General features: G+C 41.3%; 38 protein-coding genes and 1 pseudogene. 15 read left to right on the top strand and 24 right to left on the bottom strand.

The genetic code is table 11. The features are described from left to right. Together V7K97_RS01695 and V7K97_RS01690 are read left to right on the top strand one after the other, a co-directional pair. Positions 1-2,766 (top strand): hybrid sensor histidine kinase/response regulator (locus V7K97_RS01695; protein WP_334798975.1); only part of this gene is annotated, 2,766 nt, incomplete at its 5' end. A 556-nt stretch (positions 2,767-3,322) separates the two neighbouring features. Beyond that, a complete protein-coding gene (locus tag V7K97_RS01690; RefSeq protein WP_334798974.1) occupies positions 3,323-5,392 on the top strand; it encodes a prolyl oligopeptidase family serine peptidase in 2,070 nt (689 codons plus the stop codon). Positions 5,393-5,478: 86 nt separating this feature from the next. Here the strand turns inward: V7K97_RS01690 and V7K97_RS01685 are convergent, their stop codons facing one another. Beyond that, positions 5,479-5,757, bottom strand: a complete 279-nt coding sequence (locus V7K97_RS01685) for a hypothetical protein (protein ID WP_334798973.1) — start codon at positions 5,755-5,757, stop codon at positions 5,479-5,481. A 388-nt stretch (positions 5,758-6,145) separates the two neighbouring features. Here V7K97_RS01685 and V7K97_RS01680 point away from each other — a divergent pair, with 388 nt between their 5' ends. Both V7K97_RS01680 and V7K97_RS01675 read left to right on the top strand, forming a co-directional pair. Further along, positions 6,146-6,622 (top strand): Uma2 family endonuclease, encoded by a 477-nt coding sequence (locus V7K97_RS01680; RefSeq protein WP_334798972.1) that lies wholly within the window; start codon positions 6,146-6,148, stop codon positions 6,620-6,622. Then, the gene (locus V7K97_RS01675) at positions 6,623-6,757 is read left to right on the top strand and encodes a hypothetical protein (protein WP_334798971.1); all 135 of its coding nucleotides are present in this window, start codon (positions 6,623-6,625) and stop codon (positions 6,755-6,757) included. It abuts the gene before it with no gap. 50 nt (positions 6,758-6,807) lie between these two features. Here the strand turns inward: V7K97_RS01675 and V7K97_RS01670 are convergent, their stop codons facing one another. Continuing rightward, positions 6,808-7,272: a hypothetical protein gene (locus tag V7K97_RS01670; RefSeq protein WP_334798970.1), complete on the bottom strand. Its 465-nt coding sequence runs from the start codon at positions 7,270-7,272 to the stop codon at positions 6,808-6,810. Between the two features lie 871 nt (positions 7,273-8,143). On the opposite strand from V7K97_RS01670, the gene V7K97_RS01665 reads away from it, so the two are divergent. Continuing rightward, positions 8,144-10,924 (top strand): M16 family metallopeptidase, encoded by a 2,781-nt coding sequence (locus V7K97_RS01665; protein ID WP_334798969.1) that lies wholly within the window; start codon positions 8,144-8,146, stop codon positions 10,922-10,924. 133 nt (positions 10,925-11,057) lie between these two features. Here the strand turns inward: V7K97_RS01665 and V7K97_RS01660 are convergent, their stop codons facing one another. Beyond that, positions 11,058-12,074, bottom strand: coding sequence for a sulfate/molybdate ABC transporter ATP-binding protein (locus V7K97_RS01660; RefSeq protein ID WP_334798968.1), 1,017 nt, complete (start codon positions 12,072-12,074; stop codon positions 11,058-11,060). Between the two features lie 49 nt (positions 12,075-12,123). Between V7K97_RS01660 and V7K97_RS01655 the strand changes: the two genes are divergently transcribed. Beyond that, a complete protein-coding gene (locus tag V7K97_RS01655; protein WP_334798967.1) occupies positions 12,124-12,246 on the top strand; it encodes a hypothetical protein in 123 nt (40 codons plus the stop codon). A gap of 25 nt (positions 12,247-12,271) precedes the next feature. On the opposite strand, the gene V7K97_RS01650 is transcribed toward V7K97_RS01655, so the two are convergent. After that, complete coding sequence (locus V7K97_RS01650; protein ID WP_334798966.1) at positions 12,272-15,439, bottom strand: HEAT repeat domain-containing protein; 3,168 nt, start codon at positions 15,437-15,439, stop codon at positions 12,272-12,274. A 489-nt stretch (positions 15,440-15,928) separates the two neighbouring features. Then, on the bottom strand, positions 15,929-16,324 hold the full coding sequence (locus V7K97_RS01645; RefSeq protein ID WP_334798978.1) for an endonuclease domain-containing protein: 396 nt from the start codon (positions 16,322-16,324) through the stop codon (positions 15,929-15,931). A 366-nt stretch (positions 16,325-16,690) separates the two neighbouring features. On the opposite strand from V7K97_RS01645, the gene chlP reads away from it, so the two are divergent. After that, positions 16,691-17,911 carry a geranylgeranyl reductase gene (gene chlP / locus V7K97_RS01640; RefSeq protein WP_334798965.1) on the top strand — a complete coding sequence of 407 codons (1,221 nt, stop codon included), beginning with the start codon at positions 16,691-16,693 and terminating at the stop codon, positions 17,909-17,911. Positions 17,912-18,319: 408 nt separating this feature from the next. Here chlP and V7K97_RS01635 read toward each other — a convergent pair whose 3' ends face one another. The 5 genes from V7K97_RS01635 to V7K97_RS01615 form a co-directional block, all read right to left on the bottom strand. Further along, positions 18,320-19,174, bottom strand: coding sequence for a phytanoyl-CoA dioxygenase family protein (locus tag V7K97_RS01635; RefSeq protein ID WP_334798964.1), 855 nt, complete (start codon positions 19,172-19,174; stop codon positions 18,320-18,322). 335 nt (positions 19,175-19,509) lie between these two features. Then, positions 19,510-27,519, bottom strand: a complete 8,010-nt coding sequence (locus tag V7K97_RS01630) for an amino acid adenylation domain-containing protein (protein WP_334798963.1) — start codon at positions 27,517-27,519, stop codon at positions 19,510-19,512. A gap of 20 nt (positions 27,520-27,539) precedes the next feature. Next, positions 27,540-33,026, bottom strand: a complete 5,487-nt coding sequence (locus V7K97_RS01625) for an ATP-binding sensor histidine kinase (RefSeq protein WP_334798962.1) — start codon at positions 33,024-33,026, stop codon at positions 27,540-27,542. Between the two features lie 175 nt (positions 33,027-33,201). Then, positions 33,202-33,459 carry a helix-turn-helix domain-containing protein gene (locus V7K97_RS01620; RefSeq protein WP_334798961.1) on the bottom strand — a complete coding sequence of 86 codons (258 nt, stop codon included), beginning with the start codon at positions 33,457-33,459 and terminating at the stop codon, positions 33,202-33,204. A 249-nt stretch (positions 33,460-33,708) separates the two neighbouring features. Further along, positions 33,709-33,834: a hypothetical protein gene (locus V7K97_RS01615; protein WP_334798960.1), complete on the bottom strand. Its 126-nt coding sequence runs from the start codon at positions 33,832-33,834 to the stop codon at positions 33,709-33,711. Positions 33,835-33,911: 77 nt separating this feature from the next. Between V7K97_RS01615 and V7K97_RS01610 the strand changes: the two genes are divergently transcribed. Together V7K97_RS01610 and V7K97_RS01605 are read left to right on the top strand one after the other, a co-directional pair. Next, the gene (locus V7K97_RS01610) at positions 33,912-34,523 is read left to right on the top strand and encodes an IS607 family transposase (protein WP_334798959.1); all 612 of its coding nucleotides are present in this window, start codon (positions 33,912-33,914) and stop codon (positions 34,521-34,523) included. Further along, complete coding sequence (locus tag V7K97_RS01605; protein WP_334798977.1) at positions 34,480-35,775, top strand: RNA-guided endonuclease InsQ/TnpB family protein; 1,296 nt, start codon at positions 34,480-34,482, stop codon at positions 35,773-35,775. The genes V7K97_RS01610 and V7K97_RS01605 overlap by 44 nt, the downstream gene beginning before the upstream one ends. Here V7K97_RS01605 and V7K97_RS01600 read toward each other — a convergent pair. Beyond that, positions 35,705-36,037 carry a hypothetical protein gene (locus tag V7K97_RS01600; RefSeq protein ID WP_334798958.1) on the bottom strand — a complete coding sequence of 111 codons (333 nt, stop codon included), beginning with the start codon at positions 36,035-36,037 and terminating at the stop codon, positions 35,705-35,707. The genes V7K97_RS01605 and V7K97_RS01600 overlap by 71 nt on opposite strands. 93 nt (positions 36,038-36,130) lie before the next feature. Between V7K97_RS01600 and V7K97_RS01595 the strand changes: the two genes are divergently transcribed. Then, positions 36,131-37,510: a pentapeptide repeat-containing protein gene (locus V7K97_RS01595; protein WP_334798957.1), complete on the top strand. Its 1,380-nt coding sequence runs from the start codon at positions 36,131-36,133 to the stop codon at positions 37,508-37,510. Positions 37,511-38,245: 735 nt separating this feature from the next. Here the strand turns inward: V7K97_RS01595 and V7K97_RS01590 are convergent. From V7K97_RS01590 to V7K97_RS01575, 4 genes are all read right to left on the bottom strand, one after another. Beyond that, positions 38,246-38,866, bottom strand: coding sequence for a Uma2 family endonuclease (locus tag V7K97_RS01590; RefSeq protein WP_334798956.1), 621 nt, complete (start codon positions 38,864-38,866; stop codon positions 38,246-38,248). A gap of 491 nt (positions 38,867-39,357) precedes the next feature. After that, on the bottom strand, positions 39,358-39,987 hold the full coding sequence (locus tag V7K97_RS01585; protein WP_334798955.1) for a restriction endonuclease subunit R: 630 nt from the start codon (positions 39,985-39,987) through the stop codon (positions 39,358-39,360). 33 nt (positions 39,988-40,020) lie between these two features. Continuing rightward, on the bottom strand, positions 40,021-40,797 hold the full coding sequence (gene map, locus V7K97_RS01580) for a type I methionyl aminopeptidase (protein ID WP_334798954.1): 777 nt from the start codon (positions 40,795-40,797) through the stop codon (positions 40,021-40,023). 10 nt (positions 40,798-40,807) lie between these two features. Continuing rightward, positions 40,808-41,812: a Gfo/Idh/MocA family protein gene (locus V7K97_RS01575; protein ID WP_334798953.1), complete on the bottom strand. Its 1,005-nt coding sequence runs from the start codon at positions 41,810-41,812 to the stop codon at positions 40,808-40,810. Between the two features lie 631 nt (positions 41,813-42,443). Between V7K97_RS01575 and V7K97_RS01570 the strand changes: the two genes are divergently transcribed. After that, positions 42,444-42,743, top strand: coding sequence for a ferredoxin (locus V7K97_RS01570; protein WP_334798952.1), 300 nt, complete (start codon positions 42,444-42,446; stop codon positions 42,741-42,743). A gap of 267 nt (positions 42,744-43,010) precedes the next feature. Here V7K97_RS01570 and V7K97_RS01565 read toward each other — a convergent pair whose 3' ends face one another. Beyond that, positions 43,011-44,600, bottom strand: coding sequence for a SpoIID/LytB domain-containing protein (locus V7K97_RS01565; protein ID WP_442936900.1), 1,590 nt, complete (start codon positions 44,598-44,600; stop codon positions 43,011-43,013). A gap of 252 nt (positions 44,601-44,852) precedes the next feature. Between V7K97_RS01565 and V7K97_RS01560 the strand changes: the two genes are divergently transcribed. The 4 genes from V7K97_RS01560 to V7K97_RS01545 all read left to right on the top strand — a co-directional run bounded on the left by V7K97_RS01560 (position 44,853) and on the right by V7K97_RS01545 (position 47,738). Further along, complete coding sequence (locus V7K97_RS01560) at positions 44,853-45,116, top strand: sulfiredoxin (RefSeq protein WP_334798950.1); 264 nt, start codon at positions 44,853-44,855, stop codon at positions 45,114-45,116. 90 nt (positions 45,117-45,206) lie between these two features. Beyond that, positions 45,207-45,698, top strand: coding sequence for a Dps family protein (locus V7K97_RS01555; protein WP_334798949.1), 492 nt, complete (start codon positions 45,207-45,209; stop codon positions 45,696-45,698). A gap of 190 nt (positions 45,699-45,888) precedes the next feature. Next, positions 45,889-46,554: a nucleotide exchange factor GrpE gene (gene grpE / locus V7K97_RS01550; protein WP_334798976.1), complete on the top strand. Its 666-nt coding sequence runs from the start codon at positions 45,889-45,891 to the stop codon at positions 46,552-46,554. Positions 46,555-47,411: 857 nt separating this feature from the next. After that, positions 47,412-47,738 carry an STAS domain-containing protein gene (locus tag V7K97_RS01545; RefSeq protein ID WP_334798948.1) on the top strand — a complete coding sequence of 109 codons (327 nt, stop codon included), beginning with the start codon at positions 47,412-47,414 and terminating at the stop codon, positions 47,736-47,738. On the opposite strand, the gene V7K97_RS01540 is transcribed toward V7K97_RS01545, so the two are convergent. The 8 genes and pseudogenes from V7K97_RS01540 to V7K97_RS01505 form a co-directional block, all read right to left on the bottom strand. Beyond that, a complete protein-coding gene (locus tag V7K97_RS01540) occupies positions 47,721-48,875 on the bottom strand; it encodes a PP2C family protein-serine/threonine phosphatase (protein ID WP_334798947.1) in 1,155 nt (384 codons plus the stop codon). The two genes, V7K97_RS01545 and V7K97_RS01540, sit on opposite strands and share 18 nt — an antisense overlap. Before the next feature lie 345 nt (positions 48,876-49,220). After that, on the bottom strand, positions 49,221-49,988 hold the full coding sequence (locus V7K97_RS01535; protein ID WP_334798946.1) for a DUF1350 family protein: 768 nt from the start codon (positions 49,986-49,988) through the stop codon (positions 49,221-49,223). A 244-nt stretch (positions 49,989-50,232) separates the two neighbouring features. Further along, the gene (locus V7K97_RS01530) at positions 50,233-50,952 is read right to left on the bottom strand and encodes a hypothetical protein (protein WP_334798945.1); all 720 of its coding nucleotides are present in this window, start codon (positions 50,950-50,952) and stop codon (positions 50,233-50,235) included. A 308-nt stretch (positions 50,953-51,260) separates the two neighbouring features. Next, positions 51,261-53,183: a M48 family metallopeptidase gene (locus tag V7K97_RS01525; protein ID WP_334798944.1), complete on the bottom strand. Its 1,923-nt coding sequence runs from the start codon at positions 53,181-53,183 to the stop codon at positions 51,261-51,263. Positions 53,184-53,189: 6 nt separating this feature from the next. After that, positions 53,190-53,777, bottom strand: coding sequence for a LemA family protein (locus tag V7K97_RS01520; protein WP_334798943.1), 588 nt, complete (start codon positions 53,775-53,777; stop codon positions 53,190-53,192). A gap of 281 nt (positions 53,778-54,058) precedes the next feature. Continuing rightward, complete coding sequence (locus tag V7K97_RS01515) at positions 54,059-54,310, bottom strand: hypothetical protein (protein WP_334798942.1); 252 nt, start codon at positions 54,308-54,310, stop codon at positions 54,059-54,061. Between the two features lie 23 nt (positions 54,311-54,333). Further along, positions 54,334-55,980 (bottom strand): mechanosensitive ion channel family protein, encoded by a 1,647-nt coding sequence (locus V7K97_RS01510; protein ID WP_334798941.1) that lies wholly within the window; start codon positions 55,978-55,980, stop codon positions 54,334-54,336. A gap of 278 nt (positions 55,981-56,258) precedes the next feature. Beyond that, positions 56,259-56,519 (bottom strand): annotated as a pseudogene (locus V7K97_RS01505) (CRISPR-associated endoribonuclease Cas6); the annotation flags it as partial. Positions 56,520-56,610 lie beyond the last annotated feature (91 nt).

The raw sequence follows: 56,610 nt of genomic DNA, 5'->3' as shown, positions 1-56,610 counted from the left end.
TCCGATTCAGCATTATCCCAAGTAGAGTCAAGTGATTTGTTTGGCTCCTTCGATGAAAATCCCCAACTGCTGTTTGAAGATGTCGCGAGAAATGATTCTACCTATATTCAGATGGACACCACAGAGAATCCTGTGGATGAACTATCAGAAAATATCATTTTTGGGGAAACTTCCGATTCACTCCAGACGAGTCTAGAAGTTTTAGATTCTGATGAGAATAATAATTTAGAAACGACCTTTGAGTTCACAGAAAATATAGATTTTGAAAATGATTTATTGTTTACAGAAACTACTCTAGCAGAAGGAGAAAATCAGGAGAAATTAGAAAAGAATGCAGCAATAATTGACTCACGATCTGTTAATGACTTCACACAAAAGGTTATTCAGGAAGATGTAGAGAACGATTTTTGGAATTTAGGAGAGACATCTGAAGCGGCACCAGTGTCAGAGGGAGAAAATACTATTATTGCCTCGACTGAAGAGTTGGCAACTAGAGAAACCATTGAAGAAGTTACTCTAGAAGATGAATTTGCAGACTTGGCAGCATTATTAGGAGAGGAAGTCGCATCCATCCCCAAAGCTAAGGAGATACCAGAACTAGATTTTGCTGCCCTGGAAGAATTGCTAGGTACAGATAATGACAGCGATCGCAGCCAGCCCCTAGACATTCAACCAGTCTTGGCTAAAATTCCTATTCCATCACCAGCGATAAAAGATGAATTTGGTGATTTGGAGAAGTTGCTGGCAGAAGCCGATCAAACAATATCCCATTCACCCTCAGTCAAATCCAGCACCAACAAAGCTACCCGTCCCTCTACTCGTCGGACTCCGAGATTTGAAGAAACGATGAAGGTTCCAGTTAAGCAACTGGACGATATGAGTAATTTGGTTGGGGAGTTGGTGGTAAATCGCAACACCTTAGAGCAGGATCATGAACGGCTGCGACAGTCATTAGATAACTTGCTGATTCAGGTACAACAACTCTCAGATGTGGGCGCAAGGATGCAAGAGTTGTATGAGCGATCGCTATTAGAAGCCTCTCTGTTAGCTGGACGCAAAAAGAAAGACCCCGGCGTTCAAGCGCCAGATGCCAACGCCGACAGGGGTTTTAGCGAGTTAGAAATGGATCGTTTTACACCCTTCCACACCCTCTCACAGCAGATGATTGAACGCATTGTGCGAGTGCGAGAGTCGGCTAGTGACATTGATTTTGTTACCGAAGAAACCGAGCGAGTCGCAAGGCAGTTCCGCCAAGTAACCACCCAGTTACAAGAGGGATTAACAAGAGCGCGAATGGTGCATTTTGCCCAAACTATCGATCGCTGGCGGCGAGGAGTGCGCGACAACGCCATCAAGTGTGGCAAACAAGTAGAGTTGGTGATCGAGGGTGGTGAGACCTTAATTGACAAGATGATTTTGGATCATCTTACCGATCCATTAACTCACATGCTGAATAATGCGATCGCTCACGGTATTGAAACCCCAGAAGAACGGCAAGCTGCTGGTAAACCACCCGTGGGAATCATCACCATCCGTGCCTTCCACCAAGGTAATCAAACGATCATTTCCGTAGGCGATGATGGTGCAGGTATCGATTCGGCCAAGGTGAAAGCTAAGGCTGTGAAGGTTGGCATGATTACAGAAGCGCAGGCAAAAGCCATGTCTCGTCTGGAAGTCTACGATCTGCTGTTCCAGTCTGGTTTTACCATTAAAGACCAGGCAGATGAAATTTCTGGTCGTGGTGTGGGTATGGACGTAGTGCGCTCCGAGATTAGCGAAATTCGGGGAACAGTTAACACCGATTCTACTCTTGGTAAGGGAACCACCTTCACCATTCGTTTACCACTGACTCTGAGTATTTGTAAAGCTCTTTGCTGCGTCTCCGATCGAGCCAGGGTTGCCTTCCCGATGGATGGTGTAGAAGATACCCTGGATATACCACTCAAAAGTATTCAGCACGATGCCAATGGGCAATCATTTATTTCCTGGCGTGATACAGTGCTGCCATTCCGACCTCTGAAGGAACTTTTAACCTTCAATCGCCAAATCAGTCGCGGTAACGTCTATGGCGGCACCAGAGATGATGATATGGTTTCGGTGGTTGTGGTGCGATCGGCAAATACCATGATTGCTCTACAGATTGACCTAGTGTTGAGCGAACAAGAAATTGTAATTAAGCAATTTGAAGGCCCAGCCCCCAAACCCATTGGTGTAGCTGGTGCTACAGTCCTGGGTGATGGTCGGATTATGCCCATTGCTGACGTGCTGGAAATAATTGACATCTTCCAAGGACGGATTTCTACACAAATGGGTGGCAATTCTTGGCAACAAAAAGCTACTCCTCAAGATACCTCTCCTGCGAAGATTGACCCGACAGTGCTAATTGTCGATGACTCAATTACAGTCCGAGAATTGCTATCCCTGACGTTTAATAAGGCAGGTTATCGCGTAGAACAGGCGCGTGATGGTCAGGAAGCTTGGGATAAACTTCGCTCCGGTCTGCCTTGCGATATCGTATTTTGCGACATCGAAATGCCCCGTTGCGATGGTCTAGAATTACTCTCTCGCATCCAGAAAGACTCTAACCTCAACCACTTACCGATCGCAATGCTCACCTCGCGGGGTGCAGACAAGCACAGACAAATTGCATCTCAACTCGGTGCTAGTGGCTACTTTACCAAGCCTTATCTCGAAGAAGCTCTCCTAGAAGCTGCGACGCGGATGCTCAAAGGGGAGAAACTGATTAGTAGTCCAACTAATGCTTAGGTTCAAAATTTTGAAAATCACCTTGCAGGGTTGCTATCAATGAAGAGGACAAGGGCTAGGTCCTAACTGGTTCCCAGCCTGGAGGCTGGGAAGCAACTCTGGGAGGGCTGCCGCCTCCAGTGGCTTGACGAGAGTCAGCAGCCCATTCAGAATTCGTTCCCAGTCTTACAGCGATTTTCAGGTAAATGAACCACAAATAGACCTCACTTCCATTCCTCTCTCCTCGGAGGCTACGGTGTACACACAAGTCTTAGAGAGTTGCCCACAAGCTTTTGATCCCCCCAACCCCCCGATAAATTGGGGGGCAAAAACTTCTTAAAGTCCCCCAATTTATCGGGGGATTTAGGGGGATCTTCACGATTTTGGTTTTGTACAAAGATGTGTGTACACCGTAGCTCCTCGGAGGAGAGAGGCTTTGATTTTCTCCCCTTCCTGGGGGTTAGGTCTGATAATTGTGGTCTAAATACATGAAAACTGCTGTAATACTGGGAACTAAGTGACACAAGCCTTTGGGCTTTTCTTATAGTATGTAAAGAAGCACTTTTGACCTAAGACCATGCCTTCTTCTGAAAAACCTCTCACCTATCCATCCAGCCACAAGAGCAATCAAGTCGATGACTACCACGGTACTTTAGTCGCAGATTCTTATCGTTGGTTAGAAGATCCTGATTCTGAAGAAACAAGAACTTGGATTGAGGCACAAAATCAAGTTACTTTTGGCTATCTGAGTGAAATTCCTGCTAGGGAAAAAATTAAACAGCGCCTTACCCAACTTTGGGATTATGAAAAATACGGAATCCCTTTTAAAGAAGGTGAACGCTACTTTTATTTTAAAAACGATGGGCTGCAAAATCAAAGTGTCTTCTACACCTTGAAAACCCTCAACGATCAACCCCAAGTTTTAATCGACCCGAATAAACTTTCAGAAGATGGCACTGTTGCTCTTTCAGGATTGTCCATTAGCGAGGATGGTAGACTTTTAGCTTATGGTCTATCATCCTCTGGTTCTGATTGGCAAGAGTGGAAAGTACGCGATGTTGAAACTGGTGAAGACCTCCAAGATCACTTGAAGTGGATTAAATTCTCTGGCGCATCTTGGACACACGATCATCAAGGTTTTTTCTACAGTCGCTACGATGAACCAAATGAAAAAACTCAATTAGAAGATGTTAACTATTATCAAAAACTCTACTATCATCAACTAGGTAAACCCCAATCAGAAGACGTTTTAATTTACCATCGTCCTGACCAAAAGGAATGGGGTTTTAGTGGTGGTGTTACTGAAGATGGACGTTATCTAATAATTTCAATTTGGCTGGGTAGTGACTCAGAAAATTTGGTTTTCTCCAAAGATTTGACTAACCAGAATGCTGAAGTTGTAGAACTAATTAATCAGTTTGAGGCAGATTACAGCTTTATCGACAATGATGATAGCGTGTTTTATTTCCGCACAGATTTAAATGCACCACGGGGAAGAGTTATTGCCATTGACACAAAAAACCCGTCGCTAGAAAATTGGCGAGAAATCATTCCCCAATCTGCGGAAACTTTGGAAAGTGTCGGTATACTTAATAATCAGTTCGTTGCTGATTACCTCAAAGATGCTCGCAGCCAAATCAAAATTTTTGATCTCAAAGGTGCGTTTATTCGAGAGGTAGAACTACCCGGACTCGGTTCAGCCAATGGCTTTGCTGGTAAGCGTTATGATACTGAAACTTTTTATAGCTTTAACAGTTTTACCATACCAGGCACTATTTATCGCTACAACCTGGTGACAGGAAAAAGTGAGATTTTCCGCCAGCCACAGGTAGATTTTAATCCAGATAATTACGAGACAAAACAAGTCTTTTATCACAGCAAAGATGGTACTAAAGTGCCAATGTTTATTACGTACAAAAAAGGCATTAAATTGGATGGAAATAACCAGACTTATCTCTATGCTTATGGCGGTTTTAATGTCTCAATGACACCTGGTTTTTCTGTGAGTCTTTTGGTATGGATGGAGATGGGTGGTGTCTATGCTATGCCTAATATTCGTGGCGGTGGAGAGTACGGTGAAGAATGGCATCAAGCAGGAATGAAGGAGAAAAAGCAGAATGTCTTTGATGATTTTATTGGCGCTGCTGAGTGGTTGATTGCTAATAAGTATACTAAGACTGAGAAGCTAGCGATCGCAGGTGGTAGTAATGGTGGTTTATTAGTGGGTGCTTGCATAACTCAACGTCCCGATTTATTTGGTGCGGCTTTGCCAGCAGTCGGCGTGATGGATATGTTGCGGTTCCACAAATTTACCATCGGTTGGGCTTGGATTTCCGAATATGGTTCAGCAGATAATCCAGAAGAGTTTCCAGCGCTGTATGCTTATTCGCCATTGCAAAATCTCAAAGCAGATACAGCTTACCCAGCAACCTTAATTACCACAGCCGATCATGACGATCGCGTTGTCCCTGCTCATAGTTTCAAATTTGCCGCCGCTTTGCAAGAGGCTCACGCTGGGGATACGCCAACGCTAATTAGAATTGAGACGAAAGCAGGCCATGGTGCAGGTAAACCCACGGCTAAAATTATCGAAGAAGCCGCAGATAAATGGGCTTTTTTGGTGCGTGCTTTGGATGTGAAATTGTAGCAACTTTGTCGGGTGGGGATTGCCCACCCGACGAGGCTAAACTAACTGAATCAATAATCAATTTACACAATTAGTTTTTCCCCACATCAGTAGTTCCAACTTACAAGTGCTGTCATTACCCTTGCAATAGCCGCGCGATCGCTATCCTCAATACCTGAAATAATATGACAGGGAAACTCAACAGATTTTGTCTGTAAAATTTTGAATCGATTTTCTCTTTCCCAGAGAATGGAATTTTTTACTTTATCAAAAGTGTAAGTAGTAATTTCTGTATCCTTAATTATTGTATATAGAACAACTATAGGACTACTATTTGATTTTTGAACAGATACGTAGGGTGCGTTAGCGACAGCGTAACGCACCATTCTTAAGGATTTGGTGCGTTACGCGAAACGCTAACGCACCCTACAAATACTTAATTTTGTTCAAAAATCAAACCGGATTCCTATACAACTATTACGCATCCACTTACTACAGCGATGATTCCAGGATAATCAGCATACTGGAGTACCAACCCCAATAAACAAAGGAAAAAACCAAATGGAATCAAAGTTATGCTAATGAGTAATACACCCCAAAGCGATTTTTGAAAACGCAAAATGAGTCGATGCTGGTTTTGTTCGATAATCTTCATGAATTAATTGAGATAGTACGGCTGAGTTTCGTTCCACTCTCTTATCTGCAATCAGAGGGTGAGTCTCAATATTAATAGATGAGTTAAAATTAAATCATCACTCTAGGCAAATATTAACTATGAGATGGGAAGAAGTTTGTGAACACAAACAATTACAAGATTTACCCTTCAAAATTGAATTAAATAAATGGGGTCAAATCGTTATGAGTCCAGTCAAAATTAAACATTCTTTTTATCAAGGAAGAATCCAACGTTTATTAGAATCTTTATTGAATTCAGGAGAAGTAATGCCAGAATGTGCTATTAACACATCAGACGGTGTGAAAGTTGCTGATGTTGTCTGGTGTTCAGAGGAACGATTTTCTCAAATTGAAGATGAAGTATCAGCATCGATTGCACCAGAAATTTGTGTAGAAGTCAAATCCAGTGGTAACACTTTGGAAGAAATGGAATTTAAAAGAAATTTATATTTAGAAGCTAAAGCTGTTGAAGTTTGGTTATGTAATGAACAAGGTCAAATGAGATTCTATAATGAGCAAGGTGAATTAGAGCAATCTTTGTTAGTTCCCAAGTTTCCTAAGCAAATTAAACGGTAATTGCAGAGAAGAGATTTTATCAATGCGATCGCTTCTACTTCTGGGATGCACCCAATCCCAACGCTGATACCAATTCGATATAAAGAAGCGCCAAACCAAAAGTCACTTTTATCTGTGTTGCAAGCTTTCTTTTGAAACAGAGTTTGGCGCAGCCTCACAAAGAAACAGTATTACCGCTCTTGTGTTTAAAACTCGACAGATTGGGCTGTACCAGTCAAAGGGATTGTTGTATAAGTTTGTCTTTGCCCCTGGTCAAATTTAGGAATCACAGAAAAGAGGTTTGTTGTTGTGATTCCCTTAGTTTCAACTATGGCTGATTTGCTGTTTCCAAGGTTTACACGGGGTAAGATCAAGGTAAACAAGGTGTTGCCAGTATCTACTGTCTGACGGATAGTTACAGTTACTAGTGTGCCAATTTCTGTTTCTACACTACGGATCTGCTCATTACCTGTAAAGTTTAATGTCTGTTGCTGATCTTTATAGGTAAAAAGTGGCTTACCAGTAAAGCTTGTGGTTGAGTAAGTAATGCTGACATTCTTCCCTTGGAACTGGTACAAGTCCGGTACTGCTGAGGCATTAGCTGATAATACAGGTATTGCTGTTAACAGCATACCTAGTGTAAATGAGCCAATTAAGTTTCTTGTTTGCATATCTCAAAAAGTTATTGCTAATTTGACATAGATACCTGCCCTCATGGGATGACAACAGGCTTAAAGGTTGTTTGAAAAGTTCTTTTGTATACATCTAACCCTTGGAGATCCCTCTAAATCCACGCCACGTGCAACAAGAGTGGCTCGCCGCCCAACGCAGTGGCTACCCGATAAATTGGGGGACTTTGATTCTTCCCTCAATTTATCGGGGAGCCAGCGCGGTCTTCTCCCTTGGCGCTAGCCTCTCCCAATGTGAGAAGGGGAGACGCTAAAAGCGATAGCGAGTCCGCGTACCCTTACAGGGAAGCAAGCTACGCTTTTAGCGTCTCGTAGAGAGCGTCTGGGGTCTCCCCAAGTAGAGCGACTGGCGTGGGTTAGGGGGGATCAACAAGTGCCTAAAATCACAGCTAACTACTTTTCAAACAACTTCTTAAAGCTGATTTTAAAACTGGATATTCCGAAAATCGTGTAACATGGAACACATTGCAAAGGTTATTAATATATTTGCATTGGTATTTATTGGGCTGAAGCCACGGAGATTCCTAAGATATCACTGTTTTAATATCCTGATTTCTCAGCTTATTGGACTACACTAAATTTACCCATCTGGGGTATTTTAACATGGGGGCGGCGATTAAAATCGTCTGTTCCTATTGCCCCTATAAATAAAATTTCGGGGCTAACTCACCGCAGAAAAATTGGTGTGGCAATAAGTTTAAGTTTATGTGTCATCTTCCCCTACCAAATTTTTTTTGAGGAGATTTTATTTTGTTTTTGTCTTATTCCCTCTATAACTAACAACTTGAGTTAGATTTAAGTTTTGAAATGCCCTTTGGGGTTTTATTTAAAAATTGGAAATTTTGCATTGCTTATGAAACGGCGCTCATACATGCTTATAGGATTTTTCCTGAGCCTGCTCTTAACTATCGTGCCTTTGTCGGGCAATTTCACCAATGCTGCAACACCAACAGCAGTGACACCTGCACCTGCATCGGCTCTCTCATTCACCCAAGGCGTACAAAAAACGGTATTGGACAATGGCTTAACGGTGCTAACTAAAGAAGTTCATACCGCTCCAGTGGTGAGTGTGCAGGTTTGGTATAAAGTTGGTTCACGCAATGAGGTTAAGGGAGAGAATGGCATTTCTCACCAGCTAGAACATTTGATGTTCAAAGGTACAAATGACCGTCCAGTACAGTTTGGAAGGTTGTTTAGTGCTTTGGGTAGCCAGTTCAATGCTTTTACTAGTTATGACGAAACGGCTTATTTTGGTACAGTGCAGCGAGACAAATTAGAAGCACTGCTGACACTGGAAGCCGATCGCATGGAAAACTCTTTAGTTGGTCCTGAACAACTAAAAAGTGAAAAGCGGGTGGTAATCTCTGAGTTACAGGGGTACGAAAATTCACCTGGCTATCGTCTGAATCGGGCAGTGATGCGGGCTGTTTTCCCCAATCGAGCTTATGGCTTATCGGTGGGAGGCACAAAAGCCGATGTCGAAAAATTCACGGTGGAGCAGGTACGGAATTATTACCAAACCTATTACAGCCCAGAAAATGCCACGTTGGTTATTACCGGGGATTTTGCCACGGAACCTGTACTTAAATTTGTCAAAGAAACTTACGGGAAGTTGGTAAAAAGAGGACACGCAGAGATAGGGAAATTACCCACCGCTGCTTCTTCATCCCCGTCTACTGCTAAAAAAGCACCAATTGTTCTCAAGCAACCTGGAAGTGCAGCCATATTGCAAGCGGTGTATCCTCTACCAGATATCAAACATCCTGATGTGCCGGCAATTGATTTGATGGATGCTATTCTCACAGGTGGACGTAGCTCTAGGCTTTACCAGGCTTTGGTGGAATCTGGACTCGCCAGTTCAGTGAGTGGTGGTGCTGCGGAACTCATTGAACCCGGTTGGTATCAAATTGATGCTACGGCGGCTCCAGGTAAAGAGTTGAGTAAAATTGCCCAGGTACTCCAGGAATCTTTAACAAAATTGCAACAGGAGCCAGTTACCTTAGAAGAGTTGAACCGGGCGAAGACGCAACTGCAAGCCTCGTATATTTTGGGGAACCAAGACATCACTAGTCAGGCTACTCAACTGGGGTATAACCAAACGATCGCAGGGGATTATCGTTTTATTGAAACCTATCTGGCTGCGATCGCTAAAGTCACCCCCGCTCAAGTGCAGCAAGTAGCGAAAACTTACCTCAACCCGGCTCAACAAACCATCGGTTTCTTTGAGCCGACTCAACCAGATGGCAAACCAGGAACTTCTAACGCTGGTTCTAGTCGCACGGTGGAAAATTTCAGCCCTGGTAAACCCGTAGATCCAGCAGAACTGGCGAAATATCTGCCACCTACCACATCAGCGACAGATTCGGGCAAACAATCGCTACCAGAAGAGTTTACCTTAAATAATGGTTTGAAAGTTTTGTTGTTAAGCGATCGCAACCTTCCCACCATTAACCTGAGTGGACAAATTAACGCCGGTACTGAATTTGACGGCAATCAAAAAGCTGGATTAGCGAATCTGACTGCAAACAACTTAATGAATGGGACAAAGACTAAAAATGCTCTGACCCTAGCAACAATTTTAGAAGACCGGGGAGCCGATTTGAGCTTCGGCGCTAGCCGCGAGGGAACTAGCGTTAGCGGTGAGGGACTTTCAGCAAATCTGCCAATATTGATTCAAACTCTAGCAGATGTGTTAAAAAACGCCACTTTCCCCGCCGATCAGTTAGAACTGAGTCGCCAACGGGCATTGACAAGTCTGAAAGTCCAGCTAGATGATCCTAGAGGTTTAGGACGGCAAGTATTCCAGCAAGCAATTTACCCGGAAAATCATCCATTCCATAGCTTTCCCACAGCCGAGAGTTTAAAGAATATTACTCGTGATGATTTACTTGGCTTCTATCAGACACACTACCGACCAGATACGACGACGATCGCAATAGTTGGAGACTTTGAGCCAGCCAAGGTAAAAACTTTGCTGAATCAGGTGTTTGGTAAATGGCAAGCCGCAGGTAAGCCACCTGTTCTCGAAATCCAGACCGTACCATTACCGCAAACTTTGACACGTCTAAACAAAGTAATTCCTGGTAAAACTGAGGCTGTTACTTACATTGGCTACAATGGCATCTCTCGGAAAGATCCACGTTATTATGCGGCACTGGTGCTAAATCAAATTTTCGGTGGTGATACCTTATCGAGCCGCTTGGGTACGGAAGTGCGCGATCGCCAAGGTTTAACCTACGGTATATATAGCGGTTTTGCCGCCGGCATCAACCCCGGCCCGTTCTTGATTCAAATGCAGACTGCTCCTGGAGATGCCCAAAAAGCGATCGCCAGTACTCTCGCTTTACTCAAACAGTTACGCGAGCAAGGAGTGAGTGAGGCGGAATTAAACACTGCAAAACGCTCAATTACCAATAGTTACCCTGTGGATTTAGCTAATCCCAGTGATGTATCCAGCATCATTTTAGATAATTCTGTCTTAGGACTTTCACCGGCGGAAATCCGAGATTTTCCCCAGCAAATTCAAGCAGTTACGATGACTGACATCCAAAAGGCAATTGAAGATTTAATTAAGCCAGAAAATCTGGTGATTGTCACCGCAGGTCCCGGAGAGACTGTGCCCAAGGGCGGCTAATTACCTCAGATACATAGAAGAACCTCTCCCCCAACCCCTCTCCGTTTCGGAGAGGGGAGTCAAACTCCCTCTTCCCTTGTAGGGAAGGGGGCTGGGGGGTTAGGTCTTTAACCTTTAGCAACCTGGCAAAAGTTTAAATTGAATAAGAAACAGGGAATGACTTTGCATCCTTTGGCTTTACATACACTCGCTGTTTCGGTTCTAACTCTAAATCATTAAAGCGATCGCGTGTTAAATGCGCCATCACCACTTGTCCATCATCGAAAGTTAATTCCACCTGAATTTCCCAACCCAAATGTACCAATCGGCTCACTGTCGCAGGTGTAGTGGTACCGTTGGCAACCTTTTCAAAAATCACATCTTGGGGACGCAAAAATACTTGTGGGTGTGGCGCATCAAATCCGCTACTTTTAAAGATATTCGAGGTGCTGGGCAATATGTTCACTGGCCCGATGAAACTCATCACAAAAGCTGTAGCCGGATCATCGTAAATTTCAGATGGTGTCCCCACCTGTTCGATCCGCCCTTTATTCATCACCACAACCTCATCGGAGACTTCCATTGCTTCCTCTTGGTCGTGGGTAACGAAAACCGTGGTAACATGAACCTCATCATGGAGGCGGCGTAACCATGCCCGTAAGTCTTTGCGGACTTTCGCATCAAGTGCGCCAAAGGGTTCATCTAGCAGTAATACATCAGGTTCTACTGCCAGTGCCCTGGCTAAAGCTACCCGTTGTCTTTGACCACCAGAAAGTTGTGACGGATAGCGATCGCCTAGTCCAGTCAATTGCACCAATTCGAGTAACTGTTCTACCCGCCCCTTAATCTTCTTTGGCTCTGCCTTGCGAATTTCTAAGCCAAAGGCAATATTTTGCTTGACAGTCAGATGCTTAAATAGGGCATAGTGCTGAAACACAAAGCCAATATTTCGCTGTTGCACACTTTGATATGTAGCGTCCTTACCGGTCAGCAGAATTTTGCCGCTATCTGGCATTTCTAAACCTGAAATTAACCGTAATAGCGTAGATTTCCCTGATCCCGATGGGCCCAGAAGCGCAACTAGCGAACCACTCTTAATTTCCAGGCTGACCTGATCAACTGCCTTGAAACTCCCGAATTGTTTGGAGACGTTTTCAACTACTATGCCCACTGCTGCTATACCTCTGTAACTCAATCTACAGATCCTTGGTAGGATTACTGTGCCTTACATATACCATACATCGTTATTTACAGATGAACAAGATTTAGCGATCGCACTAGCTACAATAGACATCTCCGAAAAAGAATGTAGAGACGGCGATTTATCGCGTCTCTTGCCTTAACCGAACCGTATTGCCCCATGCCCACTTACCTAGTCCGCAACAACTGCACAAAGGTATTACTCACCGTATTGTCTTTAGTGTCAGCCGCGTATTGAATCAAATCTTCCCGCAGTTCTTTGGCTGCATCTAAAGGCAGTAAGGTTGCTAGCAAGAAGTAAACACCACGAAAACGCGGGTCGCCCATTCTATCAACTAATAGTCCTTCGGCGGCATCACTTTCACCCAGAAAGTTTTGCACTAAGAAGAAATCCATGATTTTATCGTGGCGGAAGTACCATTCTTTCTTCGCTTCGCCTTTTTCATCTTGCCACTGACGGCTGACTACCATTTTGTATTTCTCGTCTTCTAAAGACATGACAACTTGGTGAAATTCATCCCCAGGTAAGGCTTGTTTGTCTTCGAGTCGCATTCGGTAGATGGCGGCGGAAAATCTTTTGAGCGGAAATTCTTGTTTCCATTCTTGCAGGTATTCTGCCGCCATCAGGTTGTATTGCTGTTCTTGCAGGCGAAACAAGTTTGGATGTTTACCTTGTGATAACATCAGCGCTACCACTGTTAGATCCATTGGATTGGAAAGAATTCGGCGGACAGCATCTAACTCTTCTTGGGCTTGCTGGTCTTTGAGGACTTCTGTTAAATATTTGGTGCTGGCTTGGGCGTAATCAGCACCTTGAATTTTTGCATCTTTGGGGAGTCGCGGCTGACGGGAGATCAAAAACTCTTGAATTTGTTGTTGTTCAAGGGGCTGCAAGTAGTATGTTTTTGCTGTTGAGGGTGGTGTCCACTCTAGGGGCTGGGTTGTCATTATAATGTTGCCCTGGAAATAGCTTTCGACAAACTGGCAGATTTTGGCGCGTGTTTCGGCGGTGACTTCGTTGAGTCCGTCGATGCAGATATCTATTGCGCCACTGTAAATTAGGTTTTTCAGGAAGTCGGCATCTTGGGCTTGGCCGTGTAGCTTGTCTTGAATGGCTTCAATTACGCCTTTATGACATTTTTGGGCGGGGAGATAAACGACGATGCGCTGGGAGTTTTTCAAGAGATGACGGAGAAACATCGACTTGCCTAAGCCGGAATCACCTTGTAAGATAATTTGTCCTTGAATACTTGGTAAGGCTGCGGTAATTGGCAGGATGTCTCCTGAGCCTGGAACTTTGACTTGAGACTCTGGGAAGTATGATTGCTCATAAAAATTATCTAAGCCGGCATCGGCTAATAGGGAAGGTTTGAAGGGTTCAAATAATTTGCGGCGGAAGGGGGGAAACCAGGTGAGGAGAAAGCCGACATAGCCCACGCCGAGAATACGGCGTACCCAAGGGTTCCAGAAGAAGATGGCTTGGACTTGGGGAAATTTGGGGTAGGCAAAGATGAGGGCTAGCCAAAAGAGAGCATGAATGAGGATGGTGTTTCTGCTACTGATAAACCACTGCCACCCTTCCAAATGATCTATTGCTGACTGCACCGCATTAGCATTGGTGGAGTTGACTTTTTTGAGGTTGTTGTAATGGCTTTGCAATAAACCAATATCTTGTAATCCCCAAGGAATGTTTTTGTTAGTGGCAACTTCGGAAATTTGTTCTGCTAGTTCTCTTTGCAGGTCTGGTAGAGAATCACAATCTTTCCAGGCTTTCTCGAAAACTTCCATTATTTCCACTCCCTGCTTATATGTTGGTTTCTCTGGTGGGGTTTTAGGTTTACCAACCCATTGCATAAGAGTTTCTACTTGTGGTTCACCACCTCCCAAAAAATAAGCTAAAAACCTGATTTGACCAATCTCAGAAGCATAAGAGTGAACTGAATCTAGAACTTGTACAACAACTGGCAAATCTTGTTGCCCTAGTTTCATGAGTGCTTGTGCTGCTGCACTACGGACACTAGGGTCAGAATCTTTGAGCAGGAGGGCAAGCTGTGGAACTACTTCCTTGGCTTGTATCTGCCCTAGTGCTTGTGCTGCTGCACTACGGACACTAGGGTCAGAATCTTTGAGCAGGAGGGCAATTTGTGGAGCTTGTTCCTTGGCTTGTATCTGCCCTAGTGCTTGTGCTGCTGCACCACGGACACCAGCGTTAGAATCTTTGAGCAGCAGGACAATTTGTGGAGCTTGTTCCTTGGCTTGCATCTGCTGTAGTGCCTGTATTGCTGCATAACGGATATAGAATTCAGAATCTTTGAGTAGTAGGACAAGTTGTGGAACTACTTCCTTGGCTTGCATCTTCCCTAGTGCCTCTATTGCTGCATAACGGGCATCCGGGTCAGAATCTTTGAGCAGGAGGACAATTTGTGGAACTACTTCCTTGGCTTGCATCTGCCCTAGTGCCTCTATTGCTGCACCACGGACACCAGCGTCATAATTTCTGAGCAGCAAGACAAATTGTGGAGCTTGTTCTTTGGCTTGCATCTGCCCTAGTGCCTTTACTGCTGCAACACGGATACCAGAGTCAGAATCTTTGAGCAGGAGGGCAAGCTGTGGAGCTTGTTCCTTGGCTTGCATCTGCCCTAGTGCCTGTGCTGCTGCTTCACGAACATACCAGCTAGAATCTTTGAGCAGCAGGACAATTTGTGGAACTACTTCCTTGGCTTGCATCTGCCCTAGTGCCTGTATTGCTGCACCACGGACATTAAGGTCAGAATCTTTGAGCAGGAGGACAATTTGTGGAACTACTTCCTTGGCTTGCATCTGCCCTAGTGCCTGTATTGCTGCATTACGGACATCAGGGTCAGAATCTTTGAGCAGCAGGACAATTTGTGGAACTACTTCCTTGGCTTGCATCTGCCCTAGTGCCTGTGCTGCTGCATTACGGACATCAGGGTCAGAATCTTTGAGCAGTAGGACAACTTGTGGAGCTTGTTCCTTGGCTTGCATCTGCCCTAGTGCCTGTGCTGCTGTTTGGCGGGAAACTGCTGAATCTTTATCGTGCAACTGTTTGACAAACTGTTTTACAAGCTCATCATAGTTTTTTATCTGGGTTTTAGGGTTATCTAGCTGATATTCACCCAAGTGTTCTGCTGCTTTAGCCCTGACTTCGGGTATTGGGTCTTTTAGGGCTGCTACGAAACCGTTAATCTGCCATGCTTCTAGCTTAGGTTTTTCTTCAGCATTTACCCAAGGTAGACAGAGGAAGAGAGTCAGGAGTAGGGTGAAACAGAAAAGGAAAAAGAGCGGCTTGCGGGTGTGGCGGGGAGTTATGAGCATAAATCAGGGCAAGGCGGCAGATTACACGCGGTTATGAGTATAACAACAACCTTGTAATTCCTAATTCCTGATTGAGAGTCTTTAATACTCGTTAACGAGCATTAAAGACTCATTAACAAAACTCTGAGGTTCATTAATGAAGCTTTGAGGTTCATTAACGAAGCTCTAAGGTTCATCGACGAAGTTCTGAGGTTCATCGACGAAGCTTTGAGGTTCATAGGCGAAGCTCTGAGGTTCATTCACGAAGCTTTGAGGTTCATTCACCAAAAGATACATCTCGTTTTGCAAATCAGGAGACTCTCAATACGATTCGGTTAAGAGGATATTTGAAAAGGCCTCTTCTCCGTAGCAAAACGTTTTAGATCCCCCTAAATCCCCCTTAAGAAGGGGGACTTTAAGAGCTTTTTGCCTCCCTTTTTAAGGGGGGTTGGGGGGATCTAAAGCCTGGGGTGCAACTCTAGAAGACTTGTGTGTGTACACCGTAGCTTTTTAAGCGGTGCTAGGGGGGATCAGACGCTGTATCTGCTCACACACACTATCAAAGTGATTTAAAACTTGACTATTTGTAAACCTAATAATCTTTAAACCATAGGCTTCTAAAATGTTTGTTCTCTCCAGATCATAATCTTGACCTTCATTTGTAAAATGGGTATCCCCATCAATTTCAATCACTGTTTGTAAAGTAGGACAGTAGAAATCAACTATGAAATGATGAATTGGTCGTTGTCTTAAAACCCGATATTGAAAATTTCTCAAATATTCATACCACAGCTTTTTTTCTGCTGGGGTCATATTTTTACGAAGTTCTTTCGATCTTTCTACAAGCTTTTGATTGTAAGGTAAATGGAGATTGCTGCTATTGAGTTTGTTTGTCCTAGTGTTTATACCTCCTACCCAATACTGCGTAGGTTAAGGTGCATAGTCATTCGAGATCCCCCCTAACCCCCCTTAAAAAAGGGGGGAACCGGAGCATCCCAAATGTATAAAAACATATTTTGTCATTGCGAGCGTAATGAAATGGAGCGAAGCAATCGCAACACCTAGACCTTGCGATTGCTTCATTCCGCTTCGCTTCATTCGCAATGACAATCTGTCCTAGTGGTAAATGCGATCCATCCCCCATCTCGCTTTTCGTATCGAAACATTAAGGAATATTGCATTTCAGTAGAAACCTGAAGGGAAAGCGTCAAATCACCCGAAAGACCGTGGTAGTATGCTCTGGGTAAATGTGAAGATTTGGGAGAAAGACCTTTGACACTACGGGTTGCTGTTATTGGGTCAGGCCCTGCTGGTTCCTCTGCCGCAGAAACACTGGCAGCCTCTGGGATTGAAACCTACCTGTTTGAGCGGAAGCTAGACAATGCAAAGCCTTGTGGGGGTGCAATTCCCCTATGTATGGTGAGTGAATTTGACTTACCACCAGAGATTATCGATCGCCGGGTACGGAAGATGAAAATGATTTCGCCTTCCAATCGGGAGGTTGATATCAATCTGGTAAATGAAGAAGAATATATAGGAATGTGCCGCCGGGAAGTGCTGGATGGCTTTTTGCGCGATCGCGCGGCAAAAGTCGGCGCAAATTTAATTAATGCCACTGTTCATAAACTCGATATACCAGGAAACAATACTGACCCGTATACCATCCATTACATTGACCACACAGAGGGGATATCACAGGGTATTGCCAAAACTCTGAAGGTGGATTTAATCATTGGGGCGGATGGGGCAAATTCCCGCGTTGCTAAAGAAATGGACGCTGGGGATTACAATTATGCGATCGCTTTCCAAGAGCGAATTCGCTTACCCGAAGACAAAATGGCCTACTATAACGACCTCGCCGAAATGTATGTCGGTGATGACGTTTCTACGGATTTCTACGCTTGGGTTTTCCCCAAACATGATCACGTAGCTGTCGGTACTGGTACAATGCACGTCAACAAAGCCAGCATCAAACAGTTACAAGCTGGCATCCGCGCTCGTGCTTCCGAGAAGCTAGCAGGCGGTAAAATCATCAAAATAGAAGCCCACCCCATTCCTGAACATCCCCGTCCCCGTCGTGTTGTCGGTCGTATCGCTTTGGTGGGAGATGCTGCTGGTTATGTTACCAAGTCTTCTGGTGAAGGTATTTATTTTGCCGCTAAATCTGGGCGGATGTGTGCTGAAACCATTGTCGAAACATCTAACAGTGGTAGCCGTATTCCTACAGAAAACGACCTCAAGGTTTATCTGAAGCGTTGGGATAAAAGATATGGACTCACTTACAAGGTGTTGGACATTCTGCAAACCGTTTTCTATCGTTCTAACGCCACCCGCGAGGCGTTTGTGGAAATGTGCGATGACCTTGATGTACAACGGCTAACATTCGATAGCTATTTGTATAAGACGGTTGTCCCAGCTAATCCCATCACCCAATTAAAAATTACTGCCAAAACCATTGGTAGCCTAATTCGGGGTAATGCACTTGCACCTTAATTGAGTGCGGAATACTTGAACTTTTGACACTCCCCGCTCTCAAGAGACGGGGATTATTGTTTAATTTTTAATTACCTTGATTGCAGTTTTGGGCAATTATAATTGCAAGTTTGCCAATGGCAATATTCTTTCGGCTACACGCTGTAGGGGCAATTCATGAATTGCCCCTACCTAAAAATAAGGGTTTTAGCTATTGTTTGCGTAATATCATGTCCGCATAATTAGTTATGATTCCCACAGTCATTGCACCCCACACGCCAGATGCTCCACTTGGGGAGACCCCAAGACCGCACTGGCTCCCCTTAATCCCCTCCCCGCTCTTCGGGAGGGGAGACAAAGCGTAGCTTTGGCGGGGTGGGGTTCTTCAGGTTTGATAAGTAATCAAGGGGACATGATATAAGTCCTGATTCATATCAGAACACGAGAAAACTTAGATAACGCATCAGGTGCTAGAGGAGTGACTGGTCGATAATCTTGACTCACAAGAAAATCTGGTCGGGGATTTTGAACTGGTAAAGGAATATTTTCAATACTGTTATAAGTAATAATCACAGTAGATCGCCCAAATGGTGAGATATTATTTGATGAAGCATGTACAATGTTGCTATCAAAAAATAGTACTGAACCCGCCACTGCTTTTATCAAATAAATTCCATACTTCGATACTAAATCAGTAACCAATTCTGGGCTTAGAGAATACTTCAAATTAGCACTAAAACTCGATATCCATGCATCGCCGTCACTAGAAATATTAGAATTTGTGGTTGCCACTTTAGGATGATCACTCGTAACGTCAATCATCTCTTCTCTATGGGAACTAGGAATAACAAATAGCGGGCCATTGAATTCGTTCATATCATCTAACAGACACATGGCATTGACTACTTGTGGTCTTGGCATTCCATCCTCCTTACGCCAATAGATATAGTCTTGATGCCATTTCCAAATATCACCAGTAAACGCTGCCTTAAGATTGACTTTGAATTGATATATATATACTTGGTTGCCAACTATTTGCATAGCAGGCTCAACAATGAATGGATGTCTTGCTAGGGAATTGAAAACATCATTTGTAGTATGTGAGCCGTGAAGTGAACGTACAGTCTTATTATCTTTTTCAAGAATCTTTTTTGGTGACTTTTCTGTAGATATAGCAGATAATTCTGCTTTCATAATTTCGACTTCAGCGCGTGAGAAATATTCTGATAATAAAATAAATCCTTGATTTCTATAGATTAATAATTGTTCTTCTGTTAGGTACATATTAAAACCTTATATCTATGAACAATTAAAATTTAACTCTTTTAAAGTTTAGAGACATTGCCAGGAACACTTAAATGACTTTAATCATTTTTGATAGGGTAAACTACTCAAAAACCTTCAAAGCTTTCATAAGTGTTTTAAGTACCAATGAGTTTTACCTAGCTAAATTACTTAATACCAATTTTTCATGAAGCTGCATAGAATTCGATCCCCCCGAGCAAGCCTTAATAAGGGGGCAACCGGAAAAACATCTATCAAAGTCCCCCAATTTATCGGGGGATTTAGGGGGATCAAGATATGTGCAACTTCACATTAAATTGGTATAACAAATATGTCTACTTTACAAAATCTATATTTAAAAATCCGCTATTTTGGAAATAAGCTAAATATTTACTGATTAGTTCAGTATCCATTGATGGACTGTAGATGGAAGTATCAGCAATTGCCTCAAGTGTATTGCGACAGTCTAAATCAGGAGTGTTTTGATATAGTTGCCATCCAGTCAGCCCTTGATGGACTTTTTCGGTTAACATGGGTATCAGAGGAAATAAAGGATTTTCCTGAGAGTATCGAGCTTGATTGATTAAATCGTTTGTCCATTGTTCATAAGGCACTTTTTTCAGTTGGTATCCACAACTCGATACCAAGTCAAATAATCTAGTTAAATCAATATTTTGGGATGCCAAAGGAACTATATGAAATGCCTTTCCTAAAGATTCTTTTCTTCTAGATATTTGAACAATAGCTTTACTGGCATAATCAACAGTAATTAAATCTTGTTTTTGATTAACTAAATCTGGAAAACTACCTAATTGAATACAACCTTTGATTAATCTAGATATGTAGTCATCTGTATTCGTTACACCAGTCTGGGGATGACCCATTAAAAATCCCGATCTAATAACTGTTACAGGGATACCTCTAGATTTCGCAATCCAAACAAGTTTTTCAGCTACCCATTTACTTTGTATATAACCAACATCTTGATGAAGATAAGTTTCACTAGGATCTATATCATCGTCCTCATAAAGGACATTCAATCCATTAAAACAAGCAATTGTGCTAAAAATGGCAATTGTTGAGATGTAGTGTACTGGCTTGAGTTGAGCGTGACATGCCAATCTCAGAACTTCTTGAGTGCCAAGAACATTTACTGCCTTAATTAAAGAATATGGTTTAGCAAACCCGACTTGAGCGCCACTGTGATAAATAACATCTATCTGCTCTGCTAGCTTCTCAAATTGCTCTAAAGAAAGTCCTAGATGCTCCCGATCTAAATTTCCTGGTATAGCAATAATTCTTGAACTTTGGTTTGCGTCCCAGATTAAATATTTTTCTAGGTTTTTCTGCAACCTTCTCAAACCTTCACTCTCATTATCAGCACGCACAAGGCAATATATTTTTGCCTCTGTTTGCTGCAACAATTCATGTAGTAAGAAAGCACCGAGAAAGCCGGTAGCACCTGTTAAGAAAATATGCTTTGGCTGACTGATGTCTTTAGCAAGCACTCCTTGGGGATAGATGTTTGGATCGAGTACGGCTTCAGCTTTGAAACTAATAACATTATTGACAGCAGTATTTTCTCCGTGATGTAATTTCTCAAGTATCTGGCACAGTCCCTCTATAGTCTGCTGCTCGAAAATAGACCTTACAGGCATCTGTACTTGAAAAGTTTCTCGCACATACATCATTAACTGCGCTGCTAATAGGGAATTACCGCCAAGTTCAAAGAAATTATCTTGAATGCCCACATTCTCAATGCCAAGTATCTTAATCCAGATACCGACCATTTTTTCCTCAGTCGGAGTACGAGGTGTAATTAATGCTACTTCTAGAATGGGTCTGGATTGATCGGGAGCAGGTAATGCTCGACGATCTAACTTGCCACTGGGTGTTAGTGGTAATTTCTCTAAGCAGACAAAAGCTGTAGGTATCATATATTCTGGTAGCTTTTGTTTGAGAGAGTGGCGAAGTTCTAATGTAAATTGGCTGTCACGATCGCATTGTTGATTTGGCACTACATAAGCTACCAAACGCTTTTGTCCAGGTACATCTTCCCGATCTATAACAACACTTGTTTTGACAGAGGGATGTTGTGCTAGTAAAGCTTCAATCTCTCCTAGCTCGATTCGGAAGCCGCGAATTTTCACTTGATGATCGATACGACTGAGATATTCGATATTGCCATCGCTCAAGTAGCGGGCTAAATCGCCTGTTTTATAAAGGCGATCGCATTTTGAATTCTCAAAGGGGTTGGCAATGAACCGAGCATCTGTAAGATCCAAGCGATTGAGATAGCCACGCGCTATACCAATACCACCAATGTAGAGTTCTCCAGGTACACCTACAGGAACAGGTTGTAACTGAGAATCTAATAGATAGATTTGACTATTAGCAATCGGTTGTCCAATGGGTGGCAAAACTGACCAATCTGTAGGTGAATTGGCGAGGGTAAAGGCAGTGACGACATGAGTTTCTGATGGGCCATAGTGGTTGTGGAGAGTGCAGTTAGGCAATTGGCGAAATAAATGTGCGATCGCCTCTGTAATGCGTAACTGTTCCCCAGCCGTAATCACTTCGCGTAAACTACAGGGGACTATGCCTTCTATCCTGGCAATTTCCGCTAATTGTTGCAAAGCTACATAGGGTAGGAACAAGCGCTCAATCTCTGCTTGGTTCAGAAGTTGCAGCAGTTGTGTGGGTTCACGACGCATTGATTCTGAAATCAGTACCAATGTTCCGCCTGTAGTCAAGGTAGCAAAGATTTCTTGGAAGGAAACATCAAAGCTAATGGGTGTATATTGCAGTGTTTTGCTGCCAAACCCAACTGTGGAAGTTTGCGATTGCCAAGCAATTAAGTTGACTAAGGGACGGTGCGGCATCGCTACACCTTTTGGTTTGCCAGTAGAACCGGAGGTGTAGATGACATAAGCTAAATTGTCAGGATGGAGATTAGTATCCAGATTATCTTGGGCTTGGGTAGCAATATCCTCCCAGTCTCTATCCAAACAGACAATACTAGCTTGATGTTCGGGAAGCTGCTCCAACAAATGTTGTTGGGTTAATAGCACTGTTACTTGAGAGTCTGTCAGCATTAAAGATAAACGCTGCTGTGGATAGGCGGTATCTAGGGGTACATAAGCTCCACCAGCTTTGAGAATCGCTAATATAGCTACGAGCATCTCTAGCGATCGCTCTACACAAATCCCTACTAATACATCTGGCCCGATACCTAAAGTTTGTAAATGACGGGCTAATTGATTGGCTCTGGCATTCAAATCATGATAAGTTATTTGCTGTTCTGTAAAAATTGCTGCTACAGAATCAGGCTCACGCTGTACTTGTGCTTCAAATAGTTGGTGAATGCAACTTTGTTCAGGGTAATCTGCTTGAGTTTGATTCCATCCCACTAATAATTGTTGGCGCTCAGTAGCTGTTAAAAGGGGTAAATCTGCAACTTTCTGGTCGGGATTAGCAACGATACCTGCAACTAAAGTCTGAAAATTTTCCCCGATGCGAGAGATGGTAGCAGCGTCAAATAAATCGGTGCTGTACTCAAACCAACCACTAATCCCATCTGGCGTTTCAAATAGTTCTAGGAACAGATCAAACTTGGCTGCGCCATTGTGTTCTAAGCGATGGTTAATAGTCAAACCCGAAAGTTCCAGAGCTTGTATGGGTACATTTTGCAGAGCAAAGCCGATTTGGAAGAGGGGATGGCGGCTCAAATCTCGTTCTGGTTCTAGTTCCTCTACCAGTTTTTCAAAGGGTAAGTCTTGATGGGAGTATGCTTCTAAAGTCACTTCTCGCACTTGCTTAAGCAACTGGCGGCAAGTTGGAGAGTCAGAAAAATCACTGCGTAGTACTAAGGTGTTAACAAAAAATCCAATTAAACTCTCAATTTCTTGATGGTGACGGTTGGCAATTAACGAACCTACTTGGATATCTGCGCTACTTGTATAACGGAATAGCAATGTTTGGAACGCTGCTAAGAGCGTCATAAATAAAGTAACTCCCTCCTGCTGACTGAGTTGGGTTAGTTTCTCGGTGAGAGATTTGGAGAGTGCTAAAGGTTGACGCGTCCCGCGATAAGTTTGGATTGCTGGTCGGGGGCGGTCGGTTGGTAACTGTAAAATGGGTAAATCTGCTAACTGCTGCTTCCAATAGTCTAGTTGCTCTGATAATACTTCTCCTTGCAACCATTGTCGTTGCCAAAGGGCAAAGTCTGCATACTGAATCGGCAGCTCAGTTAGGGGAGAAGGTTGACCGTTGACAAAAGCTTGATATAACAGTCTCAGTTCTCGGAAAAATGTAGCGACAGACCAACCATCAAAAACAATATGGTGAATATTCAAAAGCAATACATATTCTTCTGCGCCTAACTGCAACAGGGTGGTTCGTACTAGCGGCCCGTGATTGAGGTTAAAAGAGCGTTGGCACTCCTCAATCGTTAATCGCTGGATTTCTGTGTCTTTTTGCGAGTCAGACAGGGATCTCAAATCTATTCGATGCAAAGTTACAGTTAGAGTAGGAGCAATAATTTGTACTGGCTGCCCATCTAAGAAAGCAAAAGTGGTGCGTAAAATCTCATGGCGGCGAATAATTTCGTTAATACTCTCTTCTAAGGCACTTAGATTTACTTGACCAAAAAGGTGAAAACTCTGCGGTAAGTTGTATAAGGGATTGTCAGGTAAGAACTGTTCCAGAAACCATAATCGCTGCTGGGCAAAAGAAAGAGGCAAGTTTTGGTTGCGCGTTGCAGGTACAATTCCTTGAGTCTGCAATTCTAGATTTTGCTGGAGTTGTGCCTCAATAATTTCCGCCAAGGTAGCAACAGTAGGCGCATCGAATAAACGCCGCAATGGTAAATCTAATTGATAGGTATCTCGAACACGAGAGATTATCTGAGTCGCTAGCAGTGAGTGTCCCCCAATCTCAAAAAAGTTATCGTGGACGCTGATCTGCTCCAGTCGCAAAACTTCCACCCAAATTTTTGCTAGTACTTCCTCAACGGTAGTACGAGGTGAGACAAAATCTTGCTCCAGATTCCGTCCAGTGCGATCGGGTGCTGGTAAGGAACGACGATCTACTTTCCCGTTAGGTGTTAGTGGCAATGCATTTAACATCACAAAGCTGGAAGGCACCATATAATCTGGCAATTTCTCCTTGAGAAATTTACGGAGATTGCCACTGACTGTACGCTGCAAAATCTTCCATAGATGTTGGGTTTCTAAGATATGGTCTATGCTTTGGTGAAACAAGGTTTTTTCGGTAGGCGTTAGAGTCAACTGAATACCAGCCCGTTGACCCTGACTCCAAGCAACGCTGCCATTTAACCATAGTTCTTGCGATGTCACTGGCAAGTTTAGGCAAAGACGGACGCGCTTACCTTTTACCCAACTAAATGACACCCCTACCAAACAAACGCCAGCATTGGAGATATCCTCTGTTTGTAGTTCTACTATCCGGTTGTCATCAGTTTCCACTCGACAAACACTTGCATAAGGTACTCGCTCTGGAATCAAGCTGGAAACAATATAACCGACTAGGTGCTTGTTCCCAGGCACATCCTCACGCGCCATGACTGCGGCTTCAAGAACATCAGGATGCTGCAATAGCATTGCTTCGATTTCCCCCAACTCAATGCGGAAGCCGCGAATCTTCACCTGCTGGTCTATCCGACCCAGGTATTCAATATTGCCATCTGGTAAGTAGCAAGCTAAGTCACCTGTTTTATACAAGCGATGCGATTTTGCATAAGGATTGGGAATAAAGCGTTGGGCAGTAAGATCGGGTCGATTGAAGTAACCCCTAGCTAAACTATCGCCACCAATGTAAAGCTCTCCCGGAACACCGATGGGAACTGGCTTTAACTCTCCATCAAGTATGTAGATTTGGGTGTTAGCGATGGGACGACCTATAGAGGGATAAGTTGGCCAGGAATCAGGATTCTGATCTAATGTCAAAGCCGTTACTACGTGAGTTTCTGATGGCCCATAGTGATTATGAAATGAGCAGTGTGGTAGTGATTTGAATAATTTGACAATGGCTGGGGTGATTTGTAGTTGCTCACCTGTGGTAGTAACTTCTTTTAAGCTAGTAAATAATTCCAACTCAGATACAGCCATTTCTGCCATTTGCTGTAGTACGACAACAGGCAGGATAACTTTTTCAATCTCTTGACTCTGAATAAAATGAGCTAAAGCTGTAGTGTCCCGACGCAAGTTTTCTGAGATGAGAAACAAAGTTCCTCCTGAAGACCAAGTAGCAAACATCTCATGAAAGCTGGCATCAAAGCTCAAAGAGGCAAATTGCAGGGTACGTACACCTGTTAATAGTGAGTTTAAGTGCCATTGCAGTAAATTCACTAAAGGACGGTGAGCTAAACAGATGCCTTTCGGTGTGCCTGTAGAACCAGAGGTGTAGATGATATAGGCTAAATTATCTGGTGTGACTTCACTAGAGGGATTTTCCTGACTGTATTGGCCTATGTTGTCCCAGTCGCTATCTAAACAGATAATCTGCGCTTTGGTTTCAGGAAGCTGTGCTAATAGTTTTTGTTGAGTGAGTAATATTGGTACTTGAGTATCCTCAAGCATAAAGGCTAGACGTTCTTTAGGATAGGCTGAATCCATTGGTACGTAAGCCCCACCAGCTTTGAGAACTGCCAAAACTGCGATCGCCATTTCTAGCGTTCTTTCTACACAGATTCCTATGGGCATATCTGGTTTCACACCTAGCGAATCGCTACGCGACAGCTTCGCTGAACGCAGATAATGTGCTAACTGATTCGCACGTTGATTGAGCTTCTCGTAAGTGAGTGAAGACTGTTGGTGGTTCTGTCCTTCTTTCAAGATGAGAGCTAAGGTATGTGGCGATCGCTCCACCTGCGCTTCAAATAGTTGATGAATGCCTTTATCTAATGCGTAATCTCTACTAGTATCATTCCAAGTTTCTACTAATTCTTTCTGCTCACTTTCTAGCAATATATTCAGTTGATGAAAATACTCACATCCTTGACTAACTTGATTGGCTATAAAGAGCAATCTCTCCAAAGAATTTATATCTGTGAAATGTTTCTGATTATAGAAAATCTCTATTTCTAAACTATCATTAAAGTCGTTAATTATCAGATGAACTTCATTGTCAGCAAAAGAATTGTGAACAGTTAATCTACAATCGCCTTCAGTAGAAGTAATATTCAGAATGCTGAAATTATAAAAATTATAGAAGAACTTTAATTCTTCATCTTTTAAATAGTTCCTTTGTAAAAGAACTGAAACATTTTGGAGATTATCTAGCTTTTTACGATAGTCTTTTATATATAAAATATAATCAATTAAACTTGATTCATCTTCAATTTCTTTTTGAGGTATAACAATAGGGACTACTTGGTAAATACAACCTAAAACATTAAGCAACTCCTCATCTCTTTTGCCAAAAATATCGTAAAATACAAAATCTGCTGGTGCTTGTAAATATTTACTTAAATAAATCCCATAAACAGCCCTAAAAAATGTAGGGATACTGCATTTTATTAATTTGCAATATTTCCTAATTTGTGCTAGCTCATTCCCCGCAATTTGTACTTTTCTTGATTTCGCCTTGTTTTCTGTTTCGCTTTTGATATAAGGCGTAACAGGAATAACCTTACTTAAGGTTTCTAGCCAATATTGCTGAATCTCTGGAGTATCAAATCGAGCCACATAATCGCCAGTAAAATCATGAAAAGAATTTCCCTCAAATTTTTGAGGATTATTACCTATTTTTAAGTCTTGGTAGACTTTTGCAACCCTTTCAAAAAAAACTTTTCCAGAATATCCATCAAAAAGGATATGAGGCGCACCTAAAATAGCTGTATAGCTACCCTGTTGATCTTTGACTAAGATATTTTTAAATAAATCATCTTTTTGCAACTCTAACTTTATTTTAATTTTTTCTTCGATAACTTGCTGTAAACTATTGAAATAACTATGATTAAAATCGATAAATTCAAAATTAACATCAGTATTGTAATCTACAAACTGAAAAGCTTCGCCTTTATAAAAAACAAACCTAGTTTTAGTAGCATCATCTTTTTGACATACTATTTTTATTGCCTGTTCCCAAATAGATATGTCTAAATTTTCTGACAAATTTACAGAAACTCCTAAAGTAAAAATAGTGCTATCTGGATGAAGCATATTATCCAGATACAAATCTCGCTGTGTAGTTGTTAATCGTGATATTTTTCCAATTTTTGAAGATTCAAAAGGCTCATCTAGTATAGTTCCTGTAACCAGAGCCATCAATACTTCAGAAATTGAAATATTAAAAACATTTATAGCTTGAGGATTATTAATCATGATGATTAAGGTTAAAGTTTTTATTTTAATAATTTTAAATCTTTTTGATGTACTGAAAGTTCAATTATGAACTCAGTTCCTTGTCCTGGTACTGACTGACAACTAATTTGACCTCCATGTTTTTCTACAATAATTGTGTAGCTAATAGATAATCCTAAACCAGTACCTTTCCCAATAGGTTTAGTAGTAAAGAAAGGATTGAAAATCTGAGAAAGTATATCCGGTGTCATCCCAGAACCATTATCAGCAATGCGAATAGCTAGCAGATTTTGCTCTAATAACTCAGTAGTTATTTTGATATAACCTGAATTAAGTTCAGCTTCCTTCAATGAACGTTGAGAGTTACACTCATCCAAAGCGTCAATAGCATTAGCTAACAAATTCATAAATACTTGGTTGAGTTGACCTGGATAACAATCGACTAATGGTAAGGAGGCATAATTTTTGATAATTTCAATCTTAGAATTTACAGACTCAGTTTTGAGTCGATGTTGTAATATTAGTAAAGTACTATCAATACCTTCATGAATATTGACTGGCTTCATTTCTGCTTCATCCAAACGGGAGAAGTTACGTAAGCTCAGAACTATCTGGCGGATGCGATCGGCTCCAACCTTCATGGAAGATAGCAATTTTGGTAAGTCTTCAAGCAAAAATTCAAAATCTATATCCTCTTGTTCCGCTAGAATTTGAGGATTCAAATTTGGTGATGCTTTTTGATAAACTTTAACTAGATGTAATAGATCCTTAATGTATTCATTAGCATGAGAAATATTGCCATATATAAAATTAATTGGGTTATTAATTTCATGAGCTATACCAGCAACTAATTGACCCAATCCAGACATTTTTTCTTTTTGAATCATCTGGATCTGTGTTGTTTTTAGTTGCTTTAATGTCAGTTCTAATTCTAATGCTTGTTCTTCCAAGCACACATTTTTTTTATGTAATTCCTGTGTTCTCTCTTCGACCTTTATTTCCAGATTTTTGCTATAGTTCTCTAATTGCTGGTTAGCTTGTTGCAAGTTCTCATTTAGTTGAGAGAGATTAGTATACAGCTTGGCATTCTCAATAGAAATAGCTGCTTGAGAGGCAAGAATTTTTAAAACTTCTAAACGTTCAGTAGTAAATGCATTCGTTGTTAAGTTATTTTGCAGATATAGAATTCCGATAAGTTTATTTTGATGAATTATGGGTGTACATAAAACTGATTTACATTTATTCTGAATAATATAAGGATCGCTAGTAAATTTTCCTTCAGAGCTAGCATCACCAATAACGACGCTTTCCTTAGTTCTCATCACATAATTTATTATAGATATAGGTACATATAGACTATTATCTAAAGACATGGAGTTTTCCAAAAACATCTCATCTTTGTTAACTCCCACAAATGCTTCTATTACCATTTGACCATTTTTCTCTAAAAGGAAGCAGCTAGTTTGTGCGCCAGCATTTTCCATAACAATTGTCATCAACTTAGATAGCAATTCATCTAGCATGATTTCACTAGAAATAGCTTGTGAAGCTTTAAAAACTGTAGACAAATCAAAAGATGCCAAATTATTGATTTTGCTTGAAGTAGTTCGCAAGGTAGTCTTCAAACTCGATGATTCTTGATTTATTCTGAATGGGCAATAATCGGGGTATTTTGACTCTAAATCACTGACTTTTGCGATCGCTCCCCAACGTATATAAGCATGATAAGATTCTCTCAGGTAGAAGATCGCCTGCTGATCTCTACCACGGGAAAAGTAAAATTCTGCTGCTAACTCGCTGGCTAGTGCTTCTTCTTGAAGATATCCCTGTTCTTTGGCTCCTTGAATAGCTAGCTCATAATACTCCATAGCTACAAAGGTTTGCCCTAAAACTCGCGCTTTTTCTGCCTCCACTAAATCATATTTATGCTGATAGTTAGTAGGAGCATGACCAGCCCATAACCGCATTTTTTCTTGATTGGCATTGATTACAGCCATATATTGTTGTTGAGTGTTAGGTTCAACATTGGGATACAACCTAATTAGGGCTAAAGAATAATAAAAGTTGTGGATGCTAACAGTAATCATCCCCATCATACTACTTGTATATTCTGAAGCTAATTTGGCATTATCAAGTGCTTGAATATAATCTTTAAATAAGTAAAAGAGAATCATTTTGGCGACATACGCAGCAAACAAAGAAGTAATATTCTTAGTAGCTTGTAGATATGGCAGCATTGTTTCTTCATTAAAACTATCGCCAACCAAATGAAATTTATCTTGTGAAACACCCTGCAAGTTTAATGTTAATTGATGCCAAATTTTAATGTAGTTTATCGGAAAATCTAGTTTAAATTTTTGTAACAAATCAATATATGATGCTTGCTGTTGAGCTACTGATTCGAGTTGTTCTCCTCTAAAAAATATATGACCGCAATAGTGGACAGAGCAATAGCCAGCGTATTCTAAATCTCCAATTTCTAATGCGCTCTGAATCCCTTCTTCTAAAGGAGCAATACTTTCCTTAATATGTTCTTTCCAATGAAAAGTAAAACCATAAAATGGGGAGCATACTTTACTTTTGAGTTCCTTGGCTTGAAACTGCTCTAATATCTGCCAAGCTATTTGACCAGAGTGATATCCAGCATCAATATTTTCTGGATAGCTACACAAGACCATACCATAACAAGAATATCCAGCAGCAGCCAAAGCTGAATGGCCGTGTTCAATACAGAGATTGACAACAGTCAAGATGATCTGGGGAAAAGTTGTCCCTGTTGTGTCAGTAATAAAAGCCGCACCACCAACAGTAACAAGGATTTTTAAAGCCGCCAGTATGTAAGGATCTTTTAGAACTGGAAAATTTTCTAAATCTTGAAGCTGAGGTAAATTAGGTATAGTACTTTGCTTATTTGGTATCGCTGAGAGAGAAATACCCAACTTTGCGATCGCTTCTAGTCCAGTATCAATGGCTTTAAGCATCTGATTTTGAGCCATGTAAAACTGGATTTGTAATTGATAAGCCTTGACTTGATCGAGTAGATTGGTAGCTTGATCTAGAATAATTTCACTTAGAATAGCTGCTCGTTTAAAATTAGTATTTAAGTACTCTAACTCTACGCTTTCTAGATGAAGTACTAGCATCAATTCGTAGTTATTTTTCCAACTCGATGGTGTCAGTAATTCTAATCCAACTGTTGAATAGCTAAGAGCCGCTTCGTAAGCTGATGATGCTTTTGCTTTTTGGCTAGCCATCAGATTTAATTTAGCTAACCGAACTCTTTGAGATTGATCGCAAATAAATTCAGTACCAAAATTTAAGTGGTTAACAATATTAAAAATATTTTCTTCAATTTCCTCCCTTTGGCAAGATTCTAGTATTAATTGCCCAATTCTCAGGTGAGTTTGTTTTCTTTCTGATTCTGGAATCAGGGAATAAGCTGCTTGCTGGATGCGATCGTGAAAAAACTTATATGAAACTTTTAATTTTTGATATTCTAAGGATGTAGATATGTCTTCGTCAAAAAACAGTGGAGCTTTATAGTTTTCGCTCAAGGGCAGAATTAGACTTGCTTGAAGTGCTTCCCATAATTCAGAGGCGGTTTCTGATTGAGATTTTTCATTTACAATTGCGAGAATGTTTATCTTAAAACGATTGCCTATACAAGCAGCTAGTTTTAAGACATCTTGCGTCTCTTGAGGCAATTTTTTAATATTTCTCACAATTAATTCTAGAGCATCATAATCTGTAATGCCAATAGTCTCAATTTGATTTATTTCCCACTGCCATGTTCCACTATTAAAGTCAAAACTTAATAGCTTTTCTTGGTGCATAGTTTGGAACAACTGAGTTAAGAAAAAAGGATTTCCCTGAGTTTGATTAAAAAGAAGTTCAGCTAGTTTTTTTGTTTTTTCTGTTGCAGCATGAACTGTATCGACTACTAATTCATACACATCACCAATACTTAAAGGCTTTAGTATAATATTATTGATAATCGTTCCCGCTTTTTGGATTTCATTCAAGATTTGATTCAAATAATGAGTTGATATTATTTCGTTATCTCGATAAGCTCCAATAATCAAAAAATATTGGCTATCATCAAGCATCAACATCTGAATCAATTTTAGAGTGGCCAAATCAGCCCATTGTAAATCATCGAAAAATAGAACAAGTGGGCATTCTTTTTGAGTAAATACTTGAATAAACTTTTGAAACGCTAGATTAAAGCGGTTTTGGGATTCAATTGCTCCTAATTGCGGCACAGGTGGCTGTTGACCTACAATCTTTTCAATCTCAGGAATAACATCAATAATAACTTGGCCAATTCCACCAAATGCTTCTAAAAGTCTCTGTTTCAAAACAATTATCTTTTCAGAGCTTTCTGTTAATAATTGTTGAGTCAATTCTTGAAATGATTCTATTAGAGCCGTATAAGGAATATTGCGCTTAAATTGATCAAATTTACCAGAAATAAAATATCCTTTTTGTTGGAGAATAGGTTTATGAATTTCATTAACTAAGCAGGATTTACCAATTCCTGCATAACCTGAAACTAACATCATCTCACTTCTGCCAACACTTACGCGCTCAAAAGCTGACATGATAGATACTACTTCTTTCTCGCGTCCATAGAGTTTTTGAGGAATTGTAAATTGGCTAAATTTGTCTAACTTCCCAGGAATAAAGTTTTCAATTTTACCATTATTTAATAACTGCTTCAAACAAATCTCTAAATCTGCTTTTAGTCCTAAGCCACTTTGATATCTTTCTTCAGCAGTTTTAAATAATAGTTTCATGACAATATTAGATACAGCCTCTGGGATTTGTGTGTTTAGTTGATGAGGAGGTATCGGCTGTTTGGCAATATGAGAGTGAATTATTTCTAAGGGGTCCGTGCAATTAAATGGCAAATTATCAGTCAGCATCTCATAAAAAGTTACGCCTAAAGAGTAGAAGTCTGTGCGGTAATCAATCGACCTATTCATGCGACCTGTTTGCTCTGGAGACATGTAAGCAAGTGTTCCTTTAAGCAAATTAGGATTACTGATCATTGCATTTTCTTTTGACAGACGCGAGGCAATGCTAAAGTCAGTAATTTTAACCTGCATTGACTTAGGATTAATAATTATATTCTGTGGTTTAATATCTTTATGAATAATATGTTCTTGATGCAAATCTATAATAATATCCGCAAGCTGAATAGCTAGTTTTAAGCAACTTATTAGATTAATTTTATTATGATTAATAAATTGTTTTAGATTTTGTCCTCCAATGTCCTCTAAAACTAAAGCAATACTGTTTTGATAATTTTCTAATCCATAGATTTTGATAACTCCTGGTAAATTTAATGATTTAGAAATTTCATACTCATGTTTAAACTCTGTTATGTATTCAAGATTAGCGTATTCATTTTTGAGTATTTTCAGGATAACCATTCTTTCATTTGTAAGCTCCTGCGCCCGATAAACAACAGTATCTACACTATCGGAAATTTTTTCTATAATTTTATATTTTGGATTAGTAATCATTTTTACTCTACGCTATTTATGAGGAAGGTATTAATTATGAGTGTCTATTAATGGTTAAATTAAAACTTATGTTTTTATTTGAAAATGTAAATATAACTACACTGCTTTTTAATCATTTTTTAGATTAGCAACTTTTCACAATACCCATATATAAATATAGGAGAATCTTTTTACTTTAAAAGTTATTTGGTAAATATTTTGCTAATAACTCTTGCCCCTGTTCACCTATCTCCTCTAACATCTCTTCAATTCTGTACATGGCGAGACGCGATGGCTTGGCGTGTCCATTTTCCCAACGATTAACCGTGGAATACGTAACACCTAAAGATGTTGCAAACTCTTCCTGTGTCAAGCCAGTGATCGTGCGAAGTTTAAGAATCAGCTTACCAACTTCTGGTTGTTGGATTACTACTAAAGGGTTTTTAAAAATCATGTAACTTAAAACACTATTTAATATAGCGAGTTATATATATTTTGTTACATGCTACTGCTGGTTAGGCTGAATTGTAACCCGGTAATATACTAGATATTTTTTGAAAGATTATCAACAAGTCTCTATGTAATTAACGCAATGACTATTGTGGTGTAATTTTTCGACGATTGTGTTGGAAAGATTTTTTCTATTTTCAACAAGCTTTAGTTACTGACAAACAGTGTCTTCTTCAGATATATTCGCCTTTAACTACTGTATTTCAGGTGAAAATAATTCTGGAAAATCCCGTTTAGCTCCTGATTGCACTGTCAGGATTTTAGTTGCTGGGTTGAATTGCATCCGGTTGAAGTGGAGCATATCAAGGGAGCGAATCATAGGACGTAATTTACCTGGACATAATAGACATACCCGGACATCTCCTAGTATGATGGGACAAGTAACAAACTTAGTCCATGACAGTAAACTATGTACCTCCAAGAGTCGCTGCTACCAGATTGGGAGTCAGCACCAAAACACTCGAAAGGTGGCTTCAAGACGGGAAAATCGAAGGCATCTTTACCCAAGGAGGGCAACGAAGATACAACCTCGATTCAGTTATCCCTGTTCGACGCGGCAATCCCGCAGATGAACGAGCCACACTTTTATATGCCAGAGTTTCAAGTCGCGGTCAGAAAAACGACCTTGAGCAACAGATTGAGTTTCTTCAGTCTTTGTACCCACAAGCAGAAATCATCACCGACATCGGAAGTGGACTCAACTTCAAACGAAAAGGTCTTCAAACCTTACTGGACAGAGTTCTCACAAACACTTGTAAACTTGTTGTCATTGCCCACAAAGATCGGCTTTGTCGCTTTGGGTTCGATCTTATCTCATGGCTCTGTGCTAGGCAGCAGACTGAGATATTGGTTCTCAACCAAACGAACCTCAGCCCAGAACGGGAGATGGTCGAAGATATCCTTGCCATTATCCACGTCTTCAGTTGCCGATTGTACGGACTTAGAAAGTACAAAAAACAAGTCACTGAAGACAGCGAGTTACCGAGTATATCCAGTAAAGGAACTTGAATTTATTTGGAAGAAATGGGTAAGTGCTGTTCGCAAGGTTTACAACATTTCCATCGCCTATCTCAACGAAAATCAAGGTTTTAGTAAGGTCGGCAAGAAAGGTGGAAAGATGGGATTTAGAACCATGCTTAAAGGCTCTGGTTTAATACCCCAATGGTGTTTGGATTTAAACGTTTCCAAAATACTAGATAACGCTTCAATGGAAGCATATAAAGCATGGTCGGAAACGGCTAGGAATCCTCAAATGAGCGGTATTGGGAAAGACAAAAAACCACATCCTCAAGCCGGGTTAAAAATTGCTAAGTTCCGCAGTATCCGTGACCAAAAATTAACCATTCAGTTTGACCCGTCAGCCTATAAAAATGGTAGATGGATGGTATCAACTACTAAACATCTACCACAACCTGAATTTAGAGGACAAGACTTTTGTATTCTAACTGACGGGTCTTCAGAACTGACCTATAACGCATGTCGCTGGTTCGCTCACTTCCCCGTAGAATTGGAGCAAACGGTAATTGTGACAAACAAAGTAATCGCACTTGACCCCGGTGTGAGAACTTTTATGACTGGTTTTGATGGTAGCGATTTCTTGGAATTTGGTAACGGAGATTTCAATAAAATAGCTAAACTTTGCTCACATCTTGATCAGCTAAAATCAAGACATGACCTGAGCGTTGGACATAAGTTTAAGCGTCTTAGGTACAAGTTAAGGCAAAGCATGGAAGAGCTACGAACTAGAATTAAGAACCTCCGTTCTGAGTGCCATAAACAAGTCGGGTCATATCTAGCTAAAAACTACGATGTGATTGTACTTCCCACCTTTGAAACTTCCCAGATGGTGAGGCGGCGCGGTCTTGGGGGTTTCCCCCATCAGCGACCGCCGAACCCCTTTGGGGTTGTTAAAAAGAAACGGAAGTTAAAAAATCAGACGGCGAGAGCAATGATGACTTGGGCGTTCTATCAGTTCTCTCAAACCCTTGAACATTTGTGTAACCGCTACGGTTCCAAATTGGTGAGGATAACTGAAGAATATACATCAAAGACCTGTACTAAATGCGGTCACGTTCATAGAAAACTTGGTAGTTCTAAGAACTTTGTTTGCCCTAGTTGTGGTTATGAAATACCACGAGATTTTAATGGAGCCGTGGGGATTTTCCTCAAGGCAATGTGGGATACCACCTTCACTGAGTCAGTCGGTGATGTTGTACTGGATGTTCACGATATCTCAAATGTCGCAGAATGTCTTGGTTAAAAGTATCAGATGCCGTTAACATACACGCTACTTTCTTTCCTTGACTTAAGGCATCTCTAAGTACAGACTGTAGTATCACCTCAGCAACTCCAGGCTGACTCTTAACCTGTTTAATTGTCACTTTTGTCTGGTTCAGGTTACTGGCATCATCAACAGTGCCGGTAGGCAGGGGTTGACGGTCATCGCCATCGCTCCATGCTGTTAAAGTCAGGTGAGTAACAGGTCTGACGATGACTGTCAGGGCAATTGTGGTAGTTGCCATAAGGACAAACAGGATAATCTTCAGCCTGTTTTTTAAGAATTTACTGCGGTAGGAACGCTGCATAACCTGGATTGAGGGGGCAAAATAGAAAACATGACGATTGAATCCGATTCCTCTAATCTACCAACCCCAGAACCAATCCCCGAAAACGACTTGCAGCCAGATGACTTTGACGGTAGTGCAACTGAGAAGAACCTCAGTTCACAAGCACTAGCGACACAACAAGCCCTAGCAGCGATGTCTAACGACAAGCCGCTAAACGTCTACGCATCTCTAAAATCTCCGCAATATACAACTGCTCTCCAACAAGCCCGTTCTGATCTCAACCAACCTACTACCAAGCAATTCACTGTTAAGCCAAGGGCATTGCTAATTACTTTAATAGCGATCGCCATCACCTTCATTGGAATTATCCTCAATAACTGGATCGTCGGCATTATTGGAACGCTGATGACTTTGGTGTTATCCCTAGCGATATTATTACCTTGGTTTCAAGAAGTTTTAGACGAGTGGTTTTCACCCCAAGAACGTACCCTGTTTGTGGCCTTTTTGGGACTACTAGTAGCCATCATCGGCTTGATCAGATTCACAGGTGTAGGCGATCGCTTACTTGTTTTAGGACACCAGATTGACTGGGATATTGCTGGAACCCTAGCAGATTGGTTTGGCGCGTTGGGGCAAATTCTGATCGCCATCATTGCCGTTTATGTAGCGTGGCGACAATATGTAATTTCCAAAGACTTGACAATTCAGCAAAACCTGCTAACAGTTCAGCAAAATATTATCACCCAGCAACAGACCATTGATTCCTATTTCCAGGGTGTTTCCGACTTGGTATTAGATGAGGAAGGATTATTAGAAGATTGGCCCCAAGAAAGAGCGATCGCGGAAGGACGCACGGCGGCAATTTTGAGTAGTGTCGATGGTAGTGGGAAAGCGAAAATTCTCCGCTTTTTGTCACGTTCCAAGTTGCTTTCACCCCTACAACGCGATCGCCTATTAGGTCGTCCCATTCTCGACGGTACTGGCGGATATGCAGAAGACCGCCTGGAAGGTGTGCGTGTCATCGACTTAGGCGTAATGTTAGCCGCAGCAGACCTTTCTAATACCGATTTGCGTTGGACTGATCTGAGTGAAGCTAATCTTGTCCGGGCTAATCTAGCCGGTTGTGACTTAGTAAAAGCCAACCTCTCCCGGACAATTTTATACAATACTAATCTCAGTGGTGCTGACATCAACGGAATTCGTCTATTCTACGGTGTCGTGGACAAAGCATCACCCCGCAGTCGCACCGAACCACCAGATTATGAAACCGGCGAACACACTGGCACGGTGGTGGAAAATGCCGATTTTACGAATGTGCAACGGATGTCTGAGTCTGCGCGTTGCTACTGTTGCACTTGGGGTGGCGAAAAAACTAGAGGTACTATTCCTGGTGGTTGCGAAGGTATTCCCAATAATTTGGGAAGATGATTATACCAATTTTGGATTTGAGATTACCTTTAACTAATCTGACTTTTCACGGTATTTGGAAAACCTCTCTCTAAATCTCTCTCCTCTTAGGAGAGAGACTTTGAATTTTCCCCCTTCCCGCGACGAGTTGGGGGTTAGGGGGTTAGGTGTTTAGTGGCTTTTCCACATAACGTGAAAAGTCAGTGTACTTCTGTTTACTTTTTGTATAAATCAAAAATAAGAACCCCACTCATAAGAATTTGCTTTTATAGCGGTTCTCGAATAGAAGCAATACACTTTGATATCACTTCCATTCCTCTCTCCTAAAAGGCTACAGTAGTCTTGTCACACTTTCATTCAGCAACGCTGAGAAAATAAGATGAATAACGAGTGGCAAGAGATAACACAACCACACACATTGGAGCAGGTCTTTGCTATTAACTCTGAATATTTGAGAAGCACTGGATTTATAGCGGTTCTTGCTTGGATGCAACACAGTTTGACCTCACTTCCATTCCTCTCTCCTTAAAGGAGAGAGGCTTTAAATCTTACCCCCCAACGCTAATAGGGAAGGGGTTGGGGGTTAGGTCTGTATTGCACTAAGCGTGAGAAGCGCTATATCGATAATTGTTGACATCAAAATAGTGCCAAGAGTCATTTTATATCGTTTTTGCACTTTTCCAATATAACCGCCACTAACCAATTATTAAGCAGTTCACATACTTCTCTCCAGAGAGTGCCAGATGTGCCCAATCGCTAACTATAGCGACCCGCGACAAATATCTGTTGCGCGGTCAAATTCACATCTGGAAATGTTTGGGAAATCAGGCGTTCTGTTCCCCTAAACTGTTGTTCTTGATAAGTTCCATCGACTAACTGATAAATTGTAATCACCGGTTGTTTGGATGAGCCAATGTAGCGTTTGCCTCCTAGGCCAAGATAATCTGCGATCCAATATTCTGCAATACCTAAAGCTTCGTAGTCTTCCACCTTTCGGGCATAGTCATTCTGCCAATTCGTACTGACGACCTCTACGACCAATTTCACAGAATTGCCTAGTGTAATCACTGGCTCAGTTTTCCATAATGGCTCATTCGCCAAAGCCGTCTGATCAAGAATCACAACATCGGGTCTAAAAGCTGAATTTTGACCTAATGGTTTAATCAGGCATTTCATGGGAATAAACCAAGGCAAGTTCAGCAGATCAATTGCTACGTTGAGCTTACGATTAATTAACCCAGCTACCTGTTCGTGAAGTCCAGTCGGTTCCAAGTCGATTAGTTCTCCGTCGATTAACTCGTAGCGGACATCATCTAGATAGCCAGCAACGAATGCCTCAGAGCTAAAATTACCTATATTAATAGTGGCTGAAACCATAGATATTTGTCTTTCCAGGTTCAGAACTGCTCTTAATTATTCTAACTACTTATATCTTGCACGAGGCGATTAGAAATAGCAGCTACACGAGACAAAACCCACACTTCGACAAGCTCAGTGACCGCCTCCGTGGGTTAAAAACCTTTGATTTTATCTTAGTCCACGGAGGTGGACTTCGTTTGTATAGCCGCGATTTCTAATCGCCAGGACTAGGTGCAATATTTAAGAAGTAAAAAGTAAAAAGTAAAAAGATAATCCCCATAAATAAATTGAGCGGATTTAATAATGACACCTTATTTCTCTCTACGAGACGCAATCATGCGAACGCGCTGCGCCACGACGCTCGATGACTCGCTAACGCTACGCTATCGAAATAAATGTTTTTATTTCATTCCATACATAAATTTAGTTGCTCTCAAACCATTTTTCTTTTTCTTTATGAGTGCCTTTTTACTTTTTACTTTTGCCTTGTTCGGTGAGACTAGCTTTAATTAGGCAAAAGTCAATTGACTAATACGCTTCAAAATTTGGAGTACATTATATAACTCATTGCCACGGTTACGGACATCAAAAATATCCGAAGTGGCATAGCGAGGAGGATAACCTTTGAGCAGTTTAATGAACATAAAACTTCCACCAGAAGTAATCATGCCAAATACTACATCTTCTGACTGGGGAGCAGCCAGCATATATGCCAGAATTTGGTCAAGTCCTGCTTCTACCGAATAAGCAACCTGTTTAGACTCAATAACTGTTACCCAGAATTTTTGATTTAGAAGTAAGAAGTCAATTCGTCCTTTGATGATAGTTTGCTTGTCTTGTGTTTCAATCTCGATAGATTTCTCTAATTTGAGGTGAAAGGGAGGTAGGTAAAACTTGCCAATGAATAGCAGTGGTGATAAAACAATCGTGTTAACTGTATTTTCTAATAAAGGCGGATAGTTTCGTAAATTTATGTAACCTGCCTTTATTTGATCCAATAGCTGCTTTTCTAAGCTTGTCAGTTCTGGTAGGTCATCTTGCCACTCTCGAAAGAATTCTTCCGAATCAACTAACTCTAATCCATAGAGCAATATTAGTTGCTCAAGTGTGACGTTTTCCGCAGCAAGAGTTTGAACCATTATGTTAATCAAGTAGTAAAAAAATCTACCAGCTTAGTAAATCTCACCTTCAGGTAGGGTGAGAATTTCAACGCCATCCTCAGTTACAGCTAAGGTATGCTCACATTGAGCAGAAAGTTTGCGATCGCGCGTGACAGCAGTCCATTTATCCCCCAGAACCTCGACTTCGTAAGTACCCTCATTAATCATTGGCTCAATAGTAAAAACCATCCCCGGTCTGAGGCGCTTGCCCTTACCGCGAGTGCCATAATGGGGCACATCCGGCGCAGTATGGAAAATGTTACTGATGCCGTGTCCAACGAAATCTCGCACCACAGAAAAGCCTTGTGCTTCAGCATACTCTTGAATGGCTGCCCCAATGTCGCCAATACGTCCCCCAGGTTTAACTTCACCAATACCCAGGCGCAAACACTCCTCTGTCACTTCTACCAGCTTTCTCGTTTTTGGGGAAGGAGTACCGACAAAGAATGTCTTGGATGTATCGCCGTGATAACCCTCAACAATCGGCGTTACATCGATATTAATGATGTCACCTTCCTTGAGTATTTGCTTGGCGTTGGGAATGCCGTGACAAATTACCTCATTTACACTGGTGCAAATCGATTTAGGATAACCCTTATAACCAAGAGGTGCGCTTTTTGCTCCATGCGCTTGTGTCCAACGTTCGGCTTCATCATTTAGTTCAAGAGTGCTAACCCCTGGCTTCACGAAGGGTTCGAGATGCTGGAGAAGTTTAGCAGCTAAACGTCCAGCTTGGCGCATTTTGTCTAATTCTCGTTGGGATAAAATAACAATTAGTTCAGTTTTCATTAACTTTTATCTAAGTATCTTTCATAAACATAGTTAACCCTGTCTCTGCGGCTCTTTGTGCAGCATCAGCAACCTTTAGGCTATATAAGCTCTCCTCTGGGGTAACGTACAAAGGAGTGCCATCAAAAAGATGCTCTAACACCATACTCGTATCTTTGGCAAACAAACCCCGGCGAGGGCCAACCTCTATAGGTGTTGTTTCCCCCGGCTGAATGAAAATTCCGGTGTCACCATCAAAAATTAAACCACCTTTTTCACCGTGAACTTCAAACTTGCGTTCTGATTGCCAAAGAGTTTCACCTTTGCCATAGACTACTTGGGCTAAAAGTCCACTGGTAAAGCACACTTGACTAGTGCAGAAACAGGTTTGGTAATATTCCGGTTCTATTTCCCAATATCGCTGGTGACAGTTAACTGTAAATACTTTACCAAATAAATCTGTGAGACGATGTAGGCGAGACAACGCCCCCATTAAGGGAAAACCGAACAACTCGTGGTTATAAGTCCATTTGCGGGGTGGAGGATTCAGGGAATTGATGGTGCTGTAGCGAACATAAAAAACTTCACCAATTTTGGCTAAGTTTTGCTTCAAGGCTTGATGCAAACCACCCAAAAGTTCCAGGTGTTCAACGTGCAGAAGTTTTTGTTGTGCTTTGGCTAAGGCAATTAGTTCCTCAGCTTCGATTACATCCAATGAAAGAGGATACTCTACAATCACATGTTTGCCGTTGGTAAGTGCTGCACGAGCGATCGCCCCATGATCTCGATTAATAGTGGAGATCACCACTAGGTCTATATCTTCACGCTTTACTAGCTCTTGCCAAGAACTCAACGCTTCAATCTGGTACTCTCTAGCAAAGGTTTCTGTTTTTTCTCTTGTGTGACCAACAACTGCGACTAAATGCGATCGCTCATCATGGAGCAATGCCTCAGCCCGAAACTTTGCTGCATACCCAGTACCTACCAAACCTACACGCACTCTTGCTTTTTCCAAAGCTGCTTCTGAATTATACATGATTCTCACTAATTCTGTTTTTGATCCTCCCACGCTTTTAGTGGTGAGATTCTCTCTTCATTTCACCAGTCTAGACTCTACAACATTCGTCCTACCGCCTCAAGGACGTATGAGACTTTATTTGAAGCTAGGCAAAAGTACTTATGCTCAAAAGCGGAGTTGAGGGGATCTTCCGTGGCGAAATATCACTAACCCAAGGGTATTGCTCTACAAGAGACTGCGCGATCGCTATGCTCATTGTCTAATCAGATTTTTGAATCACCTGATTTTTTCCTAATCAGCGCCTTTTAGGGGATGAAACAGACCTACTTTTTAAGGTATTTGGGGGATCTCTTCTGCGTAAGTCCTACAAAATATAGGTGGCATTAATCTCACTGATGTTTTCTTCTCCATAATATAATTTTTTCTAATTACAACCTCACTAGGGAAGGAAATAATATAAATAAAACTTATCAGGATTAAGCAACTAAATTTCATTACTAATCGGGTTCAATTTCCAGTTACATCGTTTAATTTTTCTCGTAGTATCAGAATTGAAGCAAATTTAAACCAACGGCTAATCCCACAGAACAGCCGCACCCTTTGCCTTAAGATAACTTATACTGCCGTTTGCAAAAGAGAGGATTATTCAATGCCAACTTATAAAGTGACATTAATCAACCAAGAAGAAGGACTGAACAAAACTATTGATGTTGCTGATGATGTTTATATTCTAGATGCTGCTGAAGATGAGGGACTTGACCTGCCCTACTCTTGCCGCGCTGGTGCTTGCTCAACTTGTGCTGGTAAAATCACCAGTGGTACTGTCGATCAGAGTGACCAGTCATTCTTAGATGATGAACAAATAGAAAAGGGATATGTGCTGACTTGTGTCGCTTACCCAACCTCTGACGTAACAATCGAAACTCACAAAGAAGAAGATCTTTACTAAGTAGTCATAGACCTTATGGAAGTTAGTCAAAGTTCGGCAATTTCAGTAAGTTTTTCCGATGTATTGTGTTTTTTACATCTGGTATACTCAAGTTAATGCCGAAAACCAAGGCTAAACCTTTCGTTGACCCTAGCTGCTTCTAGGGTCAACACTTTCCTAATGCCGTATATGCCTCTGAAAGCTACTTTAGCAAAAAGCTTAATTTTGTAATGGGCAGGAACACAATATCTACCGTGTTCCTGGTTAATTTTTTAAATATTGGCTAGTTCACAGCTTAATCTCTTTGCTGAGAACTTGAATCTGAGTGCCAGGATAGTAAAATTGGAGAATTTTTGGACTTGACCAACCTAGTTTAGCTAAATTTTGAGCGCCAGTTTGACTCAAGCCCACTCCATGTCCTAATCCACCACCAATAAAAGCGTACCCCCAGAGTTGCCCTTGGCCTTTGTTCAGGGGTTCTATGTAAAAAAGCGTACTTGTGGGAGCAGCAAAAGCACTGCGAACTTCGTCTTTGTGCAGAATAAAGGTGCTGCGATCGGTTTTAACCGCAAGTTCCAGGATGCGTCCACTCTGACTTCGCTTCACTATTGCCATCGCCTGAATTGTCTTAAATTTGGCATCGGGACTGTTTTTCACTTGCAAAAATTTCTGCAAGTCCTTGATAATATCCTTTAAAGGGGTTTCCTTATGCCAACGAAACATATCCCACTTGCTTTCATTAAATCCTTGTTGTGTATTAATAAATTTTTGGAAGTTCTTTTCATCTGCTAAACTCTGCTTAGACAAGTCCCAAAAATTAGTCGGAGCATCCAGTACAGGGCGCAGGTAGGGACGATCGTCGCCATTCCAGACATCGCTGAAGGAAGCAGTAACGCCACCAGTGGTAGAAGAATAGAGAGCATCTACTAGTTCATTTTTATAAGTTAGCACTTTACCCCTGGTTGAGGCGATCGCTCGGTCTGTCTTGGCAGCCGCTCCATTCAGCCCATAATAAACTTGGCAGTGAGTATCAGCACACAACTGATAGTTATCTGCGGCAAACCTGCTTAAATTTCTCAAGGCATAAGTTCGGGCGAGAATCGCCTGGGCTTCCAGTGCTGCTGTTGGTGCATCAGTGCCTATTTCGTAAGGCACAACCCCACGTAAATAAGTTTCTAAGGGTACTTGGTTAACTAGAGTGTATGTGCCGTAAGCATTTGGTTGCAAATTGATTCGGCCAGCATAAAGACGAGTATTCTCTTGTTTGTCGCTTTTATTTACCCGAATCAAGTTTTTATCAGTGCTAATTTCTAAATCATTCGAGCTATAACTGTTACCATCCACCATCCAACTGACTCGCGGCACTTGTTTTAAAATTTTAGTATCAAGATATACTTCTTCTTGAGTAGAAGCTTGGATGTTCTGCAATAGCAAGCGTCGTAATAAAGGAGTGCTGTAAACATCTCGTTTTGCCCAAACCTGCCAGCGTTCTGGCTGGGCTATTTCCACTTCCATTCCCTGAGAACGCCATTTTTTGGCACTGTCTTCGGCATTTTCAAAAGTGCGGTATGTGCCTAAAACTACCACTTCTTCGACTTTTGATTGGGGTAAAGCTTGCATGACTGTTTCCAGCTTTACAGGGTTATTGGTAAACAGGATTTGCTGCTTGTTGCCCACTTGAAATTTTAGCTTTAAGCGATCGCCTTTTATGGGTTCCAGTTGCAGCTTGGCTGTGGGTTGTGATCCAAATCGCTGCACAATCCCAATTTTCAGTTCCATATCCTGGATGTTGCTCTCAGGCCCTGATGCAGCAGTCAGTCCCAATAGACAAAACGTTGTCAGCACAGTATGGGAAAAACGCCAAAACGAAAATTTCATGACTATCTGATAGCGTTCGCGCAGCGTCTCGTAGAGAAGTGGTAGCGAGTAATCGTTCCCATTGGCGGAGCCTCTTCCCTTAATGCGTCGTTGGAGCTGATTTTCCAATTGCTTTGTAGCGCGGTTTTTTTGTCCCATGAATGCTCCAATGATACCATTACCAAATTTTGCCCCAAACTAGTTGCAAAACAAAGTCATAATGACTATGATTTATTTAGAGACATAAAACAGAACTAGTTGGATAAACTCTTTATGGTTAGAGTCCAAGAAATTCCATTAAATCAGATAAAACGGCCATTGCCCCGTGCAACCGATCCAAATAAAGTGCAAACCTTAATGGAATCGATTGCGGAGATTGGGCAGCAAGAACCTATTGATGTCCTAGAAGTAGATGGACAATATTATGGCTTTTCTGGTTGCCATCGGTATGAAGCTTGCCAGCGTTTAGGCAAAGAAACCGTTTTAGCCAGAGTTCGTAAAGCACCCCGTAGCGTTTTGAAGATGCACTTGGCATAGAGAATGGGACATAGGGAATGGGGAATGGGGACTTAATTTTCTTTCCAATGCCCAATGCACAATTACATATAACCTAATTAGGAAAAAATTATGTCATCAAAAGTAACAGTCAAAAATGTAAATATCGGCATTGACGAGGCGAGTAGGGCTAAAATCGCCGAGGGTTTATCTCGTCTGTTGGCTGACACTTATACACTGTATCTGAAAACTCATAACTTCCATTGGAATGTAACAGGTCCGATGTTCCAAACGTTGCATTTGATGTTTGAGACCCAGTATACAGAATTAGCCTTAGCAGTTGATTTAATCGCGGAGAGAATTAGAGCGCTTGGCTATCCGGCACCAGGAACCTACAGCGAATATGCCAAACTGAGTTCGATTCCAGAAACTCCCGGAGTTCCTAAAGCTGTGGAGATGATTAGCTTACTAGTGGAAGGACAAGAAGCCGTAGTCAGAACTGCACGATCTATTTTTCCTGTGTTAGAGGAAGTTAACGATGAACCTACCGCCGATTTATTGACTCAACGGATGCAAGTACACGAAAAAACAGCTTGGATGTTGAGAAGTTTACTGGAAGAATAGGAATGGGGAATGGGGAATGGGGAATGGGGAATAGGGAATAGAGAAAAAACTTAATCACCAATCCAATGCCCAATGCCCACTTGCCCTGAGCGGAGCCGTACCACTTCGTGGAAGCAAGCTACGCGTAGCGTCTCGTAGAGAAGGGATGCCCCATACCCAATACCCACTTGCCCTGAGCGGAGCCGAAGCGATGCCCAATACCCAATACCCAATGCCCAATACCCAAAAGTTGCAAGATTTAATGGAACTTTTGGGTATTTCTAGTTTTAAAGCGCTGAGTCGCGCGGCTGGTGTCTCAGAGCGTCAACTTTTGCGGTTACGCCAAGGAAAGCTAGAGCAGATGCGGGTAGATGTGCTGCTCAAACTGTCGCCAGTGCTACAGATGTCATTGAGTGAATTAGTTGCAACCTTTTCAACTGTAGAGTTGTTACAAGAGAAAACAGCACCGACTCAGGAATTATTAGAAGAAATTGCCGATTTAAGAACAGAGTACCAGCGATCGCAACTTCAATTAGAACAGCAGCGAGAGATATTACTACAAGAATTCCAGCAGTCAACCTTGCAACTGCTGGAGTCTTTATTATTGCAATGGCCAACAGCAGCACAAAAAGCGCAGGAGAATCCACAGCTAGCAGCAATCAAAATAGTCCCGTTGGTGCAGAAACCCCTGGAAAAGCTTTTACAGGCGTGGGGAGTGGAAGCGATCGCACCCGTGGGAGCAGAATTACCTTATAATCCGCAACTGCACCAATTGATGGATGGAACTGCACAACCTGGGGAAAAAGTCAAGATTCGCTACACTGGCTACCTTCAAGGTGAGAAGCTGCTTTACAGAGCTAAAGTGAGTCCTGTTTGAGTGAGTGAGGAGTTAAAAATTCATAACTCTTTACTTTTTGTATTGTTTGTTAAAAAATGACAAATATTGGGAATACTACAAATAGCAGGGGCGATGGACTCAGAGAACTTCTGTTAGAGCGTTGGTGTAGGTTCTAGCTTGCTTGGCGCTGTTGAAAGCTAAATTTTTGGCTCTAGAGCGGTAGTCCAGAGGTAAATTACTTGAATAATGTCAGTAATTGAACATAAATAAACGTAGATCCTAGTTATTATCATAGGTACTCATTAATAAATAAATGATTATATATACTAATGATTCTGATATTAAACTCCGATAGTTGAGTAATTTTCATCGTATTTTTGGGGGCTGGGGACTGGGAAAATTTGGTGGGTGATGTAGACCTGCTACAAGTTAGAGAATAATTTATACCCACAAATCAGTCCTTAGGCAGTGGTATTCCTCTGCTAGACTCATTTTAGCTGTGCGATCGCTGCGACACGTTGAATTTTGAATTATTTCAATGACGGCTATGATTATAAGGTGTATTGGAGAATCTTAGTTTTGCAAACATATTTTGCAAATAATCTGAAAAGCAATAACTTCAATCAGTATATACCTATATCAATGAGATGTACCTTGTTTATTTACAATTGGTTTGTTAATAATAGTAAAACAATATTTATTAGAAGAATGTTTTTTTGTAAGCCAAAAAGTTACTATTAGGATATTGATAATTCATCTTTATGAGCGGAATAATGATCAATAATTGCTAAATATTCAATCTTGAATTTTAGTTTGCAAGCATTTTTAAATCCTATAGCATGGGTATATAATAGCGAAATCACAGCATCATTTACACAAATCAGTCTGACATAATTATGAGAGAACAAGTAAAAGTTATTAAGCTCAGTGGTAATTTAAATGCCACAACTTCACAAGAGTTTCGACAAAACATCACTGATATTTTAGAAATTGGTGCGAAAATTGTGTTAGTTGATTTTAAAGATGTAACGTTTATGGATAGTTCCGGTTTGGGAGCTTTAGTCTTAGCTTTTAAAACCTTACGTGCAGCAGATACTAAGCTTGTTATCTGCTCAATTAATGAGCAAGTCAGGATATTATTTGAACTGACTAATATGGATAAAGTATTTGAAATATTCCCCAGCCAAGACGCATTTAATCAGGTTTTAGTCTCCCAGACTTAATTCATCAAACTTAATTTGCAAAATAGATAAATCATCATCAAAAGCATCTTTGGAGTTCTGGGCAATTAAATAACTCAGTACTCGATCGAGTTGGCAATCAACAGGATGTTGTAGGCTAACTAGTAACTGAATAAAAGCATCTAAACTCCAAAGTGTGCCATCTGATTTAGTGATTTCATAAGCACCATCACTAAAGATGTAAAGGGTACTGAATTTTTCAATACTGCAAAACCCATCAACATATTTGGCCTCTGGAAACATCCCAACTGGCATACCGGGGGTTTTCAAAAGTTTAACTTCAGACTTCCTTGGAGATGTGCCGGTTACTAAAACTGCTGGTGGATGACCTGCACTAGCATAAATTAACTGTCGGTTGATTCGGTTGTAAACGCCGTACCAAATCGTAAAATATTTGTCATTTTGATAATTCATCTGGAAGGTATCATTCAAAGCCTTCAATACATCACTAGGTTGATAGTAATTCAGACCTTTGAGCGCACGGGAACGCAGCAGATTTAGCACTGAAACAGAGGGAAGAGTAGCTTTGAGTCCATGTCCGGCAGTATCGAGTAAGTAAATTGCCAGATAATCCTCATCGAGCCAATAGTAATCGAAACAGTCACCACCGAGTTGTCGGGAGGGAATGAATCGAAAATTTATATTGAAGGGTTCGGTCATGGAAAAAGGCAGGAGCGATCGCACATATTCTGCTGCTTCTGACATTTCTGATTCTAAAAGCAACTTTTGAGCCTGTAAATCTCTACTCAATTGATGTAGGCGTAATCCCGCTCTTACCCTTGCTTGTAATTCATTGTGTTCAATAGGTTTGGAGATAAAATCATCAGCACCAGCATCTAAACCTTTGACGCAATCGGCAACAGAATCTAAGGATGTTAATAAAATAAAGAATGTAGTAGAAAATTTGGGATCTTCCTTAATGCGGTGGCAAACTTCCAGTCCAGTCAAACCTGGCATGATCCAATCACAAATAATTAATGCTGGACGGTAAGCCAGCGCCTTTTCTATTCCTTCCTCGCCGCTACTGGCAGTAACTACCTCATAACCCTGTTTTTCCAACATCCTTTTCAGGAGTATTTTTATTGAATAGTCGTCATCAATTACTAGTATTTGAAACATATAAAGTTGTAGGAAAGACTCATTAATAATCTGCTGTCAAAATAGATCATAAAAATATGCTCTGAGCTAATTAGTTAGTAGTATCATCCAGAGATATAGCGATGTCTGATATTACGTTCGCTTGAATACTTACTAAACCCGAAGAACCCCACCCCGCCAAAGCTGTGCTTTGTCTCCCCTCCCCGCCGGCTCTTAGGGGCTGGGGGTGGGGTGCAATAACTGTGGGAATCATAACTAATTATCCAAGGGGTTCGGGTTAGGTCTCTATTAGACTCAACCCAGAAGCGCCATAACTCATTTCTATTTACCCATCGAATTGATGACTGTTTAATAAACAATAAAATATTATGGTGCTGCCAAAGGATTTAGCCACAAAAGGATGTTGCTTTTTAGTTGGTTCAAGTCGCGGTATGCTTCTTGTTTGAACCATTGCCCTAAAGCGTCAAAGGGGGTGAAAGATGTTCCAGTTTGCCATTTAATATCTTGACCTAGAGGTGTTGTATGATTTCCTGGTAACGTTTGTGCTGTCACCATCTGATCAAAACGTTCTTGTAAGATTTTGGTTAAAGCTGCCGATTGATCAATGGTGTCATTACTAAATTTTATTAATAAATTGCGCCGGATATTGTAACGCTCTTGGACAAGCTTGTTAGTTTCCAACGGTGACGGGGTAAACTCAATCGAAAAAGTAGAATTGAACTGTTCTACTAGGGGGATAGCTTCTTTAGCGGCGTAGTTGTTGAAGGATATTAAAATATTGCCTGCGCGTTCTACTTGAAAAAGGCTACCAATCAGCAAGTGAAGTTTACAGCCCATACTGTGTCCAACGCCGTAGATGGGGAAGTAAAGCTTGCGTAATGCCCCAGAATCATGTAAGCGTTCAAGGGTGCGGTCAAAGTTTAACAGCACGGATTTGGCGATCGCAGTATGATCGAGTGTATTGACGAAAGGCGTGGCAATTACAACATAACCTTTACTTGCCAGTTGTTCCAGGAACCAGCGATAAGTAATGTGTGGTGCAGTGGCGACAAATGCACCTCCTAAAAAATGAACGATACCTATGGGATTTCGGGGAATGATTACCCAGTTACCTCTAATTTCTTTCCAGTCCATGTGGATAAGCGATCGCTTGACGAATATTCTTTATGTTAGACCGGGGATCGCAACCGTGGGAAGGATTATCGGAAAAGCCATTGAGAATATCTACCGAGTAGGTTAGAAGCCAACCCAGCCAACACCGTCTATGGACTTATGAGGAACATCTACCCTTTCTCCAACTCTTACTTAGTGCTGAGTTCTGAGTAAATTTAGGGGTGCTTTCTAAATCCCCCATTACAAAACTTAATTACGAATTACTTTAACGCTGAGTTTGTAATCTTTTCATTTCGTGTTGTACATCTAATGCAATCTGTAATGCTTCATTGAGTAACCTTCCATGCTCAGTAGCCTGTTCAGTTACTTGCATGGCTGTTAAAGTGGCTAAATTGTTGACGAATAGTTCTGTATTACTCAGGATAAAGCTCTTATTCTCTCTCAAAATTTTTTCTGTCTTCAAAGCGCGAACTAAATCAGCTTTGGTGAGTTTAAGCGCTTCGATCACACCATCTCTTTCTTCTATAACTACTTCTGGATTACCAGCTTCTTCGATTTGGTCATTGATATCTATTACTCTAATAACAGTATTATATCTATTAACCTCATTTAACAGGATTCGTAGAGAACTTGTCATATTATTTTTGACAATTTTGCTTCTACTTTTCCAGATTAGATACAAGCTAGTTTGCGTAAACCCACCAACCCAAAGACCTAAAATTATTAACAATATCCAAGATGGGATTGTTATCCAAGTAGCAAAGATTTTAATAAGTATATCAAATAAAATATAGACAAAAACAAATGTAGAAAATCCAATGAAAACTACAGTTGCTCCTTCAGAGCTTTTAAGTTTTTGGATATATGTCTTTGCTAATCTCTTCAAAGGATTTGTAATGATTATAAGTTCCTCATTGACAGGTAAATTAGTCAGCTTTTGCAGTTCATCCTGACTAATTTCCAAGCCCTGTAAATCATCCCGCACAGCTTTTCAACCCTTGCCAGAATAGTTATTTAATCTAATATAGCAATCAAATTTCTGGAATGCTGGCATTTTGTCTAAACTTTTTCAGGCAAGTTAATACTTCTAGGCAATGTAAATCTTTTTTGTACAATATGATACTATTTTGCCAAGATAACTATTTATACTATAGCAATTCTGAAAGACTCGTGAGAAACAAGATAAGATCCCCGACTTATTAAAGAAGTCGGGGATCTGTCTGCGGTTTGCAATTCTCACATGCTATATATGATTGATTAAGTTATTGTTTGGATTGCATCCCATTAGTTATATTAGCTTCGGTTTTGAGAAGATTGTTTCTGTTTTGAAACGCCACGCTGAGGATTTAAAAATGGCGGGATGGGACAATCTAACGTCATAGCGATCGCTCTGAGTAAATCTGCTTCTGATGGAGTAACTTTGTTATCTAATAGTACCGTGTGGGCGCAAGCATCAACAATAGCCTGTTTGAGTTTGGGAGTGGCAAGGCGCAGACGCTCAATACTTTTCTTCAGTTCAGTGAAATTACAACTTAGTGGTGTTTCTGGTTTTTCTTGCTCTCCGGCTTTGGGAAGTCGAAAAACTCCACAACGAAAAGCATAGGCGATGTCTTCGGTGGATGCATCGGGTTGAGAGTATCCGAAGCGGGCAATTACGGACAGTACTAATAGACTATCTGGCCAAATCTCTTCGATGGAGGTGAATTCTACCGTTGTCACAGATGTGGGATTTATACTAGGTTGGAGACGATGCCACAGTATTAATTGCAACACAAAATGCCATAGCGATAAACTTCCGGTAGCTTTAACTAAACCGTGGACGCATTTGCACAGCCTTTGGCATTCTTTGGCAGAATTTTGGCGTAATATAGGTACTGCCAAATCCACAAGTGGCAAGCGAATTTTGGGATCTAACTGGCTAATTTCGCTACTAAATTCTAGGGTTTTTTCTACCAAATCAGCAGGCTGCACGTCGCGTAACCAAGCAATTTGACGTTCTTGGATTTGGAGATTTTCTGTATCTAAGGCTAGCGCCAAAGCGATCGCCATTGCACTTTGCTGTTCCCGCGCACCCAAACGCAGGGATTCTGGTAACTGCGATAACAGGGCTTGAGCATGGGCAAAATGCTCTGGTGTCACGCTGCCAACTTGGTTGATTACCTGTTCTGGCATGGCGCTGTCACCACCAGCAAAGCCCATTGTTAGGGATTCATGGGAGGGTGAACGTACTTGATTGCGAGATGGCATTGCTGCTAAATTTTGAGCGCTCAAACCCCCAACGCGGCGGATACGTTCTGCTAAGGGTGGGTGGGTAGAAAACATATTGTCCCAGAAAGAAGGGTTGAGGGCATTGCCAAAAAACATGTGGCTAGCGGCTTCTGCTCCGGGTGAAATCAAGCGAGAATCCATTTGTTGGAGTTTTTGGAAGACTCCCGTAAGTCCATTGGGGTTGCGAGTGAACTGTACAGCCGAAGCATCGGCGAGAAATTCCCGTTGGCGAGAGACTGCGGCTTTAATTAGACGTCCGCAAAATAATCCGATACCGCCAATTGCCATCAGTGCTAAACCAAAAGCCCACAGGGGCAAACCCTTGTTTTCGCGGAAAGTACCACGAATGCGCCACAGCAATTCCCCGGTTAAATAAATGAACAAAATCCCGTGGAGTAGTCCCACCAAACGCAAATTTAGCCGCATATCTCCATTAAGAATATGACTGAATTCGTGGCCGATGACTCCTTGCAGCTCATCCCGATTTAGATGTTGCAAAGTTCCACGGGTAACTCCAATTACAGCATCATTGGGCGTAAATCCGGCAGCAAAGGCATTAATGCTGATTTCTCTGTCAAGGAGATAAACTTGTGGGACGGAAATACCAGAAGCGATCGCCATTTCCTCGACTATATTTAATAGTTGTTGCCCTTGTTCATCGGCCGTTTCTGGTAGCAGGAGTCTTCCCCCTAACCCCTGAGCAATTACGCTCCCGCCCTCCCTAAGACAAGCAATTTTATACAGACTTCCCACCGCGATCGCAATTATTGTCATCCCAGCGACGTAGAAAAATAAGCCTGGATGCCACCAAATTCTAGGAGCCATGCGAAACAGAAATAAACTGGCAATATAAATCGCCATAATCATGACTGCGATCGACAGGGAAAATAACCCAATTAATTGTTGCGTATTTTGGCGTGCCCGATCCTGATGTTCAAAGAAATTCATAGACACCTAAAAAGACACGCGTGGGGCATTTTTTATTTCTGGAGCAGCTTCGGGGAGCAATTCTGCAACAGTAAAGTTAAAAGTATTTGCCACAAGGTTGCTGGGGAAGGATTCACTCTTGGTGTTGTAAAGTGTCACCGCATCATTAAAAGCCTGACGTGCAAAAGCAATCCGGTTTTCAGTGGAAGATAATTCTTCCATCACCTGACTCATGGCGCGATCGGCTTTCAATTCTGGATAAGATTCTGAAAGTACCATCAACCGACTTAACGCACCCGTCAGCGCCCCTTCAGCATTGCCCAACTGTTGCATCGCTTGAGGATCGCCGGGATTTTGCGCGGCACGACTGCTAGCATTAATTGCAGAATTCCGAGCCGCTATAACTGCTTCTAAGGTTTCACGCTCATGTTTCATGTACCCTTTGGCAGTTTCCACCAAGTTGGGAATTAAATCATAGCGGCGCTGTAATTGCACATCGATTTGAGAGTAAGCATTTTTGTAACGGTTGCGATACTTGACTAAATCGTTGTAGCCATTAATGATAATTAGAGCAACAATGGCAACTAAAGCAACAGAAAATATTAAAAGCCCCATATTTTTAGATTATTTCCATCAGGTACTTACTTTTTTGCAGATTTACCAATTACGGCAATCCTGATATCCAGCAAAACTTAAAAACTTATGTGGATATAAAGATGAGTCTACTTTCAGCAAGTTGGCTTCGTCGTCTGTAAAATTAGTTACGCAATTGCACGGAGCTACATAAGTTGTAAGATTTTTTAAGGATGTCGTAAAAGTGCCCACCCTCAACACCTAGTAGTGGAACTACACAGTTTAAGGTTTTTGGCGCTAACCCAAGCGTATTGGATTATAAGTTACCTGTGAATCTGAGTAAATAGGGAATAACCACTCATAGCAAAAATAAAAAGTATGGCGGCAGGAAAAATTACTACATCCCTGACAATAAATAAAATCCAATCTTTTCTTAGTTCTTGTTTAAACTTGAGTTCTCGCAGTTTTCGCTCAAGTTCTGCATCTTCTTTTGACTGTAAATTTTCAGGTGATAAAATTCGTGGATTGTCGCCTTTGCTGGCAATTATTTTTGATAAATCCGTTATGTCTGTCATGCTATTTAGATACCTGAAATTCATCATCCTAGTGTGTAGATATAAGCTTGTCTTAACCGCCGCACCATTTCTCGACGTATCTCATTTTGGACGCGGTTTCCACGCCGCCAGTGTTCTAATTGAATATTATCAACATAAAACCTCACAGAAAATTGCATAGAAGAGCCTTGGATATCAGTTAGCTGAACTTGTGGTTCTTTCCAGGCTGCATTGGACTCTTTAAAACTATCATGCAGCCATTCGACAAATTTTAAGGAGTAATCATCTAATCTAGTTTCATCTACTCCGGGATTTGAGATTTTCTGAAATAATTTATTCAGTTTAATTGTCATAAGTTCAATTTTATGCTCCCATTCATCTGGTAAAAGATGTTGGTCTTCAATTACTAAATCAGGATCTTTTAACCAAGTTTTATACCATTGGCGAATCAAGCTAATCAGAGTTGCTTTATCAGTCGGTTCTTCTTCTAGGTGCGATCGCAGGCGTTTTCCCTGACGTTCTGCGATCACTACTAGCCCGACAATGTTCAAGATTTCTAGATAGTTTTTCTGTATAATTTTCAACTCCTCTGAATTCAATCCACCCTTTTCTAGCTTCTTAATTTCTTTAATAAAATCTTCAAATGCTTGTTCAATTTTTTGCAGATAGCTGTTCACATCTTTTTCAATTAATAAACGTAGCCGTCCAGCTTCTTTTTTTGACAGTTTATCGCCCTGGGCTTCTCTCAATGCTGCAAAACTGTCCAAATGTTGAAGTTTTTCATCAAGCTCACCCAATGTATCTGGATGCCCGACAATAATTTGTTGCAAAATGTTTGTTGCTACCACTGCATCAGCATCAACTCTAACTGACACTTTAATTGTATAAGCATAGTGAGTTGTCGGACGACTGAGATTGACTATATTTTGACCTCCCAAAGTCGTGTTTGGTGTATACACCTCGCAATGCTCATTAATCAGGTATAGTTTTGTGACTCGAATGCCAATGTGTTTGATAATTGCAATTGAACCATCTGGCATGGAGATGACATCTCCAAATCTAAAGGGTGTATCAACTAACAAAACCAACCCACTGAAAAAATCACTTAAAATATCTTTTACTGCCAATCCTAACACTACAGTAATACTACCTATTGCTAGCCCTATTCCTGTTAAATCAACGCCAATGGTGCTGAAAAATAGAGATATTCCAATTAGGTAAGTGATGACTGGAATAAAATTTTGTAGGAGTGGAATTAATACGTCATCCCAAACAGCCTCAGTTTTCCGGGCGTAGTCTTTTAAGTAGTAGACTGCTGCTTCGGTAAATAACAAAGTTGTGCCGTAAGTGAAACCAAGAATTAGGCAAGCCGTCAGTCCTCGATCAATCAAATTAATAATTCCCCCTGATCCTAATTGAGTCAGAGAGAGTTTTAAACTGGCAAGGATAAAAATTGCGATCGCAGGGATTTGTAAGATCCCAAGGATGAACAGGGCTGTATCTTTTTCTGTGCGGCGAAGAAACGATCGCAGTAAATGGAACAGTAATATATAGAGGATGAAGACAACAACTATAGATGCGCCGAAGGTATACAAGAAAGAACTAATTTGTGCGCCTGTTGGGAAAGTCGGAGGTGGTGGTACGATGCTAGCTTTTAATGCAGATTCAGCCAAAATAATTAATATATTCATTTGTGAGCATAAAGCTGAAGTAATTTAATGGTTGTATAGCGTTTCTCTGCCCTTGTGAGGTACAGCAATGCAACCCCCAAACCGCAAGGGTTCAGGTGGCTCTGATGCACCTAATATGATTAGGAAACGCTATATTATATTGTCAAAATCTCTTGAGAGTATCATATAAAGAGATTACAATTATTTCATATAATCACGAATTGTCAAGGTAGTAAGATTTTGTGTTCTAAATTTGAGGCGATCGCGTTAACTTTTCGTGTGAATTATATTCTCTGTATAGTAGGTGAATGGGCGATACTCACCTGTTTTATTTGCAGGGGAGCATCTCTTAAGTCCAGGATTTGGGGTAGTTGAGCTAACCATTGTTTAAGAAACTGCACCACTATTGGAGACAAAGCATTGACATACCAGCGATAAATTTGTTGGGCTTCTAGTTGCAGTTGTCTACCACTGGCGAGGAGTTGACCTGACAGCGCCGAAATATTGAAGGGTTTTTCCGACTCCCCATCATGCAGATATGCAGAAAGTTCTGGATTTACAGCAATTTTCAGGTAAATAGACCACAGTGATTGAACCAACCGAGGGCATCATCTTCGGTAATGTAATTGACAGCAACCGCCATTGCTTGGT

This window comes from Nostoc sp. (assembly GCF_036917815.1).
Taxonomy (GTDB): domain Bacteria; phylum Cyanobacteriota; class Cyanobacteriia; order Cyanobacteriales; family Nostocaceae; genus Nostoc.
Note: the sequence above shows the minus strand (reverse complement) of the source record. Positions and strands in the feature narration are given on the sequence as shown.

Bases quoted from the DNA above. Each gene is read 5' to 3' on its own strand.
- V7K97_RS01690 (WP_334798974.1), top strand. From the start codon at position 3,323: ATGCCTTCTTCTGAAAAACCTCTCACCTATCCATCCAGCCACAAGAGC.
- V7K97_RS01685 (WP_334798973.1), bottom strand. From the start codon at position 5,757: ATGGTGCGTTACGCTGTCGCTAACGCACCCTACGTATCTGTTCAAAAA.
- V7K97_RS01680 (WP_334798972.1), top strand. From the start codon at position 6,146: ATGAGATGGGAAGAAGTTTGTGAACACAAACAATTACAAGATTTACCC.
- V7K97_RS01670 (WP_334798970.1), bottom strand. From the start codon at position 7,272: ATGCAAACAAGAAACTTAATTGGCTCATTTACACTAGGTATGCTGTTA.
- V7K97_RS01665 (WP_334798969.1), top strand. From the start codon at position 8,144: ATGAAACGGCGCTCATACATGCTTATAGGATTTTTCCTGAGCCTGCTC.
- V7K97_RS01650 (WP_334798966.1), bottom strand. From the start codon at position 15,439: ATGCTCATAACTCCCCGCCACACCCGCAAGCCGCTCTTTTTCCTTTTC.
- V7K97_RS01635 (WP_334798964.1), bottom strand. From the start codon at position 19,174: ATGTACCTAACAGAAGAACAATTATTAATCTATAGAAATCAAGGATTT.
- V7K97_RS01630 (WP_334798963.1), bottom strand. From the start codon at position 27,519: ATGATTAATAATCCTCAAGCTATAAATGTTTTTAATATTTCAATTTCT.
- V7K97_RS01625 (WP_334798962.1), bottom strand. From the start codon at position 33,026: ATGATTACTAATCCAAAATATAAAATTATAGAAAAAATTTCCGATAGT.
- V7K97_RS01620 (WP_334798961.1), bottom strand. From the start codon at position 33,459: ATGATTTTTAAAAACCCTTTAGTAGTAATCCAACAACCAGAAGTTGGT.
- V7K97_RS01615 (WP_334798960.1), bottom strand. From the start codon at position 33,834: ATGATTCGCTCCCTTGATATGCTCCACTTCAACCGGATGCAATTCAAC.
- V7K97_RS01610 (WP_334798959.1), top strand. From the start codon at position 33,912: ATGACAGTAAACTATGTACCTCCAAGAGTCGCTGCTACCAGATTGGGA.
- V7K97_RS01600 (WP_334798958.1), bottom strand. From the start codon at position 36,037: ATGGCAACTACCACAATTGCCCTGACAGTCATCGTCAGACCTGTTACT.
- V7K97_RS01595 (WP_334798957.1), top strand. From the start codon at position 36,131: ATGACGATTGAATCCGATTCCTCTAATCTACCAACCCCAGAACCAATC.
- V7K97_RS01590 (WP_334798956.1), bottom strand. From the start codon at position 38,866: ATGGTTTCAGCCACTATTAATATAGGTAATTTTAGCTCTGAGGCATTC.
- V7K97_RS01585 (WP_334798955.1), bottom strand. From the start codon at position 39,987: ATGGTTCAAACTCTTGCTGCGGAAAACGTCACACTTGAGCAACTAATA.
- map (WP_334798954.1), bottom strand. From the start codon at position 40,797: ATGAAAACTGAACTAATTGTTATTTTATCCCAACGAGAATTAGACAAA.
- V7K97_RS01575 (WP_334798953.1), bottom strand. From the start codon at position 41,812: ATGTATAATTCAGAAGCAGCTTTGGAAAAAGCAAGAGTGCGTGTAGGT.
- V7K97_RS01570 (WP_334798952.1), top strand. From the start codon at position 42,444: ATGCCAACTTATAAAGTGACATTAATCAACCAAGAAGAAGGACTGAAC.
- V7K97_RS01565 (WP_442936900.1), bottom strand. From the start codon at position 44,600: ATGAAATTTTCGTTTTGGCGTTTTTCCCATACTGTGCTGACAACGTTT.
- V7K97_RS01560 (WP_334798950.1), top strand. From the start codon at position 44,853: ATGGTTAGAGTCCAAGAAATTCCATTAAATCAGATAAAACGGCCATTG.
- V7K97_RS01555 (WP_334798949.1), top strand. From the start codon at position 45,207: ATGTCATCAAAAGTAACAGTCAAAAATGTAAATATCGGCATTGACGAG.
- grpE (WP_334798976.1), top strand. From the start codon at position 45,889: ATGCCCAATACCCAATACCCAATGCCCAATACCCAAAAGTTGCAAGAT.
- V7K97_RS01545 (WP_334798948.1), top strand. From the start codon at position 47,412: ATGAGAGAACAAGTAAAAGTTATTAAGCTCAGTGGTAATTTAAATGCC.
- V7K97_RS01540 (WP_334798947.1), bottom strand. From the start codon at position 48,875: ATGTTTCAAATACTAGTAATTGATGACGACTATTCAATAAAAATACTC.
- V7K97_RS01535 (WP_334798946.1), bottom strand. From the start codon at position 49,988: ATGGACTGGAAAGAAATTAGAGGTAACTGGGTAATCATTCCCCGAAAT.
- V7K97_RS01525 (WP_334798944.1), bottom strand. From the start codon at position 53,183: ATGAATTTCTTTGAACATCAGGATCGGGCACGCCAAAATACGCAACAA.
- V7K97_RS01520 (WP_334798943.1), bottom strand. From the start codon at position 53,777: ATGGGGCTTTTAATATTTTCTGTTGCTTTAGTTGCCATTGTTGCTCTA.
- V7K97_RS01515 (WP_334798942.1), bottom strand. From the start codon at position 54,310: ATGACAGACATAACGGATTTATCAAAAATAATTGCCAGCAAAGGCGAC.
- V7K97_RS01510 (WP_334798941.1), bottom strand. From the start codon at position 55,980: ATGAATATATTAATTATTTTGGCTGAATCTGCATTAAAAGCTAGCATC.